This is a genomic window from Fibrobacter sp. UWP2 (assembly GCF_900141705.1).
Classification (GTDB): domain Bacteria; phylum Fibrobacterota; class Fibrobacteria; order Fibrobacterales; family Fibrobacteraceae; genus Fibrobacter.
Window position 1 is genome coordinate 403,569 of record NZ_FQYM01000001.1, and the last position, 44,790, is coordinate 448,358.

Below are 44,790 nucleotides of genomic sequence, written 5' to 3' on the forward strand. Positions count from 1 at the left end.
AGTGCTGTCCTCTCGATTTGTTCGCCTTAAAAGACGGTGAATTTCCGCCCGCAAATTTAGAAAAAATCCACCCCATTACAGAATTTTCCCCTTTACAGCACCATTTTTTTATATCTTTAGACTAATCACAAACCAAAGACACAAGAGGTAAATTATGGCTATTACAAAAGTTTGGCTCGATGAATCTAACGACGAATGCGTCTCCTGCGGTGCTTGCGAAGCAACTTGCGATGCAGTGTTCAGCGTTCCCGAAAAGATGCAGGTCAAGGAAGGTGTCGACTATTCCGCTTACGAAAGCGAAATCAAGGACGCCGCTGACTCTTGCCCGGCCGGCGTGATCAAGTACGAGTAATGCGTAAGGCGAGTGTCGCAAGAACGAACTCGTTCGTTCTTATGACCGAGCCGAAGCATAGACGCCGTAGTGAAACGAAGGCGTCCGTAATGCACAAGGCGAGTGATGCAGCAAAATGCTCGCATTTTGCTATATCCGAGCCGAAGCATAGACACCGTAGTGAAACGAGGCGTCCGTAATCGCCATTAACTTGGGGCGTGTAACGGCGCCCCTTGGCAAAAATTTAAGCACCCGAACCTCGGGTGCTGTTTTTTGTACCACGCAAGGGAGAATAATCCAGGGCGCTACTCCGCAAAACTCTTGCCAGCCTCGTAAGCAGCCTTGACCCACTCGGCACTTCGAGCCACCGTCTCGATGCGGACCTCGTCCAGGGCGCCGTTCCAGGTTTCGGTGTCCACCTCGTTGCCGCCAACGCGCAGCGGCACCGGGCGCGATAGGTCATTGGGCGTAAATTCCTGGGACTCGCCCACCTGTTCGCCGTTCACGTACATGGTCACGACGCCACCCTGGGAGACCAGCGCCAGGTGCGCCCACTCGCCTATAGGCACAATGGAAGAATCGCCAAAGACAATGGCCTCGGGGTAGTTGGGCATGCTCTTCATCACGGTGAACACCCCGTGGTTCACCTCGTAATGCCACTGGAACCTCGAGGTGGAATCACTCCAGTAGGCGCGCTGCGAAACCAGAATCTGGTGTTCACCGTTGGGGCCCATCCACTTGGTCCAAAGCGAGATGGTAAAGTCGCCCACGCAGGGGTCCAGGCTCCCCAGGTCAATGTACTGGCCGGGGGCAAGTGTAAGACCGCGACCAAAAAGTCCCGCCGAGTCCGCCGTCGCCGAGGCCTCGGCAGAATCGCTCCCCACGACCTTCACGTCGCCGTTCATGCGGAGCACCGCCAAGGTTTCGTCTTCTGATTCGACTCCCACCCAGAGCAACGCCTCTTCGCTATCCCAGTACTCCACCTCGTAAGGGGCGGCCTTGCCAGAGGCCAAAAGTTCCATGTTGGCGCTGTCGATGCCCACCGTCGATATGAGCACCGGGTAAGTGAAGCCCTCGGGCAAGTTTGCCGGGGCAGTTACCAAAACCGTGTCGGGCGGAACTTCCACACCTTCTTCCATGTGCACCTGAATTCCGCCAAAGCCTTCGTCACGGTAGAACCTGAAGTCCTTGATGCCAAGCCAGGTGTCGTTGGCCTCAAGAACTTCCAAAGCCGGAAGCGCAATGGTATCGGGGGCGTCGCCCAGCTCAAATTCCAAGCGGGCCTGAGCCGAGTCGTTCTCCACGTACACCAACGAGATTTCGCCCGGCGGGAGCCCCTCCATGCTAAACGTTCCGTTTTCTTCAAGTTCCGCCTGCAGGCCGCTGCCGACCACGCGCATGTAGCCGGCCGTTTTGCCCAGCACGCGGCTCGTGAGCGTGCGGCGCTCGCCAATGGTCATGTTCCACTTGGCCGAATCGCCGGCACCCAGACCAAACCCCGACATGAGCGCGCAATCCTCGTCGCGCTCGGCGTACAGCACAAACGAGGCGCTACCGGCCACGCGCACTTCAAAGGCGCCTTTCGCGTCGGTCACGGTCTCCACCGAGTCCTTAATGGAAGTGCGGTCCCAGCTGTCGTAGTACGCCACCACGCGGGCAGCCTCCACGGGCTTGCCGCTGCCGTCCACCACGACACCCGCGATGGAGTTCCCAATGTCGGTCACGCCGCCAGCGACATCGTCGGAGGCGGAGTCGCCGCAGGCCACAAGGCAACCGGCGGCGGTAAACCAGAGGGCGGTCCTGATCAATCCAAACTTCTTCATTTGCCGACCTCCTTCTCCATCTTTTTGCTCATGGGGAACGCGACCAGCATCATCTCGTAAACGCGCTCCACGTTCAAGTCATTCGCGGCACGCGCAATGATTTTTTTGCGGGCCTCCTCCAAAACTTCTACGGCATACCTGTACGAGTTCTCGCTCATGGCGAGCGTCGTGAACGCGGCAAAGCGCTCGTGCCTCGGCTTGGACTCCACCGCACCAATGGCGTGCTGCATGTACTCGCGGCGGATCTGGCGCAACGCCATGGGGGCAACGCCCTTGGCATCCACCATTTGCGACGTCTCGGCGTAGTGCGAGCTGTCCACCTTACGGATTAGGCCCCAACTCTCAAGGTTTTTGACAGCCTCGCGCGCCTCCTCGGTCGTAATCTGCGGATCTATTGTGCGGGCGAGCACCGTAAAGTCGCCGTTCCAGCCGCTGTTCACCGCGGCTTCGCGCACCACCGGGTAGTACCACTTAGAAAAATATTCCTGCTCGCGGTTCGAGAGGTGCGTGAACTCGATCTGCTTGCGAATCTGCAAAATCTGTTCCCAGGCGCTCTCGCGTTCGTCCACCTGGTGCGCCTGGTTGTACTGGACCAGCGCCTCGAAGTATTCCTTTTGCAGCGGCTCGAAATCCATCGCCTTCGCAATCTTCTCGATGGATTTGGGCGTGAGGTTAAAACGCCCGCGGATCACGTTCAGGCAGTACGAGGAACTGCTGAAACCCGCCTTCGCCGCAAAAAAGCGGTGGCTGAAAATCGAACGCATCTTCTTTTGTTCCTCAAAGTAGTCTTGCAGGAACTTGCGGAAGTCGTCGTAATCGTACAAATGTTCTAAAGCGATGCACATGACCTTAAAATAAATATTTTTTACACATTTTACAACATATTTCTGCTAAATAATCGACTTTTTATGAAAATTAATGGATTTTTACCAAAAATCTGCATTTTTATGAAAGATTTTTATTTACACAATCATGTTCTTCGCGAAGCTAAACAAAGTCGCCACCCTTGGCGCAGCAGCAACCGAAAAAGAAAAAAGCGCCGGCAACATGTCAAACGGGGAACACAATATGGTCAGGCACACCGAGCGTCAAAGTCAACGGCTCTGTTGTCGAAATGGACATCCCAGAACTTTTCTTCTTGAATTCCGAAATGGAATACGAGGCTGCGGACGAAAAGGACCGCAGCCACGAAGTCTACACGATTAGCGCCAACTAAAGCTAGCGTCCCTTTTTGATGTTCTTCAGGAGGGCGCTCATCTTTTGCGGCTGGGCGGGGGCCTGCTTTTTGGGAGCAAAACCCGGGCGTTCCTTGCCTGCAATGTGCGCCTTGAGGTCGGCCAAAGTCGCGTGACCCTGTATGCCACCCTGCGGGCGACCTCCACGGTTGTCACGACCGCCAAAACCGCGACCGCCACCACGAGCGTCGCGACCGCGAGGGCCGCCAACACGCTGACCACGCGGACCGTTTGCTCCGGCACCGGCGACGCCGTCGGCAGTCTCCTGCTTCATGGAAAGGCTGATGCGCTTCTGGTTCGCATCAACCGCAACCACGCGCACCTTCACGACGTCACCCACCGTGAGGACTTCCTTCGCGTCGGTCACATACTTGTCGCTAATTTCAGAAATGTGAACGAGGCCATCCTGGTGAACGCCAATATCCACAAAGGCTCCGAAGTTCGCCACGTTCGTAACCACGCCTTCCATCCAGCTGCCCGTAACGAGGTCGTTGATGGTCTTGATGCGGTCATCGAACTTCGCGTAACGGAATTCCTTACGCGGGTCGCGGCTCGGCTTCTGCAGTTCCTTCACGATGTCGTCGAGAGTAGCCTTACCCACTTCGTCGGAAAGGAACTCGTCAATCTTGATGGCCTTCACCGCTTCGGCATTGCCCACGATATCCTTCACGGGAACGCCGACCTTCTCGGCCATCTGTTCCACGAGGGCGTAGTTTTCGGGGTGAACCGCGGAATCGTCAAGCGGGTTCTCTGCACCCGGGATGCGCATGAAGCCTGCAGCCTGCTCGAAGGCCTTCGGACCGAAGCCCTTCACCTTCTTCAGGTCGTCGCGGCTAGCGAACGCGCCGTTCTCTTCGCGGTACTTCACGATAGCCTCGGAAAGCGTGTTGCTGAGGCCCGCCACATGAGAGAGGAGAGGAGCGGAAGCGCTGTTCACGTCGACACCGACCATGTTCACGCAGCTTTCCACCACTTCGTCGAGGCGCTTCTTGAGTTCGCGCTGGTTCACGTCATGCTGGTACTGGCCAACACCGATGGACTGCGGGTCCACCTTCACGAGTTCGGCCAGCGGGTCCTGCAGGCGGCGGCCAATGGAAATAGCGCCGCGGGTCGTCACGTCTTCCTTCGGGAATTCCTGGATGGCAATCATGCTTGCGCTGTAAACGGAAGCGCCGGCCTCGCTCACGATAACGCGCGGCGGAACCTTGCCCTTGAACTTGAGGGCCATCTCGCCACAGAAGGCGTCGGTCTCGCGGCTCGCGGTTCCGTTACCGATGGCGATGAGGTCAATCTTGTACTTGTCGATAAGCTGCATCAGGTACACAGCGGCACCGGCCTTGTCGTTCCACGGTTCATGCGGCTTGATAATGCCATGATCCATGAACTTGCCGTTTTCGTCGAGCACAGCCACCTTGCAGCCCGTACGGAAACCCGGGTCGAGAGCGAGCACGGACTTGTGGCCCGCAGGGGCAGCAAGAAGAACGTCCTGCAGGTTCTTGCTGAACACCTTGAAGGCTTCCTCTTCGGCGGCATCCTTCAACAGCAGGCGCACTTCGCTTTCCATGCTCGGCTGCAGCAGGCGTTCCCAGGCGTCCTGGCACATGGCCTCCAGGTACGGAGTCCAGGTCGTCTCGCCCTTGATAATCTGGGTCTTGAGGTAGCCGACCATCTCTTCGTTCGGGACCTCGATAGCGAGGCGAAGCACTTTCTCCTTCTCGCCACGGCGGAGCGCGAGCATGCGGTGGCTCGGGATCTTGCCCACCGGTTCGCTAAAGTCGTAGTAGTCCTTGAACTTGGTCTCCTGCTTTTCGAAGTCCTTTTTGACCTTCGAGACCATCACGCCCTTCTTCTCTACGGCAGCGCGCAGGTACTGGCGGAACTCGGCGTTGTCGGCCACTTCTTCGGCCAAAATGTCGGCGGCACCTTTGAGGGCAGCCTTCGGGTCGGCAAGTCCCTTTTCTTCGGAAAGGTAGATGCGGGCGATTTCTTCGGCAGTGTTGCCGGTGTTCTCTTGTGCCCACATGAGGCGGGCGAGCGGTTCCAAGCCCAGTTCCTTAGCAATGGTCGCGCGGGTACGCTTCTTGGGCTTGTACGGAGCGTAAATGTCTTCGAGGAGAGTCTTGTCTTTGCAGGCTTCGATCTGGGCCTTGAGTTCGGGTGTAAGCTTGCCCTGTTCCTCGATGCTCTTGAGCACCGTCTCCTTACGGTCGGCGAGCTCTTGCAAATAGTCGCGACGATGGCTAATGTCGCGCAGTTCAATTTCGTTCAGGGTGCCCGTCTGGTCCTTGCGGTAGCGGGCAATAAAGGGCACCGTGCCCCCCTGGTCCATAAGTTCCAAAGCCTTGGCAACGCGCCAGACTTCCAAGTTCAGTTCTTCGGCAATGATTGCAGAAAAATCCATATTTAGATTCCTACTTCTTAGATTTTAAAGGGTCCGTATCGGCCCTGGTTTAACAAAAACCCTGTTTTTGACAGAGTAGGTTGAATATAGCAAAAAGCCCGCGTTTCCCAACGTAACCATTTTCAAAAAAAGCGGGAACCACAAAAAGCCCCCTTTTAGCCTATATTTAGGGCATGAAGACTATGAAACTCGGTATTTTGGGCAGCGGCCACATCGCCGCGAAAATGGCGGAGGCCGTCAAGGGGCTTGAACAGCAAAACATGGAAGTCGAGGCCTACGCCGTCGGCTCGCGCACACCCGCCAAGGCGCAGGAGTTCGCCGCGAACTACGGTTTCAAAAAGGCCTACGGCAGCTACCAGGAACTCGCAAGCGACCCCGACGTGGACCTCATCTACATCGCGACTCCACACTCCCACCACTTTGAGTGCGCCAAACTGTGCCTGGAGCACGGCAAAAACCTGCTCGTGGAGAAAGCCTTTTGCGCCAACACCAAGCAGGCGACGCAACTGGTTTCCCTAGCCCACGACAAGGGCGTGTTCTTGTGCGAGGCCATGTGGACCCGCTTTTTGCCCGCCCTCAAAACGATCCGCGAGTGGATAGGCTCCGGCAAAATCGGCGAGGTGCAAAGCGTTGAGGCAGACTTCTCCCTTACCATAAGCCACGTGGAGCGCCTGCGCGAACCCGCCCTCGCCGGCGGCGCACTCCTGGACCTCGGCATTTACAGCCTCACCTTCGCCGATCTCTTTTTGAACGAATCCGTCGCGGGCATCGCGGGCATGGACGCGCACTGCGTCAAGTTCCACACGGGTGTCGACGCGACCGACTGGGTGAACATCACCTACAAGAACGGCAAGAAGGCGTTCTTGAAAGCCTCCATGACCTCGCCCACGCACAATGAGGGCTCCATCTACGGCACCGCGGGCTCCATCTGGGTCAAGAACCTGAACGACATGGAGGAACTGCGCCTTGTTGACGAGGCGGGCAACGTGGTGGAGACCGTGAAGCCGCCCCGCATTGTGAACTGCTACGAATACGAGGTGCTCGCTGCGAAGAGCGCCCTCGACCAGGGCAAGCGGGAATGCCCCGAGATGCCGCTCGCAAAGACCATCGAGATGATGGAGCTCATGGACAGCCTCCGCGACCGCTTTGGCGTGAGCTACCCCTTCGAGATCTCGCCCGCCGCCACCTGGGACAGAAACGGCAACAAGTCCATTCTGCAGGTTTTTAACGTAGGAACCGGCACGGTAGAGACCCTGCACGAGTTCGACTGCGTGATCGAGGCCCCCAACTGGAGCGCCGACGGCACCTTCCTCACCTACAACAGCGAGGGGCGCATTTACAAGTACGCCCTCGGCACCGGCAGAACCGAGATGGTTCCGAGTCACTACGTGGACAACTGCAACAACGACCACGTGCTCAGCCCCGACGGCGAGGGGGTCTACGTGAGCCACCACACCAAAGAAGACGGTCTCTCGCGCATCTACAAGATATTCTTTGACGGGCGCCTGCCCCAGCTGGTGACGCCACTCGCCCCCAGCTACCTCCACGGAATTACACCCGACGGCAAGACCCTCGCCTACTGTGCCGAACGCAACGGCGAATACGACATTTACACCATGCCGACCGCGGGCGGCAACGAGACCCGCCTCACCACGGCAAACGGCCTGAACGACGGCCCCGAATACAGCACCGACGGCAATTACATTTGGTTCAACTCGGTACGCACCGGCCGCATGCAGGCCTGGTGCATGAAGGCCGACGGGAGCGAGCAGACCCAGATTACCGACGACCCGCATTGGAACACCTGGTTTCCGCATATATCCCCCGACGGCCGCATGGCCGTCATGGTGGCCTATGCCGAGGGCGATGTGCGGCCAGGCGAGCACGTGCCCAACAAGAACGTGGAACTGCGGCTCATCGAACGCATTGGCAACACCTCCCCCACAAGCCCCGGCGCCTGGACGCAATCCCGAACCATATTAAAACTGTTCGGAGGCCAGGGTACCATCAACGTGAACTCGTGGGCACCCGACAGCAGCCGTTTCGCCTTTGTGAGCTACAAAAAGTAAACGCTATCCGCCGTCCATTTTGTTATTTTAAATACATTATGAGCGACAACTGCCTTTTTTGCAAAATCATCAAGGGAGAAATCCCTTCCAAGAAAATCTACGAAGACGACGACGTGTTCGCCTTCTACGACATCGCCCCGCAGGCGCCCGTGCACTTTTTGGTAGTGCCCAAGCGCCATATCGCGACCATCATGGACATGAAGCCCGAAGATTGCGAACTCGTGGGCAAAATGCTCTACCGCGCCCAAATTATCGCCAAGGAGCTGGGTCTCGAGGAATCGGGCGCACGCTTTGTGTTCAACTGCAAGGCCGACGCCGGGCAGACAGTGTTCCACATCCACCTGCACGTGGTTGGCGGACAGCAGATGGGCTGGCCCCCGTTCCCCGGCAAATAATGTGGACAAATGCGTAGGGCGAGAGTCGCAGCCATGCTTTCATGGATATGACCAAGCCCAGCATTTTATAAAATGATCAAGACCTGTGCCATAGTCTTGCACCGCTACGCCTACAGCGATTCCAGCTGGATAGTGAAGGCACTCACCGAGGAGTGCGGCATTGTCTCGTTTATTGTGAAGGGTGGCAAGCGCAAGGAGTCGCCGTTCAAGGGGGCGCTAGACCCGCTCGCCACGAGCGAGGTCGTGTTCCGCCAGAACCCCAATGCCGAGCTGCAGTTTGTTAAAGAGGCGACCATCATCGGCTGGCACAAGGACCTGCGGCAAGACCTGCTCGCACTCGCCGAGGCGCAAGTCATGGCCGAGATCGTGCTGAGGCACGCCCCGCAGGGTGTGCCCCTCCCCGAGGAGTTCAGGTTGCTGGCGCAGGCCCTCGACGAGCTGGATTGCCCGCCCGGCGACACGCCAAGCACGGCGCAACCGCGTTCCGGCATTTTTGCGCGCTGGCTTCTGGGAATCTGCGACCTGTGGGGCTACCACCTCGACATCTCGGTGTGCAGCCGCTGCGAAACTCCGCTGGACGCGCCCCCCGCCGACTTCCACCCCGAAACCGGCGAAATCATTTGCAGGCACTGCCTGGGAGTCGCTACGCCGCGCAGCCGCAAGGAGACCGCCGAGGGACTATGGGACTTGCTGCAGGGCAATGAGCTTAAGCGCAAGCAGTACGTGGAGAACGCTCTCCTCGCCTACTTGCTCCACCACATGGGCTACCTCAAAGAAATCAAGTCGCTGCAATTTTTGAACGAGACCCGGAGCCTGCTGGCTACTTAAAGACCTCTATGGCACGGAACAACACCTCGCGCATGCAGTCGAGGCAATAGCCCTCGTCAATCGCATGCAAGCGCTTTTTGATAGATGTCCTGCATCACGAGGCCGGCTATGGTAAAGCCGAAAATGGCGGTGGCGTGCGCCATGGTGCCGTTGATTTGCGCCTTGCTGCTACACCATTCGTGACCGACGAGTTCAGCGTTCTTGAGTTCCGCCTCGCTATGTTCGTTGCGCACCTTGGGACACATGCAGGCGGCGGTCCCGCACGAGGAGTTCTTGCCGCGGTTCTTCAACAGTTCGTCACTGTAAACGCACTGGATCTTTTTGTATGGCTTGAGTTTTTTGCGCTTGAACTTGTCGCGGAGGGCGCGAGCCAGGGGGCAGCCCTTCACTTTCCAGAACTCGGCGACCTTGACGCGCGTGGGGTCCATCTTGAGGGCGGCGCCCATCGACGAGATCACGGTGGCGCGGGTCCTGGAGGCGTGCAGTAAAAGCTGCATCTTGTTTTCGAGACTGTCAATGGCGTCTATAATATAGTCAAAGGAGCTGAGTTCGAACTTTTCGGTGTTCGCCTCCTCGTAAATGTCCTGCAGGGCGACAATGTTTGCGTGCGGGTTGATCTCGAGCAGGCGTTCCTTGAGCACCTCGACCTTGACCTTGCCCACCGTCTTGGTGGTCGCCATGAGCTGGCGGTTCACGTTGGTGACACACACGCGGTCGGAATCCACGAGCACGAGCTCCCTGATGCCGGAACGCACGAGGCTCTCGGCGCACCAGCTGCCAACGCCGCCCAAGCCGAATATGATAACGCGCTTGCCGTAAACAGCCTGCATCACGTCGTCGCCCAAGAGGAGCGACGTGCGGTTGAATATTCCTTTCTCTATACCCATAGGCAAGTGCAAATGTAGCTAATAGAGCCCCTTTTTTTTATATTTAGGCCCAAAAATGGGAGATATTTATGTTGACTCCAGAACAAATCAAGGCTAAAAAGACTACCGGCGAAAAGGTCTCGATGATTACGAGCTACGATTTCGCCTTCGCACGCATGGCGGAGGCAGCCGGAGTGGATCAAATTTTGGTGGGCGACAGCCTCGCCAACACCATGCTGGGCTACAAGAGCACCCGTGAAATCGGCATGACCGAGATGCTTATCTTTACAGCAGCCGTCTGCCGTGGCGCCCCGAACACTCACGTTGTCGCCGACATGCCCTACAGAAGCGACAAAGATCCTCAAACAGCTTACGACAACGCCCGCCGTTTTATGGACGTGGGCGCATCGAGCGTGAAGATTGAAGGCACTCCCGCAGGCGTCATCGAGTTCCTGCGCTCCCACGACATCCCGGTGTGCGCCCACCTGGGGCTGCTGCCGCAAACGGCGGAGAACTTCAAGCAGAAGGGCAAAACCGAGGAAGAGGCGGCGGCAATTGAGGCGCAGGCCAAGTTTGTCGACAGCCTGGACTGTTTCGAGACGGTGCTGGAGCACATCCCCGAAGAACTGGGCACCAGAATCACCCGCGAAGTGGGCTCCGTGACCATCGGCATAGGCGGCGGCAAGTTCACCGACGGCCACGTGCTGGTGATGCACGACGCACTCGGCATGCACAACGGAAAAATCCCTCCGTTCGCGACGAAGTTCGTGGACATGTACGCGCTTGGAGTCGAAGGAATCAAAAAATACGTCGACAGTGTGAAGGCAGGATTGTAAAATTTTTGACGAAGGTCACACTTCGCGACAAAAATTCCTCCCCACATAAGCCTCACACGCATTTTTTGAAGCTATCTTTTTGACAATCACCAACTTACAATCAAAAATCCGGCTACGCTCCGGATTTTTTCTTTTTGTGCTCGCATTACACACTAATTATTCTGCAAGCCTTATTTTATGCGGATTGCGACGCGGTACTACATACAAAGTAACAGTCTACAAGGAAGACTTTTTCAAAGTCATTTTTTGGCTTTGTCAAGACCTTTAGAAAAAAAAATGAAAAAAATTTTAAAAAAGTGTTGATTATTTGTGAAAATAAAGTTATTTTATAGTCATCAAACACTAAACCCTCAAAAAAGGAAGAATAAAATGGCTACAACAAAGAAAACCGTTGCTAAGAAACCCGCTGCCAAGAAGGCTGTTGCCAAGAAGGCTCCGGCTAAGAAGGCTGCTGCCGCTAAGAAGCCGGCTGCCAAGAAGCCCGCTGCCAAGAAGGCTGCTGCCAAGAAGCCGGCCGCCAAGAAGGCTGTTGCTAAGAAGGCTCCGGCCAAGAAGGCTGTTGCTAAGAAGGCTCCGGCCAAGAAGGCTGTTGCCAAGAAGGCTCCGGCTAAGAAGGCTGCTAAGAAGTAATTCTTCCCAAAGCTCTCTTTTGATGAAGGACTTGCGCAAGCAAGTCCTTCTTTTTTTTATTATTGTAGACATGATCTCAGAGAAAGACCTTGCCGAACTCGAAAACGTCCCCTACGAGGAGCGAATCTCGCGCGTTGAGAAGCTCCTCGAAGGCAAAGAGAACCCCCGCGCCTTTGAACTCGGGCTGCTTTTAGCCCTCAAGATGGGTCAGGAGATCCGCGAAAAGAAGCCGCTGGGCAGCGAATCGGGCGACCTGGTCGCGAGCTGGAGCGGCAAGTACCCGGAATCGGTGGTCGAAGAGGCCATCGCAAGCGCCAAGGAATTTTTGCTGCACCCCGCCAACCTCGCCGAAAAAATCAAGAGCGGCGTGATGAAGAAGGCCGCCGAAGAGTCGAAACAGGCACAAAGCGAGGCCGAAGATGCAAAATAAGCTCCAAGCGACCGTCGACATAGGCAGCCACAGCTGCATTTTGCTGATTGCCGCCTTTGAAGACGGCAAACTGGTGCCCAAGCTGCAAAAGGTGGAAGTGTGCCGGCTGGGCGAAGACATTTACGAACACGGCGCCATTACAGAGGAACGCATCCGGGAATTGACTACCATCATGACCAAGTTCCGCATGGACCTGCACGCCCTGGGAGTCGAACTCAAGGCCGTCGCCGCCACCGAGGCGATGCGCAAGGCCAGCAACCCCGACGCCGTGCTGGACGCGGTCGAAAAGAGCCTGTGGATGCGCCCGCGCATCATCAGCGGCGAAGAAGAAGGCAAACTCACGTTCCGCTCGGTCAAGGAATGGCACGGCGACGACATCGTGACAATCGACATTGGCGGCGGTTCCACCGAACTCAGCAACGGAAAGACCTCGTTCTCCATCCCGGTGGGCGCCCTCAAGATGTTCAAGGCAATGGGACCGATCCCCGGCCCCGAATACAAGAAGTTTGTGAAGGAAACCTTCAAGGAAGTGAGTTTCAAGGGCATGACCAAAAAGCCGGTGTACCTCATTGGCGGCACGGGAACGGCACTTGCGATGGTGTTCCTAAACAAGCCGCAGTTCGACTACAAAGCGATTGAAGGGCTCGAGATGAGCATCGCCGACCTCGATGCGGTCACCACGCGCATCACAAACCTCTCCAAGGAGCTCCGTGCGATGCTCCCCGGACTCGAGAACGGGCGTCACGAGGTGATTATTTGCGGGCTTTTTTGGCTCAAGTCGCTTTTAGAGAAGTTGCGCGTAGAGCGTTTCAAGATCTCCACTGCGGGTCTGAGGTTCGGCCTGTTGTACCCACCCGAGGGCGAGTCTAAAACGGAAACCCAAAAAAACTAAGGATTACACTTCCACCATCGTCGCGACGAGGCAAGAATCCTTCGTAGCGCCGCTACCCGCAAAATCGATATCCTGCCCGCGCTTCCAAGCAGTGCGGGCTTCTTTGTGTACCGACCTGACGGCATCAAGCACGTCGCGCGCGAACGAATCGAGCGCGAACTCGCTGTAGTTGGAACTCACCATGAAGAACCCGCCCGGATTCAAAATCGAGGCGCAGTCCGCCACAAGCGGCATCAAATGTTCGCGCACGTTGAAGTTCATCCCCTTAAAGCGCGCGAAACTCGGCGGGTCGAGAACGATTCCGTCGAACTTTAGGCCCTTCTTTTGCGCCCAGCGCACGTATTCGAGCGCATTCCCGCGGAAAAATTCACCGGGGCGCAGGTCGAGCCCGTTCAGCGCGTAGTTTTCGCGGCCCTTGTCGAGAATCTTGCCGCTGATGTCGGCATTGGTGGCGACCGCGGCACCCCCGAGGCGCGCATGCACCGAGAAACTGCACGTGTAGCTGAAGAGGTTCAAAAAGCGCACGTTATTAGACATCGCGCGAAAGCGTTCCTCCACCTCGAGGCGCACGTGCCGCATGTCCAGGAACAACCCCGGGTTCACCGTGTCGAGCAGGTCCACATGGAATTTCGCGTTCCCCTCGCGTACCGTCCCCGCGGCATCTTCGCGTGACCCGTAGGCAACTTCCATCGGCGCGTTCTCGAGCGACTTGCCCGAGCGCGAGAGGCGTTCCTTCACCACGACGCATGCGGGATTGAATGTCTCCACCACCGCATCTACGATTGCGCGACGTTCCCGCAGGAGTTCATCCCCGAAATACTGCACCTGGAAGCGGTCGCCAAAGCGATCGAGCGTGAGTCCCGGGAAACCGTCGGCGGCCCCGTTCACGACGCGGTACGCGTCCGTCACATCGAACAGCGGCGCACGTTTTTCAAATGCAGTCCTAAGTAAATTTTTCATCATCTATAACGCATGCCCAAAATTTTCGAAGACTTCTTTCGTCTGTAGCGAGCATGGCGAGCGTTCTTTCGTCTAAGTTTTGTCCAGCGTCTTGATCTGGTCCACGAACTCGCCGACTTCCTTGAATTCTCGGTAGATGGACGCGAACCTCACGTAGGCGACAGGGTCCAATTTCTTGAGTTCCTGCATCACGAGGTTCCCGATGGTATCGTAGCCCACCTCGGAATTGTCGTTCACCGGCAGGGCGTTTTCCACGCGTGTCGCCAGTTCTTCGATGTCCTCGGTCGAAAGCGGGCGCTTCTTGCAAGAGTTCATGATGCCGCGGATAAGCTTTTCGCGCTGGAACGGCTGCTTTTCGCCACTCCGCTTGATAACCGTCAACGGCTGGAGTTCGATATACTCGCGGGTAGTGAACCTGCGACCACACGCAAGGCATTCACGCCGTCTGCGTATGGCGGTTCCGCTCACGCGGCTATCGACCACCTTGTCGTTGTCTTGCTTGCAAAAAGGACAAATCATGGCTAGAATATAGGTTATTTCGCCAAAAAAAGCAAACTAATCCTTGATGCAGCGGACGCTGAGCCACGTATCCTTGGGGAATGCGCCCGATTCCACGGATTCCTTCTCGTAATGCATCACGAACATGAGCGCCTTCACGTCGTTTTTCTCCGTGGCGGTCCAGAAGAAGGCCCCGTTGTTGCTGAAGCTGCGCACACCGTTCGTGTTGACATGCGAAACGGCCGCGGGCAAGGCAGCGAACCCGAAATCGTCCGTACCGACGACATAGTCCTTTTTGTCCTTGTCCCAGTCCCTCGTAGCCTTGAGTTTCGTACCCGCCGTAGCCGAATCACCAGCGGCAGCAACCAGGTCGTTCCAGTCGTCTTCGCCCGGCAGGCGCCAACTGCGGGGGCACGCGTCCATTGCATCTTCCCAGGCGTACAGCCGCCCGTACTTTTCGTGGGACTTCCCGTCGTATTCGGGGAAAACTACGCTGGTTTCCGTTTCGTAGTTCAGGTTCTCCGCCATCCATACCCGTCCGCCGATATTGACCGTGGCGTAAGTCTGGCCATCGCGCAAATCCTTGACCGTTCCCGCGTCGGGATTGTATTCGCTGCCCTTGTCGCCGGAACCGCCACCGCCTACAGACGAGGAGCTGTCGTCACCGCAGGCGGTAAACAAGAACGCCAATGCCAAAGTGCAAATCAAAGAAAAACGCTTCATAGTTCCCCAAATCATTTATCGGAAATATAGGAAACAAAAAGCCGCTCCCGTGCGAGGAGCAAGCTCGTTCTGTGAACGGAAAAGGCTCGTATCAACGAGCCTTTGCAGTGAGAGCGAGCGCATACCAAAGTAATTTAACGCCCAAATCTAGCGCGAGCGGTCGCTTTAATTAGCCTTCTTGAAGTCGGCGACGTTCTGCGCGAACTCGGCGAGGTATTCCTTCGCCTTCGCGGCGACGGCCTCGGGCACATAGCCGAATTCCTTCTCTAGCACGCCAGCCGGAGCAGAAGCGCCGAAGCGTTCCAGGCCGCAGGCCTTGCCGAACCCGCCGACCACGCGGTCGAAGAGAACCGGGAGGCCGCTGGAGAGAGCGAACACCGGAGTCCAGGGCACGAGCACCTGATCGCGGTAAGTTTTTTCTTGCTTGAGGAAGAGAGCCGGGCTAATCATGGAGACCACGCGCACGGCCTTGCCTTCGGCGCGGAGGAGTTCGGCAGCCTGGTGTTCCAGGAGCACGTCGGAACCGTTCGCCACAAGCGTGAGGTCCGGGTTCTTGCCGGCAGCCGTATTGTCGCTCACGATGTAGGCGCCCTTGCGGCAGGCCTTCGCGGCTTCGTAGCGGTTTTCGCCGGGGAGCGTGTTTACCACCTGGCGGGTAAGGATGAGAGCCGTCGGACTGTCGTTGTTCTCGAAAGCCATTTCCCAGGCGGCGAGAGTCTCGAATGCGTCTGCCGGACGGAGCACGAGCATTTCGGCCTTGCCGTTTTCCTTCGTGAGGCCTTCGAGCAAGCGGATCTGCGTTTCGTGTTCGATGGGCTGGTGCGTCGGGCCGTCTTCGCCCACGCGGAAGCTATCGTGCGTGAACACGTACTTGACCGGGAGACCCATGAGGGCAGCCATGCGGATAGCGGGCTTCATGAAGTCGCTGAACACGAAGAACGTGGCACAAATCGGGAACAGGCCCTTCTGCAACGCGATACCGTTCATGATGGCGCCCATCGTGAGTTCCGCGACGCCCACCTGCACGAACGCGCCCTTGAAGTCGTTAGCGCGGAAGATGCCCGTCTTGTTGAGGAACGCCTGCGTATTGTCGGAGTTCGAAAGGTCGGCGGAACTGCAAATGATGTTGTGGAAGTTTTCGGCGAGGTAGCCGAGAACCGTACCGCTCGTGACGCGGGTAGCGACCCCTTCCTTGATGGGGAGGTTCGAGAGGTTGAGCACCGGAGCCTTGCCGGAAAGCCATTCATTGAGGGTCGCGGACTTTTCGGCATTCGCCTTGTCCCAAGCGGCCTTGGCCTTCTTCCATTCGGCGACTTCCTTGCGGAGTTCTTCGGCGCGGGCTTCGAAACCGGCCTTCACATCGTCGAACACCTGGAACGGGTCGTCCGGGTTACCGCCGAGGTTCTTGACCGTAGCGGTTGTGGAAGCACCGGCAGCGTTGAGCGGCTGCCCGTGCGTAGAAACTTCGCCTTCGTAGCTCTTGCCATCTTCGGCAACGGCGCCCTTCGCCATCGTGGTGTGGCCGTACACGAGCGTCGGCTTTTCCTTCTCGGCCCAGGCTTCCTTGAATGCCTTGCGGAGTTCGGCGATGTTGGAACCGTCGCATTCGATAACGCGGAAACCCCATGCCTTGTACTGGCCGACGAAGTCGTGGCTCATCACGTCTTCGGTCTTGCAGCTCAGCTGCACCTGGTTCGCGTCGTAGAAGAAGATGAGGTTCGAAAGCTTGAGGTGGCCCGCGATGCGGCCCACGCCGTAGGCAATTTCTTCTTCGAGGCCGCCGTCAGAAACGAGGCAGACCGTCTTGTGCTCGAGGATGGAGCCGAAGCGTTCCACCATGAAGCGTTCGGCGATGGCGGCACCAAGGGCGATGCCGTGGCCAATACCGAGCGGGCCCGAGGAGTTCTCGATGCCGAGCATCACGTCCAGTTCGGGGTGGCCGGGAGTGCGGCTGCCGAGCTGGCGGAAGTTCTTCACGTCGTCGAGCGTGAGGCGGTTCGTGAGGACGAGCTCGGAGTACAGGAGCGGGCTCATGTGGCCCGGGTCCATGAAGAAGCGGTCGCGGCCCATCCATTCGGCGTCGTCCGGATCGTAGCGCAAGAATTCCGCGAACAACAGCGTGATGGCGTCGGCGGCGCCCATGGCACCACCCGGATGTCCGGACTTCGCCTTCTGCACCATCGCGGCAGAAAGGATTCGGACGTTGTCGGCTGCTTTCGTAACTAAGGAATCTTGCACGGTAAAACCTCTTTAGGGTATTGTTATTTACGCGCCAAATTTAGTTTTTTATGGCTATTCTCACAAGGCGGGTTCCGGCAAAAGAAGATCCCCAAAATCGCAAAAACCGCAAAAAAAACGCACCTAAAATGTTGACGAAAAAGCATTTACGTCAAATTACGGGCGCATTTACAAAAAGTTTTTATTTGTTTACGTCGTCCTGTTTAGTTCTTTTTAATCTTGCACGCAACGGACAGAGAGGGCGTCCTTCTTTTTCAACTGACTCAATTCGCCATCGGAGAAAACGTAAGCCTTCTCCGTTTCAGCCTCCGAAGAAGACCAGAATGCGGTGCGGGACCCTGCACTACCCATGAAATGATCGGTAGACACCAGCGGGTCATCGTAATAAACGCCCACAGGAAGAGCCGTAAATCCAAACCTATCACATCCAGACTCCCAAGACGAAAGCCATGATGAACAGATACCCGGCATGTAAGAATTATTCCAGCCATTGGAGGATTTTAGCAACCAAGAAGGATCTTCATTTTCAAAAGTTACTTTTAACAGCTCTAACAGCTCTGCCCACTCCGTAGAATCAGGCAAGTGCCAACCCTCCGGGCATATATCTATAGCGGCGTCCCAGGTGTACAGGCGCCCTCCGACTTTGCAATATTTAAGAGAATCGTTGTAGCACCGGGAATTTCCAACAAGGCTCGGAGTCTTTGAGCTGTCGGCGTAGTTCAAGTTCTCGGCCATCCACGTTTGATTTCCAATCTCTACCGTCCTGTATGTCTTTTGATCGCGATTATCCGTCATGGAGCCATATTCTATATCCGGGTTAAAGCGGGCTTCTTTCGGGATATTCCAATCCCATTCCGTAATATTCACCCAAGCTGAATCCTTGCAATAATAGGAGTTCCTTTTATCAATCTTTCCTTTAATTACTTTGTTATCTCCCGCAGCACAGGATTCACCGTAAGTATTCTTTTCAACATCGCTCGCCTCAACCCAACGGTTACTGTCTGCATGGCAAATGTAACGATACGGAATAGAGTCTTCATAATCCATCACACGAAATAAACTTCCAGGACGGGTTACGTAACGGATTTCTCCATCCTTCGCAACGGGAAGCGAATCATCCTTAATCAAACCATCGGCAAGGGCTCCGCACACGCCCAGGCCCAGTTCCTGGCTCCAAAAATGGCGCACGTATTTTTCAAAATTGGGAATCTCGTTCTGCGAAAGATTCCAACCCTTCACATTCGTTCTCACATCAGCAAGCCGAAAAAAATTTTTGGGGGGATAACAGGAATTGTCGCCATCGCGAAACCAGCCAAATTCCGACTCCAAAATGGCATCCGCAATCGCAACTCGGCTAGAATCACCATTATTCCCCTTGCCATCCGTTTCCAAGTCGGCGGCAAACTTGGAGAGATATTCAGAAAATTCACTTGTGGTAAACCTGTTCTGCATAATTATAGAGACAGCGAGCAAGGCCGCGTCGGCTTCGCTGGAGCCGGCAATGTTCATGTCTTCGGAGTTCTTGAACCCGTCGGAATCTATGTGGAACGCGGCAAAGATTTCCTTTTGCGCCTGCTTTTTCGCCGTGGCCACACGCTTGCCTTCGTTCTGCACCAGGTAGTACACGCGGTCGTATTCCAGGTGCGTGAGCAGGTTCAAGTTCGCCGTTGTGTGCGTAGAAAGGTCTGTCAGGGCATTCAAGGAGATTTGCCCGTCCGAGTTCCCGCCCGTCATCTCGTTCTTGTAATAGCCCGTGGCCGAGAGGCTCACATATTGGGACTTGAGCATGCCGCCACGCAGTTTGAACTCGCCCTTGTCGTTGGCGATGAACCCCGTGTAAGTGATGTTGGACTGGGTAAGCGTACGCCCGTTTTCCAGGCCGCGCACCGTAACAGGCGTACCCGACAAGAACGGGCCCTTTTGAGAACAGCCCGAAATCGTATTCAGTTCCGTGGGCACACTCTCGGAATCCGAAACGGTGGTGTCTATCAGGTCTTTGCCGTCAACGCCGTCAATTCCATCCTTGCCATTTTTTCCATCGGCACCATCGCGACCGTTGAGCACCACGCCCACCGAGTCGCCGTTGCATATAATCTTCACGCCGCTGCTGTCTTTGAGGGGTTCCGTGGAGCATTTGGAATCTGCTATATAGAGCGTGTCCACCGATCCATTCATCGAAAGCCACTCCCCTCCCGAGCACATGCGGAGTTGGGCTTCGGATTTGAGCCAAAGCAGTTCGCCTTCGTTATCGCCGTCGCAGTCTCCAAGAGCGTCGGCATCGGCTACCATGGCAATAGAGCCACCTTCTACAATGGTGGTCTCGTCGCCGCAGGCCACAAAAATGCCGGTAGCCCCCAATACCAAGGGAAGTGCTCGTTTAAGCATACAAACTCCGTCTTATGTTTATCTCTCCGTTTTAAAAAGTAAACGATTTGTCTCGGGAAGTCAATAGCCCCAAAGGTCTTTGTTATATTTTTAGCCATGAAAGAGTACGTATTTCGCCTTTTAAAGAACCTGGCTCACCCGGGCACCATCATCGGCCTTGTGGTGGCTGCAGCCATTCCCTTCCTCGTGTACCTCGGCCCCAACGTGGACCACAAAGAGACCATCCGCCAGCTCGACCTGTACCTGCCCCTCCCGCTGTTTTGCGTGCAATTCGTGGCCGCCATCGTCCTCTTTTGCATGCTGAGCAAGGATTTTCGCGAATGGGTCAAAACAGTACTCCCCGCCAAATCGTTTAGCATTTTGACGCTCGCCTTTGCCGTCGCCGTCTCGATTTTCGCTGCCACGCAAATCGAGGCCCGCCACCGCGTGCAAAGCGACGAGAGCGTGTTCATGTCGGTCGCCCAGAACATGTACTACAACCAAGAAAGCGGGACCTGCAACCAGGGGCTCTACAACGACGGCAAGCTCGATTGCGTCTCCAAGTCCAACAGTTTCAAGACCAAGGGGCTCGCCTTCCTCTACGTGCTGGGCATGCCGCTCTTTGGCTCGGACCTCCACTGGATCTTTAACCTTGAGCTTTTGCTTTTGCCGCTCGCATTCTTGCTTATGTTCCTTGCGATTGCCGCATGGACAAGGCAGCCGCTCTTGGCGTTCTTCGCGGCGCTCCTCACAGCACTGCAGCCCACCGTGCTGTTCCAGTTCCGCGCCATGTCGGTGGAACCGCTCTACATTTTCCTCTCGGCGCTCTCGCTGTTCACCTTCAAGTGGGCTTACGACCGCAACACCGTCAAGCACTGGGCGCTCTTCGCGCTCGTCCTCGCCTTTTTTGCACAGACCCGCCAAGAGACTGTGTTCTGCTTTGCCCCGTTCATTCTGTTCGCCCTCCCCAAAATTCTAGACTCCAAGAGCGCCAAGGCACCCACGTTCTTTGTGACGCTTTCGTTCTTTAGCATGCCGGTGCTCCTCACCATCAGCTACTTCCAGGGGTTCGGCTTCCAGGGCGGCGAGTTCGAGGCGCACGGCCACTTTTTTGAGGACCTCGCCAAGAACTGGCACGAGATGACACTCCCGCTCAGGGAGAACGGCGAACTCCAGAACCCGTTCCTCACCTATTTTAACTATCTCTTCGCCATCGGCGCTATCTACCTGGTGTTCCGTGCCATTTACGACACCAAAAAGGGCGACAAGTTCTACCTGTGGACGCTCGTGTTCCTCGTGCTGTACCACATCCAAACCTACGTGATATTGGAGAACGTCTCGGGCGACTTCACCATCCAAATCAACCAGCGCTACAGCCTGGTGATGCTCCCTAGCATGGCCTTTGTGGGGGCGCTCCCCGTCGCGCACGCCATCGAATACTTCGCCGCATCCATCGACAAGAACAAGGTGGCAAAACTCTCGTTCTTGGGAGCCGTCGCCGTCGCCTTGATCTTTGGCGGTTGGACCTTCCATTACAAAAAAGACTTCAACGACAACGTCATGTACAACCGCAACCACCTGACCATTGAGGAGTATGAGATTTGGCAGTGGTTGAACGAGCTGCCGCAAAAGAACAGGCTCTTTATTTACGGGCGACCCTGGCACTTTGTGGGTTACGGGGTTTCATCCATCCACTACGACAAGGCCCGCCAAATGAGGGATTCCGAGCTGCAACAGCTCATGGACAAGTACGACGAAGTCTACTACATTCGCGGTCTCGACTGCTGGGACAGCCAGACCTACCACAAAAAGGCGGTGGAACACCGCATCGCCACCACCTGCGACGTGTTCGAGCGCGAGATGGACCTGGTCGGCGTCAAGAACATCCTCATCACCAACAACTACTGGGTGCAAATCGCCCAGTTCAACGGGCGCAAGAACTACAACCCCAAGAACATCATCGTCGTCGAGGACGTCGCCATCGAGACCGCGGGCGAACCCGAAAAACTCAACTTGAGCGAGCTCGACGAGAACACCGACGTGAACAAGATTGTGGTCGACACGCTGCGCTACAAGTACAACCTGAAGGAATCCAACGCCGAGACCACAACCAACTGGGAGTTTTTCACCGTGCTGAACGGCAAGTTCCTGAGCCGGGGCGCCTACCAGAACGGCGAATTCGCGCTCGCCATCCCCGCCGACACCTTGCAGCCGGGCTACAACCAAATCCGCTTTGTGGTGCAAGACACCCTCAAAAGGACCAAGCTCGCCGACATCTCGAAATTCTACTTCAACGCCGACAACGGCGCCATCCCGCTGGGCGACCTGAACTACGAGAGCCACACGCAGGGCTGGGGAAGCATGCACAAAAACGAGAGCATCGAGGGCAACAAGATGACCATCAACGGGCAGGTGTTTGAATTTGGCTTCGCCACGCATGCGGCCTCCGAAACAGTTTACGCCCTCGGCGGCAAATACAACAGCTTCCGAGTGTCCGTAGGTTTGGACGACGAATCGCTCTGCAGCGAAGGCGTGTACGTCGAGATCCTGGGCGACGGAAAGACCCTCGCGCAAACGCCGGTGTTCCGCAACGGCGAGATCCACACGCTCACCGCCAGCACCGCGGGCGTGCAAAAGCTTGCGCTCAAAGCCCTGCCCAAGGCCGGCATCGACTGCAGCCACGTGGACTTTGTGAACGGCGCTCTCATTCCCTAAGCGGCTACGCCGCAATGTGAAGTATTCTTATTTACTATAATTATCCATATGCTCTTATCCGTAATCATTCCCGTTTTTAACGAAGAAGAAATCGTTGCCGAAACGTACCGCGTCCTCGAGGAGGAACTCAAGGAATACGAGCACGAACTCATTTTCGTGAACGACGGTTCCAAGGACCGCACCCGCGAAATCGTCGAGGGCCTGCTTCCGGGCAACCCGAACAACAAGATTATCAACTTCAGCCGTAACTTTGGCCACCAGGCCGCCTTCAGCGCGGGCCTCGACCATGCCACCGGCGATGCGGTGGTGATTATCGACGGCGACCTGCAAGACCCGCCGAGCCTCATCCACGAGATGATGGTCAAGTGGCGCGAGGGCTACCAGGTCGTGTACGCGCAGCGCAACAAGCGCAAGGGCGAAACCATCTTCAAGCGCTTCACCGCGTTCTGCTTCTACCGCCTTATCGGCAAGCTCACGAGCATCGACATTCCGCCCGATACCGGCGACTACCGCCTCATGGACCGCTGCGTGGTGGACCAGCTCAAGAACCTGCCGGAACGCAGCCGCTTTTTGCGCGGGCTCGTGTGCTGGGTAGGCTTCAAGAAGATTGGCGTCAAGTACGACCGCGCAGAACGCACCGCGGGCACCTCCAAGTACCCGCTCAAGAAGATGATGCGGCTCGCCTTCGACGGCATTACCGGATTCAGTTCCGCACCGCTCAAGGTCAGTTTCTACATGGGATTCTTCGCGACCCTCGTCGGCCTCGGCGTGCTCGTGTGGTCCATCCTCGAGAAGTTCCTCTCCCCCGCCACGACCGTGCCGGGCTGGGCATCGCTCATGACGGCCATCGTGTTCTTTGCCGGCGTGCAACTCATGTCAATCGGGATTCTCGGCGAATACATCGGCCGCATCTACGACGAAGTCAAGCAACGCCCGCTGTACATCGAAGACAAGAACAAGTAAGCATTACAAAAAAAACGGCTGCGAGGCCGTTTTTTTTATTGTATTTCTACAAGGAAATCTGTTTTATTCCGCATCCTTCAGGCAGCGGACGGAGACAGCTTCTTCTTCAACGCCATCGGGAAAAGCTGCACTCGGCAAGCTATAGACAAAATTAACAATGTACGTACAACCAGAGCAACCACTCGTTTTAGACGTCGTCGAGCTCAAAAACCAAGCATTCTGCTCCCTTCCATCAAACCCCCCAGCAACTCTTCGTCCTCCCGGGAGCGCCGAGAAACCATAGTCATCAGTACCGCGGCTGTCAACATCATCATAATAATAATCATCTTCTTTCCAATCTGATTTCGACTTAAGATGGATGGCAGCAGAGTCTTTCCCCTCCACCGCATCAAATAATGTTAGCCATTCATCATAGCTCGGCACGTGCCAGCCTCCGGGGCAAACACCACCTGCCATCTCAAGTGTTTTCCTTATTTTATAAAGACGACCGTACGTTTCACAATACTTATTAGTCGTCTGGGCATTATTTTCACCATAGCAATAGCTGTCGTCCGTCTTGTAATTCAGATTCTGCGCCATCCAGGTCTGGTCGCCAATCTTGACCTTTCTGTACGTCTTGCCATCGCGGTTATCAACGAAGTAATTTTCATCCAAAATGCAGCGGACGGAAAGAGCATAGTAATTTTTTCCAATCACAGAATATTTGGACATCGATGCAGAATCGACAGTATACTCCAATTTTAAACCATACGCGGAGTCAGATCCGAATTCTGTTTGACTCCAGAAATGGGCCGCGCCTTCTAAACCATAGTATTCACCATCACCCGAATAATTACTCCAATAGCCAGCAGGCAGTGCCGAAAAGCCATACTCATCCGTTCCATCACCATCATTCTTCCAGCCGGAGTTCGTCTTGAGAGCCTTGCCCGCTTGTTTCGCACTACCACCACCCACAGATGAAATCAACTGTTCCCATTCATCTTTACTTGGCAAACTCCAGCCTTCGGGACAAAGATTTTTCGCATCATCCCACCTGTAAAGATGACCATATGTTGCGCAATTTTCATGAATGCCGCCAGGGCACAAAATCCCCCCCCCTTTAGCCATATTTTCCGCCATCCAGGTCCGGTTACCGATTTCTACCGTCCTGTACGAAAAAGCAAAAGTACTTGGATCGGTCATTTTTCCATAGCTTATTCCTGAAGGAGGAACGTAGCTAGAAGACGGTTCCGCAGAACTGCTGCTCAATTTCACAGAACTACTGGACGAAGGCTCACCCTTTATGCAACGGACTGAACGACGACTCGCTATAAGATTTCCATCAATAGTTGGATAAGAGTCATCCCAATACATTCCCACAGACCACGCATCATAGCTGTTTTTCACTTCGCTCGTCCAGAAAGCAGCATCAATCTCTTTGCCCGCATACTTCACGTCAGATCCTGTATCCGAGCCTCCTGCAGCAAACGCAGAAAAGCCAAATTTATCATCTCCATTGCCATCGCTAGTCCAGCCTGACGTTGCTTTGAGGTGTGTAGCCGCAGTTGCCTTTCCACCCACCGACTCAAACAAAATGCTCCAATCGGTCGTATCCGGCAAGCGCCAACCTTCGGGGCAAACTTTCATAGCAGCATCCCACGAATAAAGGCGACCGTACATATCACAGTACTTGCTAGAATCTCTATAACAGGCGCTACCATCCACTTTGGCGTTCATATTTTCAGCCATCCATTCCTGGTCACCGATTTTGACTGTCCTGTACTTTTGCCCGTTGTAATCCAGCGTGTCGTAATTCGGCCCCGAAGGCGGGGTGTATGGAAGTATTGAAGAAGACGAAGACTCCACCGAGCTGCTTGATTCCGCAGAACTACTGGGCTGTTCTCCAGAGCTCTGGGTCGGGACGGTTCCAGAAGACAGCGGTTCAGCACCGCTCGATGTCGGAACAGTTCCAGAAGACAGCGGTTCGGCACCGCTAGATGCAGGAACAGTGCCAGAAGACAGAGGGTCGGCACCACTCGACACAGATGCAGAAGACGCGGGTGTCGTGCCGTGCGAACTCCCAGGATCAACGCCGCTGGACAATTCCGGGTTTTCAATGTCGCCGTATTCCAACGCAGCGAAGTTGTTGTCGAACTCTTCCTGGTAATCGGTACAGGCCGTAAGGAACGTCATGACAAGCGCCACAAGCGCACCTACAAGACGTATGGATCCTTCGACTCCACGCCTTACGGCGTTACGCTCAGGATGACACTTCCCTAATTCCGAATTCCTAATTCCTAATTCCGAATTCATGTCGTCCCCTCCTAAAAAGCGATACTCAGGCCAAGCCCGATGCCGCCCAAAATTGCAATGCCAATACCTGCCGCGCGCACCTTCTGGTACTTGCCGATGTCATCATGCCGATTGTTGAATTCTTCCTGCGAAGAAGGCTGCTTCGTACTTTCGTCCTTCGCCTTCTTGTTGTAGATGACAGCAAGCGTCGAACCTGCGATGAGAGTCGCCGCCGAAATCCCGATAAGCACCCAGTGCGGGCCGTCCGATTTTTTCGCCTCGGGCAGGCCGTTGTCCACCTTGTCGCCCGCCTGCGGGGCAGTTTCTGCTACCGGAGCAGCGTTGGGCTCCGTTCCCGATGCGGCCACCACCTCGGACGCAACCGTCTTCGTGTTCATCTTGGGCATCGCCTTGATGGCCGTAGAATCGCGGCCCCAAATCCAGCGGCCCACGAGGTCGTTGCTCGCCTTCTCGAACTCCACACGGCCCTTGTAGGTGGCCATCTCGCCGTCGCGTCCCTTCGGGAACTGCACGGACTTGTCCTTCATGTCCACCAGCAGGTGCGCATTCTCCTTGCCCGAAGGAATCTGCGTCACGTTGAAGAGTTCGGCGCCGCTCAGGTAGTACGCGCCCGCCACCGGCCTGTTCAAGTCCAGGTAGAGCGAAAGGTCGCTCGTATCGAGAACCACCTTCAGGTTCGTCTTCGTGTTTAAAAGCGAGTCGTTCATGTGGTCGAGAGCCTGCACAAAGAGCGGAGCAAACTCGTCACCCGACTTGCGCAGCACAATGTCACCGCACTTCGAGAGCCAGAGTTCGGTAAAATGCTTCTGCTGGTCCATGCGGCGTCCGTCATAGCGCAGCTTGAAGTTGTAAGACGCATCGAACGCTCCCGCATGCGAGAGCGGTTCCAGGTCCACGCCGCCCTCGATTTTCAGGAGGTTCTCCTTGGAGGCGATAATGCGGGAAAAAGCGTCGGTACAAGCGTCAATCTGCTGCGTGCGCTGTTCCAGGTCGTTCGCCATAGTCACCACACCCAGGCGCAGCTCGCCGGTCACTTCCATATAGCGCGATTCGAATTCGGGGAGTTCCACGGCATAGAAGTGTCCGCACTCCTCGTCGAGCACGTCATTGATGGATACCATGCTACACCGGTCGTTCATTTTCGCGATGCGGTTCGCACGGGTAATCAAGGAATCCACCTCGGGGTTATCGCTCCCGATGCCCGCCTTCAACTGCTGCAAGTCGGCCTGTATCGCCTGGAATTCGGAGGCGTCCTTCACAAAGATAGATACCGTCGGGTCGGCAAAGGCCATGCCCGCAAGGCTGGCGCACGTCAACAAAAAAAGAGATAAATAACGTTTCATGCTCTCTCCCTAATCCCCACACACCAGATATTGCAAAATATAGAAACGTATTGTCAGGTTTTTAACAACTTAGTGAAAGCATTTGAGTAAAATCACATTCTGGCCTTCGCATTCCGTTTTACAGGCAGAAAAAGCCCCTTCGCAAGCCAGTACGCCCCCTTTTAGTATATTTGTCCGTATGAAGAACAAGCTTTTCGTGATGAGCGCCGCGAGCGGCGCAGGCAAGACCACCCTCAAGGACAAGGTCATCGGGGAATTCCCCGACATCGTGTATTCCATTTCGGCCACTACGCGGAGTCCCCGTGAAGGCGAGGTAAACGGCGTACACTACTTCTTCAAGACTAAGGAAGAATTCGAGCAGATGATCAAGGACGATGCGCTGGTGGAATACAACCTAGTGCACGGCAACTACTACGGCACCCCCAAGTTCTTCGTGGAAGACATGCTCAAGCAGGGCAAGCGCGTGCTGTTTGACCTCGACGTGTTCGGCAAGGTGAACTTCGACAAGGTCTACCCCGACGCAACGGGCATCCTCATCCTCCCGCCGAGCGAAGAAGAACTAGAACGCAGGCTCCGCGGTCGCGGCACAGACTCCGAAGAAGTCATCCAAACGCGCCTCCACAACGCCAAAAAAGAGATGGAATTCGCCAAGACCAAGGGCAAGTACGAATACACCATCGTGAACGACGACCTCGAAAAGGCCGCCGACGAACTGCGTGCTATTTTGAAAAAAGCCTAGGACGCACCGCCTTCTGTCGTTGCGTGAGCCGCAATCTTGTAGATGGCGGTTACATCGGCGCGCTTGAGCGGCAAAAAGCCCCAGCCATCACCCGGGTTCAGTTTATCGACGAGCGTCGGGATGTCCTCCTCCTTCGCGCCAAGTTCCTCAAAGTTGATGGGCATGCCAATGCTCTTGAGGAACTTGCGGAAGCGGCAAATGCCCTCCTTCGCAGTCGCCTCGGGATTCTCGAAATCCATCTCGACGCCAAACACGCGAGTCGCCATCTGGGCAAAGCGCATCACGTTGTGGTGCATCACGTATTCCATCCACGCAGGCATAATCACCGCAAGGCCCGCGCCATGGGCGCAGTCGTACATGCCCGAAAGTTCGTGCTCAATAGCGTGGCTGTTCCAGTCCTGGCTGCGGCCGCACCCAATGATGTCGTTGTGCGCAACCGTGCCCGCCCACATGATGTTCGCACGCGCCTCGTAGTTGTTCGGGTCGGCAATCACGCGCGGCCCTTCCTTGAGCATCGTCAAAAGCAAACCTTCGCAAAGGCGGTCGCCCACTTCGACCTCGGGCGTGTTCGTAAAGTAGCGTTCAAAAATGTGCGCCATGATGTCGGTGATGCCGCAAGCCGTCTGGTAAGCCGGAAGCGTGCAGAGCAGGGCGGGATTCTCGATGGCAAAACGCGGACGGATGAGGTCCGTGCCAATGTCCCTCTTGAGGCCGCCCTCGACCTTCGTCACAACAGAGGCGCCACTGCCTTCGCTACCCGCGGCAGCGATTGTCAAGACCACGCCCACCGGGAGGGCTCGCTTGATTTCGGCCTTGCGGCAATAAAAATCCCAAAAGTCGCCGTCGTAGAGGCTCCCCACCGCAATCGCTTTAGAGCTATCGATTGTGGAGCCGCCGCCCACGGCAAGGATAAAGTCCACGCCCGTCTTTTTCACGAGCTCAATGCCTTCGTAAATCTTGGTGTCCTTCGGGTTCGGCTGCACGCCGCCCAGTTCAAAGTGCCCAATACCCTCGACGTCAAGGCTCGCTTTCACGCGGTCAATGAGTCCGCTTTTCAAAGCGGACTTTCCACCGTAGTGGATGAGCACGCGGGTGCCGCCGAATTTTTTCACATACTTGCCGACCTCGTTTTCGCGATCCTTGCCAAAAACAAATTCCGTGGGGCTGTAAAAGTTGAAAGATTCCATTTTTCATCCTTTTTTGGGCGTCGGGCACATGCCCCGCCTTGGGCTATGCAAAAAAAATACAAGAAAAAAGAGCCAGGCGACCCATTTTGTACTAAAAATCCGTTCACAACGGAAAACAGGCGGGTTTTTAGTCGATTTCGACCTTGATGTCGACCCCAGGGGCCCAAGGCTTGGGGCTGTTCACCACGGGGTGGAGCAAATGCCGAACCGCCGCGAGGTTCGCAGCCTTAATGTACAGCTTGACCCAATGCACGTTTTGCACCATGCTCACAAAGGCGTCTACCGGGCCCAGCACCATGAGGGATTTTTCGGCACGGCACAGCGATTCGACACGGGCGACGGCCGCGCGCAAAAGATTCTCGTCGCGGGAGCCAAACGAGACCTCGACCAGCTTGCAAAACGGCGGGTAGTTGGCGTCGCGGCGGTCGTCCATCTCGTGGGCGGCAAAACCGGCGTAGTCGTGATGCAACGCGAACTGCATCACAGGCTCACTCGGGTTGAGCGTCTGGATCACGACCTTACCGCCGCCGCTCACGCGACCAGCACGGCCCGCCGTTTGACTCAGCAACTGGAACAGGCGTTCGGTATTGCGAAAATCGGGCATGCCGAGCCCGCTGTCGGCACCCACGACGCCCACCAGGCGCACTCCCGGAAAGTCGTGCCCCTTGGCGACCATCTGCGTGCCGAGCAAAATATTGTGTTCGCGGTCGCGAAAACTGTCGAGGATCTTGTCGATGGAGCCCACGTTTTGCGTGGTGTCGCGGTCCATACGCACGATTTTTGCCCCAGGGACCCATTCCGTAATTTCTTCTTCAAGCTTTTCAATGGCGCCACCCACAAACTCATACGTGGCGGCACCGCACTTGCCGCACGGCGTATCGACAGGGTACAGCATGCCGCAATAGTGGCAAAGCAGCGAACGGTACTGCTTATGATAAACCAACGGCACATGGCAATGCCTGCAGTAAAGCGTCTCGCCGCACTCCGTGCACACGCGGATTTTGGAATAGCCGCGGCGGTTCATCAGCACAATCGCCTGCTCGCCCGAGGCGATGCACGCCACCAGGGATTCGCGCAGTTCCGGCGACATCAAAATGCCCTTTTGCTGCCGCACCGCCCCCATGTCCACAATCTGCACGTCAGGGAGCGGGGCCGCGGTGGCGCGATGTTCGAGCCGCAAGTACTTCAGGTTCCTGCTCATCGCATTGTGGAACGTCTCAAGACAGGGGGTCGCACTCCCCAAAACCACGAGCGCCCCGTATTTGTGCGCCAGGTGGAAGGCAAGTTCCCGCGTGTGGTAACGCGGCGCAGGATCCTGCTGTTTAAAGGAACTGTCGTGTTCCTCGTCCAATATCACAACGTCAAACCGAAACGGCGCCAAAATCGCACTGCGCGTGCCGAGCACCACCTGCGCCTCGCCCTTGAGCACGGCAACGTAAGCGGCCCGCTTTTTTGGAGCCGAGAGCGCCGAATGCAGCACATGCACCGGCACCTGCAAAAAATCCTCGAACCGCTTGGAGGTTTGCGGCGTAAGCCCAATCTCGGGGACCAGAATCAAAACGCGAAGCCCGCGCCTAAGCGCCTCGTAAGCAAGTTCCTGGTACACGCGCGTTTTGCCGGAACCCGTGACGCCGTGTAACAGCGCCCCCCTGAATCCCGTGCCGTCCAAGTCGGCCACCAGCGAATCCAAGGCCGACTGCTGCTCGCCTGTCAACGGAGGTACTTCGGGTTTAGCCGGTTGCTTGACCCGGGGGAGATCCTCTACCGCGACCGCATCCAAATACTTCTCGAAATCCGCCGGCCAAAAAACGTTCAGCGCCTTCATGGGCGTGCTCACGTAATACCGTGCAGTCCACTCGAGCGCCTCCATGTAGCGTTCGTCAAAAACGTAACCCGAGGCATGTGGGTAGGCACACCGCACGTCAAATTCGGGGCGTTCCACCATTTTAGAGACCACCGCCAGGGCGGGCTTTTTGCGGGTCGCGAATTGCACCCACACCACGCTCCCGCGGCCGATTTTCACCCCCTCGGGCAAGTCCAGAGGCACCCCGTAGGTATACACCGAGGGCGCCAGCGGGATGTAAACCTCGCAGAACTCACGAAGTTCCGCCGCCTTGCATTTTAGGCGAATTTGCTCGGGAGCCTCGGTTTTGGGGATGCGTTTTGCCATATCAGGGGTAAAGATAGGTATTCCACACCCATTTTCTGCCCGTATTATTGCCAAAAACCGCTTATTTTTTTACACCGCTTTAAATCTTTTTAGTTAGATTATCATATACCGACCCCCACAAAGGGCCGTATAACTAATTGGAGAAATTATGAGCTTATTGGATGCATTTAAACCGAAATGGCAAAATTCCAACCCCGAAAAGCGCCTCGAGGCCATTGAAGAGTTGGATCCTCGCGAGCAGAGCACTCTGGAACGCATTGCCCTTTCCGATGAAGATAGTGAAGTGAGGACTGCCGCCGTCAAAAAACTGACCCTGGTCGAATCGCTTCACAGTATTTCGAAAAACGACGCCGAAGCCGGCATCCGCCGCCTCGCCGAAAACCGTTATTTGGAAGAAGCCACCAAAAAGCTCAAGAACTACCGTGAACCCTCCAACGACGAAGTTCAAGTTTATATCAACGACCTCAAGGACAGCCGCTATGCCGAGGACCTAGTCAAAGCCATGCCCAGTTCCGAACTGCGCATGCAGCTGGTCAAAAGCACCGGCAAGGCAAACGTGCTCGCCGTGGCAGCCAACAGGGACCCCAAGGAAGAAATCGCGAAGACCGCCGTCGACCGCATTGACTCCGAATCCCTGCTCACCGACATTTCCAAGAACTCCAAGCATTCCAGCATCCGTAAAATTGCAGCCGAAAAGCTCCGCGCCATGCGCGACGCCGCTGACGGCGGCAAAAAGGCGGCCGCTCTCCTCATTAGCAAACGCGAAGCCCTGATCCAGCAGGCGCACCACCTGGCAGCCCAAAAGGACCCGCTCGCGGTCAAGACCCAGTTCGAGGACCTCATGGTCGAAGCCTCCGTGCTCGGCATGGGCCCGGCACAAGCCACCCTGGACGAAGTCTACGCCAGTTTCCAAAAGTTCTGCAACGAGGCCGACGCAGCCCGTATTGCCGCCCAGAAGGCGGAAGCCGAAAAGCAAGCCGTCAAGGCCCACCTTGCCGAGACGCTCGCTGAACTCGAGAACATTCTGTTCGAGGGCAAGGCGCAGCAGCAAGAGGACCGCGTAAGGGAAATCATCGCCGAATGGGCCGAAAAGAAGTCCATCATGGACGCCACCGATGTCAAGCGCTTTAACCAGGCTTTCTTCAAGGTCCAGGACGTCAAGAAAAAAGAGGCCCCCGCCGAAGAAGATTCCGAAGAGGCAAAGCCCGAGGAAGCCGCCCGTCCTGAACTGCTGGAACGGCTCCAGGCGCTGGCCGACACCGACGCCAACGAGACTACCTCGAAGCATTTGCACGCCATTGTGCGCGAATGGGAAAAGCTCCCGCTCCTCGAGGGCGAAGACCCCATGCTGCAAAACTACAACAGTCTGCGCAACAAGCTGAGCGAAAAGATCAGCTCCTTCAACGACAACGCCCAAAAGATTTTCGAAGAAAAGTCCGCCAAACTCAAGGCGCTCATCGAACGCGTCAAGGGCTTTGACGAAAACGAAGACTTCAAGGAACTGAGCCTCAAGCTCCGCAACGCCTACAACGAATGGAAGGAAATCGTCGGCGAGCAAAAGTTCAAGTTCCACGACCTGTGGCTCGAATACAAGGCTGCCACCGAGCGCTTCCAAGAAATGCGCCAGTGGGAATCGTGGCACAACGAAAACGACCGTGCCACCATCCTTGAAGACATGGAAGCCCTCTCCAGGGAACCCGGCAGCCAGGAAGTTTTGAACAAGCTCAAGGAACTGGGCAACAAGTGGAAGAACTGCGGCCCGACTTCGGCGACCAAGTTCGTGGAATTCCGCGAAAAGTTCCAAACGTTCTTTGACAAGATCCGCGAAAACTGCGCCCCGTTCATCGAGGAACAGCTCGCCGAGCGTCAAAAGAACCTCGAGAGCAAGCTGGCCCTCTGCCAAAAGGTCGAGGAACTCGTCGCCAACACCGAGATGTTCTGGAAAGACAAGTTCAAGGCCATGCAAGAGGTCCAGGAGAGCTGGAAGTCCATTGGCATGGTGCCCAAAGAAAGCCTGAACGCCCTGATGGAACGCTTCAAGGCGGCCACAAACGCCTTCTATGCCCAGCACAAAGAAAATCAAAAGCAAGAGGACGCCAACCGCGAAGCCAACTACGAAAAGAAGGTCAAGCTATGCGAAGAGGCCGAAGCCCTCACCAATTCCACCGACTGGAACGCCACGTCGAACAAGCTCAAGCAATTGCAAGAAGCCTGGAAGACGAGCGGCCCTGTGCCCAAAAGCAAGTCCGACGAAATCTGGACCCGCTTCCGCACCGCCTGTGACGCCTTCTTTGAAAAGAAGCGCAGCCACTTTGTGGAGATGGACGCCGCCAAGCAGGAGAACCTCGCCAAGAAGACTTCCCTCTGCGAAAAGCTTGAAGCCCTCGACCTGAACAACATCACCAACGAGGTGGTGGAAGTGGTCAAGGCGATTGAGGCTGAATGGAAGACCATCGGCATGGTGCCGAAGGAATCCATGGAGGCCATCAACGACCGCTTTAGCGAGACCATCAACCAATTCCTCGGTCGTTGTGCCGACATTGACGAGAACCTCCGCAAGCAACTGGAGGCCATCAAAAAGCAAAAGCAGAACATGATCGAAAAGGTCAAGCAGTTCGCCGAGAGCGCCGGCAGCAACCAGCTCGCCGATGCGGTGCGCGACTTGCAAAAGGATTGGCGCGCCCTCGGTTCTTGCGGCGTCGACGATTTGCTTTTGTACAAAAATTTCCGCGAAGTCTGTGACGACTTCTTTACCCGCCGTCGTGACCAGCTCGACATTCAGGAACAGGCCCGCCAGAACAACCTCCAAAAGAAGGTGCTGCTCTGCGAACAGGCCGAAGACCTGCTGACCGACCTGAGCGAAGCGACCGTGGGTGGAGCGATGAACAAGGTCAAGCACCTCCGCCGCTTGTGGAAAGAGGTGGGTGCTGTACCGCGTGAGCACTCCGACAAAATCTGGAAACGCTTCAACAGCGCCTGCGACCAGGTGTTCGCCTTTGGCCGCAAGGACGAACCCAAGGCCGACGCGCCTCAAGCATGATGTACCCTCCCTGGACAAGTGTCGGGGAAGCAGCAAAACTCCTGAAAGCCGGGGAAGTCGTCGCGATCCCGACCGAGACCGTGTATGGCCTTGCGGGCAACGCGTTTGAGCCCAAGGCCCTCGCCAAGATTTTTGCCGCCAAGGAACGCCCGACGTTCGACCCGCTGATTGTACACATAGCCGACATCGCGACACTTGCCGATGTGGCAAAGGACATCCCCGACAGCGCCTACAAGCTTGCCGAGGCCTACTGGCCTGGGCCCATGACCTTGATTCTCCCTAAAAAGGATTGCATTCCGGACCTTTGCACCAGCGGGCTTCAGTCTGTTGCGGTCCGATTCCCGAGCCACCCCGTGGCGCAGGCGATTATCAAGGAGTCGGGACTGCCGCTGGCCGCCCCGAGCGCGAACCTCTTTAAGCACGTAAGCCCCACGACCGCGCAACACGTCGCCGACCAGCTGGCCAGCCGCATTGCGGGCATTGTCGACGGAGGCCCGTGCACTGTTGGCGTCGAGAGTTCCATCGTCTCGTTGACCGGCGAAATCCCGACAGTCTTGAGGCCGGGCGCCATCACGCCCGAGATGGTCAAAAAAGTTTTGGGCAGGGTCGCCATCAAGGAATCGACATCCAAGCCGGGCGAAGCCATGCAAGCACCGGGCCAGTGCGACACGCATTACCGCCCGCAAGTGCCGCTGTACTTTGGGCAGGTGCCCGAGGGCTTTGCGCTTCCGCCACACACGGTAAGGATTGCCTTCGGCAATACCGAAGGACCCATTCCCGAGACCGTTAACTTGTCTAAAACCGGGGACATGCTGGAGGCTACCGCCAAGCTGTACGCCTTTATGCACGACCTCGACAAGCCCGAGAACGAGTTGATTCTTGTGGACCCCATCCCCAACGAAGGCGTGGGCATGGCCATCAACGACCGTCTCAAACGCGCCAGCATCAAGCAACTACCAAAATAAACGGCGTATGAGGTCGCCCTAAGCTCTGCAGCTATACGAAACTTATAACTTTAGTTTTATAGTTGAGTTATCCCCTTGGGGGAGAAGCGAACTAATCTCACAGCGGAAACAGCGAATAATGTTCCTTCGTATAAGCACGCGTATACGCGTTAAAATGCCACCATTCACTATTGAGCGTCACCCACCCGGCGCGTTTCATAACGCCGCGCAAAACGTTGCGGTTATCGATTTGTCGTTGCGTGAGCCGTCCGCGTTCCAAAGCATCGGCCTCACCCACCTCGCCCGCGCAACGCTCAAACGAATCAAAGTCAGTACCCATGTCTAGCAAGTTGCCGCTGCTGTCGGCAAGCGTCAAATCAAGCGCCAACCCGTAGTTGTGCAGCCCGCCTGTTTTGCCCGACGAAACATAGTTGGAATAAGGCGTCCCCGCCACCGTGCTCTTGAGTGCCGCCTGGGCGTACATCGGCCTTGCCGCGTCAAAAATCACAAGCGTGTAGCCAGGCAGTTCCTTTTTGATAATCGCGAGCGTCTTCTTTAGCTTGGGCAGGGCATCCCTGTGGACAAAAGCCCGCTGGACGCCGCAATACAAGTCGTGGCCCGTCACGTTGTTGTAGCTGCCGTAACGCAAATCCATGCGGATTCCCGGCAGGCGCGTAATCTCGACCAGGTTGGAATCGTGCGTGGCGTAATCCACCCACTGCTTTGCCGCCGTGCAAAAGCGCAAGGGTTTCGCCGGCTTGGGCGGTACAAAAAGCGAATCGGTCTCATGGGAAAAACTCTGCCCAAAGAAAAACAGCAAGGCCAGAAGAATTGCAAACAATCTAAAATGTACGTCTCGCAACGACACGCCCGACCGCCTTAAAGCCCGAGCTGAACTTCTACACCAAACTGGAAGTAGAGCCCCATGCCCTTCGCCATAAAGGGCACCAGGTTGTAGCCGTTGCTCGACTTGCCGTCGGCATCTTCCGAGACCCAGGAACGTTCACGCGCGTTCTCGGAGCCTAGGAACTGGAGGGCGTCTACGTCGAGCTTGCTAAAGATGTTATCGAGTTCCAAGTAGAATCGCGCCGTGCGGAACAAGCCCTTGTCGCGGTGCAAATCCAGGTTCACGCGCACATCGGTGCGGAACAAGTCCGTAAACTCGTTCAAGTCCTTGAGTTCGCGCGTGCCACTATGGCGTTCCACGTTCCCGTCCTTGTCTTCTGTAGAACTGGAGGGCATAATCGCGTAATAGTACAGCGGGCGGTGCCAGGCGGCATGGTGCGTAAGGATGACCGAAATCATGGAGTCCTTGCGCGGGTAATAGCGGAAGTGCGAAATAATGTCGAGGCGGGAGTTCGCTTCCCACGGGAGGGAGCCTCCATCCAGTTCGTATTCGCCGTAAACCGAGCTCACATTGCTTGACAAAGAAAAGTGATGCGAGGTCTTCCATTCGACCTTGGCCGAGGCGCCAAGCACCCAGGCGTATTGCACGTCGGTCACATCGTTGTACTGGGCGTACGCCTTGGGCATCGGGAGCAACGGGTCGTCGTAATAGCGGCCAAAACCGCTCGCCTGCCCGTCAAAATACTTGGAGCGGTAACCAAAGCCCAGCTTGCCCGAGGTTCCCGATTCCAGACGGCCCGTGAGGTCGCCATCGTCGTAATAAGCCTTCCAGTCGCTGCGGTAAGCCGCGTTACCGAACAAACGCCAGTAGGCGGAATCCTTTTTGCTCAGGTTCTTCTCCACATCCAAGGAGGCCGTCGGGGCAGCCTTGTGGTCCACAGCGTCGGCAATGCCACCCACCGAGAGAATGTACTCGGAGTAATCCGGCTTCCAGTCAAAACGGCCCGTACCCGAGAGCACGCCCGTTTGGTAGTCGTCCGAGAGGGTCCCGCCAAAGTCGGGGTACTTGCGTTCGGCAATGTGGTGTTCGTACAGAACGGCGCCGCTCAAGTTCGCCCCCAGAATGTGGCCCTTGAAGTTCTTGTCGAGACCGCCGCTAATGACCGAATGCGTGTACTCGTAGCCGTCAATAAAAGCCGCCCCCACGTCGGTCGTGGAAGTGTTGCGGAAACCCGTGGTGTCGCGCAGGGTATCGCCCACCGACTCGCGCACAAAGCCCGCATGGGCGCTGGTGCCAAACTTGCTTGCATATTCGGCGCCCACCACCAGGTACTCTTGATGACCTTCAATGATGTCAATGGAATTCACCTGGTCATAGGCAGTCGAAGTGTCCTGCTTAATGGAATACTCATCGGAGCTGTACAGGGTACGCAGCGCCCAGGTGTTCCCCATGGAATCGGAACCGTTCAGTTGGGCGTACACATCATAGGCCGAGAGCTCAAACGGGTCAGAGGACTTCACGCGGCAATCTTCGGTGCAATCTCCGCCACGCTTGCGGAACTCGGTAAAGAACTTCTCGCCCAGATTCTTAAGCATTTCGTCATCCAGGCGGCGGAAGGCAAAGCGGAAGCTGTCCCAAATAAAGAACGGCGCATCGAGAACCACTTCCTGGACGGTAAGTCCCGCAGCACCCTTAAGACCCCAGTCGCCCTTGGTCTGCTCGGGGATATACTGCACCGAGGTCGCAAGGCCCTGGCCGATCGGTCCCGAACCGTAGTGGTCGTGAATTTCAATACCGCTCAAAATGTGCGGGTTCACAATGGAGAGGTTTCCGGGGAAGCCCACATCCAAGTGACGCATGTTCGGGATGCGCAAGCGTCCTAAGTGGTAAGCCACGTCGCCTGCACGCGAACCTTCGTAATAGAGGGCGCTGCTAAAATCCTTCTGCCCCGAAATACCCGGCATCTGGCTCAGGTGTTCGGTCAAGTCAAAGCGCATGCCCGCGGCATCCTCAAGTTTCTCGACCGCCACCGTGCGCTCCGGTTCCCACTTCGCAGGTTCACCACCGCCAATAATGGTACTCGAGCCCAGGTCGCGCAGGTCGCTCGAGAGCGTCACCACCATGTCGAACAAGTCGGCAAAGTCCTGCAGTTCCACAAACACGCTGTCGTAGCCTTCCTTTTGAAACACAAGGGAGGCGTTCTTGGAATCCACCGTAAGTTCAAAACGACCGTCAGAAGAAGTCTTGCCCAGGACCTTGCCGGAGCGGTACGTAATTTGCACGCCGTCGAGCGGCAAATCGGAACCGGACTCCAGAACCACACCCACAATGGGCGTCGGCGTCGCAGCAAAGGCAAGGGCGGCACAGAGAGCCACCAACCATAAAACACGAGATCTCATACACCCTTAATTTAGAAAACTGCGCGTTTAAAAGCGAATTAGTTACATTTAAAGTATGCTCAAAGCTTACCTCGTGCAAATGGAATCCGAGCCCGGCGACAAAGCCGCGAACTTCGCCAAGGCCCGCGAACTCGTCCTCGGTGCTGCCCCGGAGCCGGGATCCCTAGTCGTGTTCCCCGAGATGTTCGACACGGGGTACGTCCCCCAAAAGCTGGACGACATGCTAAAGGCAAGCCCCGACGCCCTCCAGGCCAAGACCGAGCATTTTTTGGCACGGCTCGCCGAAGAAAGCCGGTGTACCCTACTCGGGGGCGGCATGTGGAAGACCACTGCGGGGATTACGAACCACATAGGCGCCTTTGCCCCCGGCAAGCCCGCAGAGGTCGCCGGCTACAACAAGGTCCACCCATTTTTCCCCGAGCAAGGCAAGTTCACCGCCGGCAACGACGTTACTTTGTTCAAAATCAACGAATTCACGGTCGCACCAAGCATTTGCTACGACCTGCGGTTCCCGGAACTCTACCGCGAAGCCACCCGTCGTGGCGCCGAAGTCTTTACGGTGCAGGCAGCCTGGCCCGCCGTCCGCAAAAGCCACTGGGAAGCCCTCCTCAAGGCGCGCGCCATCGAAAACCAGACGTATGTCGTCGCCGTAAACTGCGTGAGTGCAAACGGTTCCTTCACCGGAGATTCGCAAATTATTTCTCCCGAGGGCAAAGTCATCGCCTGCGCCGAGGCCGGCAAGGAGTGCGTCGTCATAGCCGAATTGAACCGCGCCCTGTTGCTAAAACTCAGGAAGGATTTTCCCGTCCTCCCGTAGCGAAATGTGATTTCAATCACATGCCTATTCCAACCTAAATGGCTCCCTTTTGGGGGGTATTTTTGTAACTCATTATACTTCAACAAAATAGGCTTTCGGCAACAAAATGGGGGCCCATGTGAGCAATTTAACATGTCCATAATCTTTTTACTTACACCCCTTTTTTTTGAAAAAAAATTATACTAATTTAAAAACGTAAACATAAATCAACTATCATCCAGAGGTTCCTATGACATCGCCTTATATGAACAAGCTCAACTATGCTAGGGCCCTCATCAGAGCCGGTCTTGCCCAAGACCTGATCTTGAAAATCACCTCGATTTCTCATTATCAGTATTCGCAAATCCAACGCGAACTCTTGGCCGCCTAAGGCCTACCCGTGCAGTTGATTCTTGACATTAAAGCGCAGCCTGCCACTCGTAACGAGGTTCGGCAGGCTGCTCTTTTTATGTGCTACAAAGACGGCAGCCTTCTCCTGGACGCCCGCGACAACAAAAAACCGGCTCGTTTTTACCTAACACCGCAAGACCAGTTCCCCTGGGAATCCTTTTTAGGCAAGCTCCTTGTAGCCTGGCAACTTGGCGACTACACCGACGTCCCGCCGCCGTTTCGACCCAAAAAACGCATCCCGCCGTTCGTGATCGAGGGCTTTGGCGCAGAGCCCCTGGAGACGAAATTCAAAATCCTGGCGACGCTGCGCAAGCAGGGCTACTTTTCTGCACTCCCCGGCCGCAAATAATTTAGATTTGCCCACATGAAATTCAATTTAGATATCAGCGCCAAGCGCTGGTTCATGGGCAAAGGGCGCTCCATAAAAAAAGTGAGCGAGCAGGACTCTACCGAGATTGGCGATACCCGCCTCCTCATTTTGAAGGTCGAGTTCGAAGACGGCTCCAGTGACCTCTATACCGCCGTGGAAGACGAAAACCGCATAGGCCAAATTCTAGAGGAGGCCTTTGCCGGCGGCGCCACGCAAAGCATATTCCAGGGGTCCCTCGGGTATTTTATTTTCAAGTCCACAGGGAACATCCCCACCAAATATTTCAAGGCGCTAAAGCCGGTAAGCACCGAACAGAGCAACTCCGCCTTTTTTAACCCGGGGAAGATATTCTTTAAGCTGTACCGCAGGCTGCAACCGGGCCCGCACCCCGAAGCCGAAGTCCTGGAACAGCTCACCCAAAAAGGGTTCGCCCGCTCGCCCCGCTTTTACGGCAGCTTCACCTACAAGGCAGAATCCGGCCAGAGCTACACCCTGGGCATCCTCGAAGAACACCTGGTGGGCTACCGCGACGCCTGGGCTGCGTTCAACGCGCAAATGGACACCAGGGCAGCCAAAGTGCTGGGCATCGAAACCGCACGCATGCACCGCGCCCTGCAAGGTTTAAAAGGTAGCACAAACCAGGGCGAACATGTCCCCTTCGAAAAATTGCGCACTCTCCTCCAAGAGAGCCTTGCCAACGGATGTTCCGGCACAAAACAAGAATGGCAAACCCGGGTGCTCGAGGCGCTACCCCAAATCAAGGCAGATTACGACGCCAACATGCAAAAAACAAGCGCAAGTTCCGCCCCCGGGAACGGGCTGCTCTCCCCTCAACGCATCCACGGAGACTACCACCTGGGTCAGGTGCTTTTGGACGCCACCGTGAACGGCAACGAAAGCAAGCCCTCCTTTATGATTTTGGACTTCGAAGGCGAACCCACCCGTCCTATGGAATTCCGCAGGGCGCTGCGTTCCCCCGCCGTCGACATCGCCGGCATGCTCCGCAGTTTCCGCTACGCGGCCGCCAACTCCGGGCTCGACAGCCAAGCCGCAGAGCAGGCCTTTGTGGAAGGGTACTCGCAAGAATCGGGCATTGGCGAATCGAGCCTCCGGTTCGCCGCCGCCCCCTACATTACCGCCAAGGCCGTTTACGAAGCCTGCTACGAGCTGGAATTTAGGCCCTCCTGGTTCCACATACCCGCCGCGGCACTGGTAGGCGCCGCGAAGTAAAAATTGGAAATCCCGATTTTTCTATATTTCTACCCACTATGACAATCGAAGAAGTAGAAAAGCGCCTCCGCGAAGAGGCCACAAAACTGGTGAAGACCGAGCCGCTCTCCAAGCTGATGCTCGACGAACAGATTTTGAACCGCAAGAACTTTGCGGATATGCTTTCGGTTACCCTCGCTTGTCAGCTGGCCGGAGAAGTGATAGACCGCGGCGAACTCGAGAAGATGTTCTGCGCCAACTACGTCAAGTACCCGGAACTTCTCACGGACGCCGTCAAGGATTTGCACGCGACCGTGATGCGCGACCCCGCCTGCACCAGCTATTTGGAGCCCCTCCTGTTGTTCAAGGGATTCCAAGGGCTGCAGGCCTACCGCGTGGCCCACGCCCTGTGGGTCGAGAACCGACTATTCCCGGCAAAGATGCTCCAAAACATCATCAGCCGCAAGTTCGGCATGGATTTCCACCCGGCAGCAAAAATCGGGCACGGGCTCCTGATTGACCACGCCACCAACATTGTGATTGGCGAAACCGCGACCGTCGGGAACAACGTGAGCTTTTTGCACGGCGTAACGCTCGGCGGTACGGGCAACGAGACCGGCGACCGTCACCCCAAAGTGGGCAACGGCGTGATGCTCGGTGCGCACGCCCAGCTGCTGGGCAACATCCACATTGGCGACGGCGCCAAGATCGGCGCGGGCGCGGTGGTGCTTTGCGACGTGCCTGCGCATACCACCTATGCGGGCGTCCCCGCTGTCGAAGTAGGGCACCCCCACGACGACATGCCCAGCTTCAACATGCAGCAAGACTTTACGCGCGACGCGTAAAACAACCGCACTCCCGCCTTTGTCACTGCGAGCCCGCAGGGCGCGGCAGATCATGCCGCGATATTCTTTTATATTTTTAGTCCATGAACCGCAAAGAAAAAATCCGTTTTATTGGCGAAAAACTGGACGAATTCTTCCCGAACCCGCCCATCCCCCTCAATTACACGAACGCCTTCACAATGCTCGTGGCCGTGGTGCTTAGCGCCCAGTGCACCGACGTGCGGGTGAACCAGGTGACCGCCGTGCTTTTCAAAAAAGCCGACACCCCAAAGAAAATGGAAAAACTCGGCGTCAAGGCGATTGCCGAAATCATCAAACCCTGCGGTTTCTTCAACACCAAGAGCGTGAACGTCTACAATCTTTCGAAGGAGCTCCTCGAGCGCTTTGGCGGCGAGGTGCCCCACACCTTCGAAGAACTCGAGAGCCTGCCCGGTGTGGGCCACAAGACGGCGAGCGTCATCATGAGCCACATTTTCAAGCTCGCCGCCTTCCCGGTGGATACGCATATCCACCGCCTCGCCGCCCGCTGGGGCTTAAGCGACGGCAGCTCCGTGGAGCAGACCGAAAAAGACCTCAAAAAAGCCTTCCCCGAAAGCGAATGGGAAAAGCGCCACCTGCAAATCATCTACTTCGGGCGCACCTACTGCAAGGCCCGCGGCCACAAACCCGGGGAATGCCCCATCTGCAGCGTCGTGGCGCCCAAAGCAAAAGACTAAAGTTCCAAGACTCTACTCCGGCCACACGAAGGTGCTGTTGCAATCCTTCTCGCCGCCGTCAACAACTATCGCCTGGCCCGTACAGAACTTGTTCGTAACCGTAAGGAAGTACGCCCACTCCGCCGCCTCTTCGGGAGTCGCCCAACGTTTGAGGGGAGTCACCTCCATGATGCGGCTCCAAAGCTTGGCGTCATCCATCACAGGGCGGTTCAACTCGGTTTTCACACCGCCAAGGCACAACGCATTGCAAGTCGCATGGTAACTGCGGGCAAGGCGCTTGGCGCAATTCTTCATGTATCCCACGACACCCGCCTTCGAGGCCGCATACTCGGGGAATTCGTCCCCCGAGACCGCCGAGACCGACGCGTTGAACAACAGAGACTTGATCTGAGGCTGAAAGGCGTAGCGTTCCGCCACGTTCATGGAACCAACCAAATTCACCGCGATATCCTTCCCCGTATGTTCCATGGAGGGTGTCTGAATTCCCGCATTGCAAATCACAATGTCGAACGGTTCCAGTTCCGGCAAGGAATTCTTGTCGCAAATGTCGGCGACCACGTGCGTATAGCGGGCGGCATCAACTTGCCCGAGGCTCGCGGCAAAGCTTGCGGGCATTGGCAAAACATCCATGCCCGTCACCATCGCCCCGCGTTCCAGGAACAACCGCACAAACGCCTGCCCCATGCCGCCGACAGTACCAGTAATCAAGGCGCGCATCATGGGAGCCTCTTCAGGTACTTGGTGAGCGGAATCGTGATAAACCCAATAAAGCAGGCTTCCACCACGGTCTCTATCACGGTGCCGGTCGCGACCGCCGTCCCAATATCCTGCCAGCGCATCTCGTAAACCGAGAAGCCCACTGGCGCAAAGGCTAGCGTCTGGAACAAAGCGTTGTCGACCAGCTGCCCCACGATGGTCGAGAACACGGCACGGAACGTAAAGCGGGCCGCATTGTCGTTCGAGTTAGCCGCCGCCCGCAGGCGGAATCGGTCAATGATTTCGACGTTAATGACGTTGCCAATAAAAAAGGCCGTCGCCGAGGAGAGAATCGTTCGCGGTCCATTGCTAAAGATGTTGGCAAAGTGTTCTGCCTGTTCCGCGTATTCGGGGAGCGTCGGCAAATAAACCTCCACCGCCGCAATCACGCTCGAAAAGAACGCCACCACAGTCGCAATGCCCGCGACCACAATCGCCGGGCGCTTGCCGTAGACCTCGGTGATCACGTTCGAGATGAGGAACACGACCCAGCTAATGAGGAGGCCGCCATCCATCCAAATGAATCCCGTGCCAAAGCTCATGGGCTTCATGCAAAGAAGATTCATCATGACTGAGATGACGCAATAGGTGCCCGTCAAGGCCAGCAGCCATTCGGACTTGGTGATACGACAACCGCCACTTGTCTGCTGCGCGGTTTTAGCAGGGTTTTCCGTAACCTGGTTCATAAATACCCCTTGAAGTGGTTGAACGCAGGCAATAATAGTTTTTTTTTGACAATCTGTCTTGTATCTCGGTGTATTTTTATTTACATTTCGGACAAATACACTACAACACATCCATGTGCCTGATTTAAAGGAGTACCCACAATGAATAAAGCCCTTATCCTCGCCAGCAGCACTCTCCTCTTGGCAGCATCCGCATTCGCAGACGTCCACCTAGGCGCCCGAGCCAGCCTCGGTTACGCCAGCTTTTGGGGACTCGAGGAGGAATACAACATAAAAGAAGATGACGGGAACTACTCCTACAAGGAATCCATCAAGGGTCTCGATGGTTTCGGCGGGTTCTCTTTCTCCTTCGGTCTTGCCAGTTATTTCGCGATAAATGAAGCCGTTTCTATTTCCCCGAATTTCCTCATATCCCATCACAGCAGGTCAAACAAGCTGAAGGAGTCTTACGAAGAATACTATAAAGGAGAACTCGAAGACCGCGACGAGGACGAGTCCCCCGAAGTCACCCTAAGCATGTGGAATATCGAAATCCCCGTGTTGGGAACATTCAACTTGGGTCCCGTTTTCCTTGAAGCCGGACCGATCATCTCGTTCAACGTGAGCGCCGAGGCCTCCGTCGACAATCCCAAAGGCGGCGATATCTCCGTTGAAATCGACGACTACACTTCCTCCGTCAACTTCGGTCTTGTCTTCGGCCTTGGCAAACGAATCCCTCTCGGCGACAAGGCGCTCGACATCGACGCACGAATTTGTCCCTTTTTTAGTTGAAAATCCAGGTCTCCAACTGGTGTAAATCTAGGCTATTAGCGCTTCATTGTCAAGTAGTTTCATGCTCTTTTC

The 44,790-nt window shown here is 56.0% G+C and carries 39 protein-coding genes and 1 pseudogene; 23 read left to right on the forward strand and 17 right to left on the reverse strand.

Going from position 1 to position 44,790, the window contains the following annotated elements; translation table 11 throughout:
• Positions 1 to 154: 154 nt before the first annotated feature.
• A complete protein-coding gene (locus BUB55_RS01785) occupies positions 155 to 352 on the forward strand; it encodes a ferredoxin (protein WP_073187634.1) in 198 nt (65 codons plus the stop codon).
• 284 nt (positions 353 to 636) lie between these two features.
• Here the strand turns inward: BUB55_RS01785 and BUB55_RS01790 are convergent, their stop codons facing one another.
• The 3 genes from BUB55_RS01790 to BUB55_RS01800 all read right to left on the reverse strand — a co-directional run bounded on the left by BUB55_RS01790 (position 637) and on the right by BUB55_RS01800 (position 5,790).
• Positions 637 to 2,154: a LamG-like jellyroll fold domain-containing protein gene (locus BUB55_RS01790; RefSeq protein WP_073187636.1), complete on the reverse strand. Its 1,518-nt coding sequence runs from the start codon at positions 2,152 to 2,154 to the stop codon at positions 637 to 639.
• The gene (locus BUB55_RS01795; protein WP_073187637.1) at positions 2,151 to 2,999 is read right to left on the reverse strand and encodes a TIGR02147 family protein; all 849 of its coding nucleotides are present in this window, start codon (positions 2,997 to 2,999) and stop codon (positions 2,151 to 2,153) included. The genes BUB55_RS01790 and BUB55_RS01795 overlap by 4 nt, the downstream gene beginning before the upstream one ends.
• Positions 3,000 to 3,372: 373 nt before the next feature.
• The gene (locus BUB55_RS01800) at positions 3,373 to 5,790 is read right to left on the reverse strand and encodes a Tex family protein (RefSeq protein ID WP_073187639.1); all 2,418 of its coding nucleotides are present in this window, start codon (positions 5,788 to 5,790) and stop codon (positions 3,373 to 3,375) included.
• Positions 5,791 to 5,972: 182 nt separating this feature from the next.
• Here BUB55_RS01800 and BUB55_RS14715 point away from each other — a divergent pair.
• The 4 genes and pseudogenes from BUB55_RS14715 to recO form a co-directional block, all read left to right on the forward strand.
• Positions 5,973 to 6,740, forward strand: a pseudogene (locus tag BUB55_RS14715) (Gfo/Idh/MocA family protein); the annotation flags it as partial.
• Between the two features lie 174 nt (positions 6,741 to 6,914).
• Positions 6,915 to 7,859 (forward strand): TolB family protein, encoded by a 945-nt coding sequence (locus tag BUB55_RS14720; protein WP_369828139.1) that lies wholly within the window; start codon positions 6,915 to 6,917, stop codon positions 7,857 to 7,859.
• A 38-nt stretch (positions 7,860 to 7,897) separates the two neighbouring features.
• On the forward strand, positions 7,898 to 8,254 hold the full coding sequence (locus BUB55_RS01810) for a histidine triad nucleotide-binding protein (protein ID WP_073187642.1): 357 nt from the start codon (positions 7,898 to 7,900) through the stop codon (positions 8,252 to 8,254).
• A 72-nt stretch (positions 8,255 to 8,326) separates the two neighbouring features.
• Positions 8,327 to 9,082, forward strand: coding sequence for a DNA repair protein RecO (gene recO / locus BUB55_RS01815; protein ID WP_073187644.1), 756 nt, complete (start codon positions 8,327 to 8,329; stop codon positions 9,080 to 9,082).
• A 56-nt stretch (positions 9,083 to 9,138) separates the two neighbouring features.
• Here the strand turns inward: recO and BUB55_RS01820 are convergent, their stop codons facing one another.
• Entirely contained in the window at positions 9,139 to 9,969 is an 831-nt protein-coding gene (locus tag BUB55_RS01820; RefSeq protein WP_073187646.1) for a tRNA threonylcarbamoyladenosine dehydratase, read from the reverse strand.
• Positions 9,970 to 10,037: 68 nt separating this feature from the next.
• Between BUB55_RS01820 and panB the strand changes: the two genes are divergently transcribed.
• From panB to BUB55_RS01840, 4 genes are all read left to right on the forward strand, one after another.
• Positions 10,038 to 10,784 carry a 3-methyl-2-oxobutanoate hydroxymethyltransferase gene (panB, locus tag BUB55_RS01825; protein WP_073187647.1) on the forward strand — a complete coding sequence of 249 codons (747 nt, stop codon included), beginning with the start codon at positions 10,038 to 10,040 and terminating at the stop codon, positions 10,782 to 10,784.
• A 369-nt stretch (positions 10,785 to 11,153) separates the two neighbouring features.
• Entirely contained in the window at positions 11,154 to 11,414 is a 261-nt protein-coding gene (locus tag BUB55_RS01830; protein WP_143152852.1) for a hypothetical protein, read from the forward strand.
• Positions 11,415 to 11,484: 70 nt separating this feature from the next.
• On the forward strand, positions 11,485 to 11,844 hold the full coding sequence (locus BUB55_RS01835; RefSeq protein ID WP_073187757.1) for a hypothetical protein: 360 nt from the start codon (positions 11,485 to 11,487) through the stop codon (positions 11,842 to 11,844).
• Positions 11,834 to 12,736 carry a Ppx/GppA phosphatase family protein gene (locus BUB55_RS01840; RefSeq protein WP_083596818.1) on the forward strand — a complete coding sequence of 301 codons (903 nt, stop codon included), beginning with the start codon at positions 11,834 to 11,836 and terminating at the stop codon, positions 12,734 to 12,736. Before BUB55_RS01835 ends, BUB55_RS01840 begins: the two co-directional genes overlap by 11 nt.
• Before the next feature lie 3 nt (positions 12,737 to 12,739).
• Here BUB55_RS01840 and BUB55_RS01845 read toward each other — a convergent pair whose 3' ends face one another.
• The 5 genes from BUB55_RS01845 to BUB55_RS01865 form a co-directional block, all read right to left on the reverse strand.
• Positions 12,740 to 13,699, reverse strand: coding sequence for a class I SAM-dependent rRNA methyltransferase (locus tag BUB55_RS01845; RefSeq protein WP_073187649.1), 960 nt, complete (start codon positions 13,697 to 13,699; stop codon positions 12,740 to 12,742).
• Between the two features lie 69 nt (positions 13,700 to 13,768).
• Entirely contained in the window at positions 13,769 to 14,215 is a 447-nt protein-coding gene (gene nrdR / locus BUB55_RS01850) for a transcriptional regulator NrdR (RefSeq protein ID WP_073187651.1), read from the reverse strand.
• Positions 14,216 to 14,251: 36 nt separating this feature from the next.
• Entirely contained in the window at positions 14,252 to 14,917 is a 666-nt protein-coding gene (locus BUB55_RS01855; RefSeq protein ID WP_073187652.1) for a fibrobacter succinogenes major paralogous domain-containing protein, read from the reverse strand.
• Between the two features lie 165 nt (positions 14,918 to 15,082).
• Positions 15,083 to 17,155 carry a transketolase family protein gene (locus BUB55_RS01860; protein WP_073187654.1) on the reverse strand — a complete coding sequence of 691 codons (2,073 nt, stop codon included), beginning with the start codon at positions 17,153 to 17,155 and terminating at the stop codon, positions 15,083 to 15,085.
• Positions 17,156 to 17,368: 213 nt separating this feature from the next.
• Positions 17,369 to 19,540 (reverse strand): fibrobacter succinogenes major paralogous domain-containing protein, encoded by a 2,172-nt coding sequence (locus BUB55_RS01865; protein WP_083596820.1) that lies wholly within the window; start codon positions 19,538 to 19,540, stop codon positions 17,369 to 17,371.
• Between the two features lie 96 nt (positions 19,541 to 19,636).
• Between BUB55_RS01865 and BUB55_RS01870 the strand changes: the two genes are divergently transcribed.
• Both BUB55_RS01870 and BUB55_RS01875 read left to right on the forward strand, forming a co-directional pair.
• On the forward strand, positions 19,637 to 22,234 hold the full coding sequence (locus tag BUB55_RS01870; protein WP_073187657.1) for an NPCBM/NEW2 domain-containing protein: 2,598 nt from the start codon (positions 19,637 to 19,639) through the stop codon (positions 22,232 to 22,234).
• 48 nt (positions 22,235 to 22,282) lie between these two features.
• Entirely contained in the window at positions 22,283 to 23,197 is a 915-nt protein-coding gene (locus BUB55_RS01875) for a glycosyltransferase family 2 protein (protein ID WP_073187659.1), read from the forward strand.
• A 63-nt stretch (positions 23,198 to 23,260) separates the two neighbouring features.
• Here BUB55_RS01875 and BUB55_RS01880 read toward each other — a convergent pair whose 3' ends face one another.
• A complete protein-coding gene (locus BUB55_RS01880; RefSeq protein ID WP_073187660.1) occupies positions 23,261 to 25,042 on the reverse strand; it encodes an FISUMP domain-containing protein in 1,782 nt (593 codons plus the stop codon).
• Between BUB55_RS01880 and BUB55_RS14160 the strand changes: the two genes are divergently transcribed.
• Both BUB55_RS14160 and BUB55_RS14165 read left to right on the forward strand, forming a co-directional pair.
• The gene (locus BUB55_RS14160) at positions 25,012 to 25,173 is read left to right on the forward strand and encodes a hypothetical protein (protein ID WP_159431914.1); all 162 of its coding nucleotides are present in this window, start codon (positions 25,012 to 25,014) and stop codon (positions 25,171 to 25,173) included. The genes BUB55_RS01880 and BUB55_RS14160 overlap by 31 nt on opposite strands.
• A gap of 73 nt (positions 25,174 to 25,246) precedes the next feature.
• A complete protein-coding gene (locus tag BUB55_RS14165; RefSeq protein ID WP_159431915.1) occupies positions 25,247 to 25,456 on the forward strand; it encodes a hypothetical protein in 210 nt (69 codons plus the stop codon).
• Positions 25,457 to 25,500: 44 nt separating this feature from the next.
• On the opposite strand, the gene BUB55_RS01885 is transcribed toward BUB55_RS14165, so the two are convergent.
• Complete coding sequence (locus BUB55_RS01885; RefSeq protein ID WP_143152853.1) at positions 25,501 to 26,832, reverse strand: hypothetical protein; 1,332 nt, start codon at positions 26,830 to 26,832, stop codon at positions 25,501 to 25,503.
• A 178-nt stretch (positions 26,833 to 27,010) separates the two neighbouring features.
• Here BUB55_RS01885 and gmk point away from each other — a divergent pair, with 178 nt between their 5' ends.
• The gene (gmk, locus tag BUB55_RS01890) at positions 27,011 to 27,571 is read left to right on the forward strand and encodes a guanylate kinase (protein ID WP_073187664.1); all 561 of its coding nucleotides are present in this window, start codon (positions 27,011 to 27,013) and stop codon (positions 27,569 to 27,571) included.
• Here the strand turns inward: gmk and BUB55_RS01895 are convergent.
• Both BUB55_RS01895 and priA read right to left on the reverse strand, forming a co-directional pair.
• A complete protein-coding gene (locus BUB55_RS01895) occupies positions 27,568 to 28,758 on the reverse strand; it encodes an iron-containing alcohol dehydrogenase (RefSeq protein WP_073187665.1) in 1,191 nt (396 codons plus the stop codon). The genes gmk and BUB55_RS01895 overlap by 4 nt on opposite strands.
• Positions 28,759 to 28,885: 127 nt before the next feature.
• Positions 28,886 to 30,928, reverse strand: a complete 2,043-nt coding sequence (priA, locus tag BUB55_RS01900; protein WP_073187667.1) for a replication restart helicase PriA — start codon at positions 30,926 to 30,928, stop codon at positions 28,886 to 28,888.
• Between the two features lie 148 nt (positions 30,929 to 31,076).
• On the opposite strand from priA, the gene BUB55_RS01905 reads away from it, so the two are divergent.
• Together BUB55_RS01905 and BUB55_RS01910 are read left to right on the forward strand one after the other, a co-directional pair.
• On the forward strand, positions 31,077 to 33,968 hold the full coding sequence (locus BUB55_RS01905) for a DUF349 domain-containing protein (RefSeq protein WP_073187669.1): 2,892 nt from the start codon (positions 31,077 to 31,079) through the stop codon (positions 33,966 to 33,968).
• Positions 33,965 to 34,933 carry an L-threonylcarbamoyladenylate synthase gene (locus tag BUB55_RS01910; RefSeq protein ID WP_073187671.1) on the forward strand — a complete coding sequence of 323 codons (969 nt, stop codon included), beginning with the start codon at positions 33,965 to 33,967 and terminating at the stop codon, positions 34,931 to 34,933. Before BUB55_RS01905 ends, BUB55_RS01910 begins: the two co-directional genes overlap by 4 nt.
• Positions 34,934 to 35,030: 97 nt before the next feature.
• On the opposite strand, the gene BUB55_RS01915 is transcribed toward BUB55_RS01910, so the two are convergent.
• Together BUB55_RS01915 and BUB55_RS01920 are read right to left on the reverse strand one after the other, a co-directional pair.
• Complete coding sequence (locus BUB55_RS01915) at positions 35,031 to 35,732, reverse strand: M15 family metallopeptidase (protein ID WP_234971759.1); 702 nt, start codon at positions 35,730 to 35,732, stop codon at positions 35,031 to 35,033.
• Between the two features lie 59 nt (positions 35,733 to 35,791).
• Positions 35,792 to 38,158, reverse strand: coding sequence for a peptidase associated/transthyretin-like domain-containing protein (locus BUB55_RS01920; RefSeq protein WP_073187672.1), 2,367 nt, complete (start codon positions 38,156 to 38,158; stop codon positions 35,792 to 35,794).
• Between the two features lie 55 nt (positions 38,159 to 38,213).
• Here BUB55_RS01920 and BUB55_RS01925 point away from each other — a divergent pair, with 55 nt between their 5' ends.
• From BUB55_RS01925 to nth, 6 genes are all read left to right on the forward strand, one after another.
• A complete protein-coding gene (locus tag BUB55_RS01925; RefSeq protein WP_073187674.1) occupies positions 38,214 to 38,975 on the forward strand; it encodes a nitrilase-related carbon-nitrogen hydrolase in 762 nt (253 codons plus the stop codon).
• A 229-nt stretch (positions 38,976 to 39,204) separates the two neighbouring features.
• Complete coding sequence (locus BUB55_RS14170; RefSeq protein WP_159431916.1) at positions 39,205 to 39,345, forward strand: hypothetical protein; 141 nt, start codon at positions 39,205 to 39,207, stop codon at positions 39,343 to 39,345.
• 9 nt (positions 39,346 to 39,354) lie between these two features.
• Positions 39,355 to 39,714: a hypothetical protein gene (locus BUB55_RS01930; RefSeq protein ID WP_143152854.1), complete on the forward strand. Its 360-nt coding sequence runs from the start codon at positions 39,355 to 39,357 to the stop codon at positions 39,712 to 39,714.
• 15 nt (positions 39,715 to 39,729) lie between these two features.
• Positions 39,730 to 40,965 carry a phosphotransferase gene (locus BUB55_RS01935; RefSeq protein ID WP_073187677.1) on the forward strand — a complete coding sequence of 412 codons (1,236 nt, stop codon included), beginning with the start codon at positions 39,730 to 39,732 and terminating at the stop codon, positions 40,963 to 40,965.
• A 38-nt stretch (positions 40,966 to 41,003) separates the two neighbouring features.
• Positions 41,004 to 41,789 (forward strand): serine O-acetyltransferase, encoded by a 786-nt coding sequence (gene cysE, locus BUB55_RS01940; RefSeq protein ID WP_073187679.1) that lies wholly within the window; start codon positions 41,004 to 41,006, stop codon positions 41,787 to 41,789.
• Between the two features lie 83 nt (positions 41,790 to 41,872).
• Positions 41,873 to 42,505 (forward strand): endonuclease III, encoded by a 633-nt coding sequence (nth, locus tag BUB55_RS01945; protein ID WP_073187681.1) that lies wholly within the window; start codon positions 41,873 to 41,875, stop codon positions 42,503 to 42,505.
• A gap of 12 nt (positions 42,506 to 42,517) precedes the next feature.
• On the opposite strand, the gene BUB55_RS01950 is transcribed toward nth, so the two are convergent.
• Together BUB55_RS01950 and BUB55_RS01955 are read right to left on the reverse strand one after the other, a co-directional pair.
• Complete coding sequence (locus tag BUB55_RS01950) at positions 42,518 to 43,225, reverse strand: SDR family NAD(P)-dependent oxidoreductase (RefSeq protein WP_200778504.1); 708 nt, start codon at positions 43,223 to 43,225, stop codon at positions 42,518 to 42,520.
• Entirely contained in the window at positions 43,222 to 43,947 is a 726-nt protein-coding gene (locus BUB55_RS01955; RefSeq protein WP_073187683.1) for a queuosine precursor transporter, read from the reverse strand. The genes BUB55_RS01950 and BUB55_RS01955 overlap by 4 nt, the downstream gene beginning before the upstream one ends.
• A 141-nt stretch (positions 43,948 to 44,088) precedes the next feature.
• On the opposite strand from BUB55_RS01955, the gene BUB55_RS01960 reads away from it, so the two are divergent.
• A complete protein-coding gene (locus tag BUB55_RS01960) occupies positions 44,089 to 44,718 on the forward strand; it encodes an outer membrane beta-barrel protein (RefSeq protein ID WP_073187684.1) in 630 nt (209 codons plus the stop codon).
• Positions 44,719 to 44,790: the final 72 nt, after the last annotated feature.

Bases quoted from the DNA above. Each gene is read 5' to 3' on its own strand.
- BUB55_RS01785 (WP_073187634.1), top strand. From the start codon at position 155: ATGGCTATTACAAAAGTTTGGCTCGATGAATCTAACGACGAATGCGTC.
- BUB55_RS01790 (WP_073187636.1), bottom strand. From the start codon at position 2,154: ATGAAGAAGTTTGGATTGATCAGGACCGCCCTCTGGTTTACCGCCGCC.
- BUB55_RS01795 (WP_073187637.1), bottom strand. From the start codon at position 2,999: ATGTGCATCGCTTTAGAACATTTGTACGATTACGACGACTTCCGCAAG.
- BUB55_RS01800 (WP_073187639.1), bottom strand. From the start codon at position 5,790: ATGGATTTTTCTGCAATCATTGCCGAAGAACTGAACTTGGAAGTCTGG.
- BUB55_RS14720 (WP_369828139.1), top strand. From the start codon at position 6,915: ATGGACAGCCTCCGCGACCGCTTTGGCGTGAGCTACCCCTTCGAGATC.
- BUB55_RS01810 (WP_073187642.1), top strand. From the start codon at position 7,898: ATGAGCGACAACTGCCTTTTTTGCAAAATCATCAAGGGAGAAATCCCT.
- recO (WP_073187644.1), top strand. From the start codon at position 8,327: ATGATCAAGACCTGTGCCATAGTCTTGCACCGCTACGCCTACAGCGAT.
- BUB55_RS01820 (WP_073187646.1), bottom strand. From the start codon at position 9,969: ATGGGTATAGAGAAAGGAATATTCAACCGCACGTCGCTCCTCTTGGGC.
- panB (WP_073187647.1), top strand. From the start codon at position 10,038: ATGTTGACTCCAGAACAAATCAAGGCTAAAAAGACTACCGGCGAAAAG.
- BUB55_RS01830 (WP_143152852.1), top strand. From the start codon at position 11,154: ATGGCTACAACAAAGAAAACCGTTGCTAAGAAACCCGCTGCCAAGAAG.
- BUB55_RS01835 (WP_073187757.1), top strand. From the start codon at position 11,485: ATGATCTCAGAGAAAGACCTTGCCGAACTCGAAAACGTCCCCTACGAG.
- BUB55_RS01840 (WP_083596818.1), top strand. From the start codon at position 11,834: ATGCAAAATAAGCTCCAAGCGACCGTCGACATAGGCAGCCACAGCTGC.
- BUB55_RS01845 (WP_073187649.1), bottom strand. From the start codon at position 13,699: ATGATGAAAAATTTACTTAGGACTGCATTTGAAAAACGTGCGCCGCTG.
- nrdR (WP_073187651.1), bottom strand. From the start codon at position 14,215: ATGATTTGTCCTTTTTGCAAGCAAGACAACGACAAGGTGGTCGATAGC.
- BUB55_RS01855 (WP_073187652.1), bottom strand. From the start codon at position 14,917: ATGAAGCGTTTTTCTTTGATTTGCACTTTGGCATTGGCGTTCTTGTTT.
- BUB55_RS01865 (WP_083596820.1), bottom strand. From the start codon at position 19,540: ATGCTTAAACGAGCACTTCCCTTGGTATTGGGGGCTACCGGCATTTTT.
- BUB55_RS01870 (WP_073187657.1), top strand. From the start codon at position 19,637: ATGAAAGAGTACGTATTTCGCCTTTTAAAGAACCTGGCTCACCCGGGC.
- BUB55_RS01875 (WP_073187659.1), top strand. From the start codon at position 22,283: ATGCTCTTATCCGTAATCATTCCCGTTTTTAACGAAGAAGAAATCGTT.
- BUB55_RS14160 (WP_159431914.1), top strand. From the start codon at position 25,012: ATGGAAGTATTGAAGAAGACGAAGACTCCACCGAGCTGCTTGATTCCG.
- BUB55_RS01885 (WP_143152853.1), bottom strand. From the start codon at position 26,832: ATGAAACGTTATTTATCTCTTTTTTTGTTGACGTGCGCCAGCCTTGCG.
- gmk (WP_073187664.1), top strand. From the start codon at position 27,011: ATGAAGAACAAGCTTTTCGTGATGAGCGCCGCGAGCGGCGCAGGCAAG.
- BUB55_RS01895 (WP_073187665.1), bottom strand. From the start codon at position 28,758: ATGGAATCTTTCAACTTTTACAGCCCCACGGAATTTGTTTTTGGCAAG.
- priA (WP_073187667.1), bottom strand. From the start codon at position 30,928: ATGGCAAAACGCATCCCCAAAACCGAGGCTCCCGAGCAAATTCGCCTA.
- BUB55_RS01905 (WP_073187669.1), top strand. From the start codon at position 31,077: ATGAGCTTATTGGATGCATTTAAACCGAAATGGCAAAATTCCAACCCC.
- BUB55_RS01910 (WP_073187671.1), top strand. From the start codon at position 33,965: ATGATGTACCCTCCCTGGACAAGTGTCGGGGAAGCAGCAAAACTCCTG.
- BUB55_RS01920 (WP_073187672.1), bottom strand. From the start codon at position 38,158: ATGAGATCTCGTGTTTTATGGTTGGTGGCTCTCTGTGCCGCCCTTGCC.
- BUB55_RS01925 (WP_073187674.1), top strand. From the start codon at position 38,214: ATGCTCAAAGCTTACCTCGTGCAAATGGAATCCGAGCCCGGCGACAAA.
- BUB55_RS14170 (WP_159431916.1), top strand. From the start codon at position 39,205: ATGACATCGCCTTATATGAACAAGCTCAACTATGCTAGGGCCCTCATC.
- BUB55_RS01935 (WP_073187677.1), top strand. From the start codon at position 39,730: ATGAAATTCAATTTAGATATCAGCGCCAAGCGCTGGTTCATGGGCAAA.
- cysE (WP_073187679.1), top strand. From the start codon at position 41,004: ATGACAATCGAAGAAGTAGAAAAGCGCCTCCGCGAAGAGGCCACAAAA.
- nth (WP_073187681.1), top strand. From the start codon at position 41,873: ATGAACCGCAAAGAAAAAATCCGTTTTATTGGCGAAAAACTGGACGAA.
- BUB55_RS01950 (WP_200778504.1), bottom strand. From the start codon at position 43,225: ATGATGCGCGCCTTGATTACTGGTACTGTCGGCGGCATGGGGCAGGCG.
- BUB55_RS01955 (WP_073187683.1), bottom strand. From the start codon at position 43,947: ATGAACCAGGTTACGGAAAACCCTGCTAAAACCGCGCAGCAGACAAGT.
- BUB55_RS01960 (WP_073187684.1), top strand. From the start codon at position 44,089: ATGAATAAAGCCCTTATCCTCGCCAGCAGCACTCTCCTCTTGGCAGCA.